We start from the raw sequence: 57,326 nt of genomic DNA on the forward strand, positions 1-57,326 counted from the left end.
CTTCCGCCTCGGCCTCGGGGACGGCGGCCTCGGCGACCTTCTCCGCGACCTTGCGGGTGCGACGGCGCGGCTTGGCGGCCGGGGCCTCGGCCTCGACGACCTCGACGGTCTCCGCGGTCTCGACCGCGGCGGTGGCCTTGCGCGTACGGCGCTTGGGCTTCTCGGCCGGGGCCTCGACCGCGTCCGTGGTGCCTTCGGCGGTGTCCAGCGCGGCTTCCGCGGCCTTGCGGGTGCGGCGGCGCGGCTTGGTCACCGGCGCCTCGGCCTCGACGACTGCCTCGGCGGCCTTGGCCGCGGCGGTCTTGCGGGGCTTGCGCTTCGGCTTCTCGACCGGGGCTTCCGCCTCGGCCTCGGGGACGGCGGCCTCGGCGACCTTCTCCGCGACCTTGCGCGTACGACGACGCGGCTTGGTCACCGGGGCCTCGGCCTCGACGGTCTCGACGACGGCCTCGGCCGCGGGGGCGGCGGTCTCCGTCGGCGTGACCTCGGCCGTGGCCAGGGCCTCCGACGCGGCGCCGCGCGTGCGGCGACGACGGCGCGGGGTGCGCGGCTCGGTCGCCTCGGGGGCCGCATCGGCCTCCGGAGCGGCCGGTGCGGCCGGTGCGGCCGGGGTGGTCGGCGTCGTCGTGGCGTCCAGCGGGCTGCCGGCCCGCGTGCGGCGGCGCCGGCGCGGGGTGCGCGCGGGGCGCTCGCGCTCGGCGGACGCCGGGCCCGAACGGTCCCGGTCACGGTCGCGGTCCTGCGTACGACCGCCGGAGCGGCCACCGCGGCCGCGCCCACCGGTCTCACCGAGGTCCTCGATCTCCTCCGCGCCCAGACCCGCACGGGTCCGCTCGGCGCGCGGCAGCACACCCTTGGTGCCCGCCGGGATGTCCAGCTCCTCGTAGAGGTGCGGGGAGCTGGAGTACGTCTCGACCGGGTCGTTGAAGCCCAGCTCAAGCGCCTTGTTGATCAGCTGCCAGCGCGGGATGTCGTCCCAGTCGACCAGCGTGATCGCCGTACCCGACGCGCCCGCGCGGCCGGTGCGGCCGATGCGGTGGAGGTAGGTCTTCTCGTCCTCGGGGGACTGGTAGTTGATGACGTGCGTGACGCCGCCGACGTCGATGCCGCGCGCGGCGACGTCGGTGCAGACGAGCACGTCCACCTTGCCGTTGCGGAACGCGCGCAGGGCCTGCTCGCGCGCGCCCTGGCCGAGGTCGCCGTGCACGGCACCCGAGGCGAAGCCCCGGCGTTCCAGCTGCTCGGCGATGTCGGCGGCGGTCCGCTTCGTACGGCAGAAGATCATGGCGAGGCCACGGCCCTCCGCCTGGAGGATGCGCGCGACCATCTCCGGCTTGTCCATGTTGTGCGCGCGGTACACGTGCTGCTTGATGTTCGCGACGGTCGCGCCCTCGTCGTCCGGCGCGGTGGCGCGGATGTGCGTGGGCTGCGACATGTAGCGACGGGCCAGGCCGATGACGGCGCCCGGCATGGTCGCCGAGAACAGCATCGTCTGGCGCTTCGCGGGAAGCATGTTGATGATCTTCTCGACGTCGGGCAGGAAGCCCAGGTCGAGCATCTCGTCGGCCTCGTCGAGGACCAGGCACTTGACGTGCTTGAGGTCCAGCTTGCGCTGGCCCGCGAGGTCGAGCAGGCGGCCCGGGGTGCCGACGACCACGTCGACGCCCTTCTTGAGCGCCTCGACCTGCGGCTCGTAGGCACGGCCGCCGTATATGGCGAGGACGCGGACGTTGCGCGCCTTGCCCGCGGTCAGGAGGTCGTTCGTCACCTGCTGGCACAGCTCGCGCGTGGGGACGACGACGAGGGCCTGCGGCGCCTCGGTCAGCTGCTCGGGCTGCGCGCGGCCCGCCTCGACGTCGGCCGGGACGGTGACGCGCTCCAGGATCGGCAGACCGAAGCCCAGCGTCTTGCCGGTGCCGGTCTTGGCCTGGCCGATGACGTCCGTGCCGGAAAGGGCGACGGGGAGCGTCATCTCCTGGATGGGAAAGGGATTGATGATGCCGACGGCCTCAAGGGCCTCGGCCGTCTCGGGAAGAATCCCGAGCTCTCGGAAAGTCGTAGTCAGGGCAATGCCTCTTCTGTGAGACGCGGCGCGAGGCGAACGCTGGGGGTCGTGACCGTGCCACTACCGCCGGCTGCTTGGGGGGCGGGCCGGGGGCGCGGGACCACTGCCTGCGCTCGAGCGCTCTCACCGCTGAGGTTCCCTCCTCATGCCGTACGCATCTGCGCGTACGCCCTGGAGGGCTGTCGGGTCGGAGCCGATCGGGCCACCGACCGGGCATCCTCATTCGTACGGCCCGTCGAATATTCGGCGGGCGCATTACCACTGTACCCCGGAATCTCGCATGCGTGTCCGGCGAATTGGTCACATGGTCGTGGTCACAGTGCATGACCAGGGCCTTCCGCCTTACGGCAGGCGGGCTATTGTGCGCTTCATGGAGACGCCTGACACCCCTGCCGAATCCGCCCCCGAACCCACCGGAGTCGCCGCCCAGGACTGGGCGAAAGCTTCCGCCGAGCCCCACTACCGCGCCGCGGTCGTGGACCTCCTTGGCGCGCTCGCCTACGGGGAGCTCGCGGCGTTCGAGCGGCTCGCGGAGGACGCGAAGCTGGCGCCGACGCTCGGCGACAAGGCGGAGCTCGCGAAGATGGCGTCGGCCGAGTTCCACCACTTCGAGCAGCTCAGGGACCGTTTGTCCGCGATCGGCGCGGAGCCGACCGAGGCGATGGAGCCGTTCGTCGCCGCGCTCGACGGCTTCCACCGCCAGACCGCGCCGTCCGACTGGCTGGAGGGCCTGGTCAAGGCGTACGTCGGTGACTCGATCGCCAGCGACTTCTACCGCGAGGTGGCGGCCAGGCTCGACGCGGACACGCGTGAGCTCGTGCTCGGTGTCCTCGACGACACGGGGCACGCGAGCTTCGCCGTGGAGAAGGTGCGGGCCGCGATCGAGGCGGATCCGCGGGTCGGGGGACGGCTCGCGCTGTGGGCGCGGCGGCTCATGGGGGAGGCGCTCTCGCAGTCGCAGCGGGTGGTCGCCGATCGGGATGCGTTGTCGACCATGCTGGTCGGGGGCGTGGCCGATGGGTTTGATCTTGCCGAGGTCGGGCGGATGTTCTCTCGGATCACTGAGGCGCACACCAAGCGGATGGCTGCGCTTGGCCTTGCGGCCTAGCTGAACCCCGGGGCGGTTCGGGGGCACCTGCGGGTCGGCTGTGGCTGGGCGCGCAGTTCCCCGCGCCCCTTACGGGGCGCTCCTTTTACGCCGGTGCTGAGCGGCGCAGTCTGTTGCGCGTCGGGCGGATCAGGAGGGACAGCAGGGCCAGTGAGACGGCCACTGCTCCTGCGAGGGTGGCGGGGGCGTGGCCGGGGCCCAGTGCCATGTGGGTGATGAAGGCGCCGATGAGGGCGCCGGCCGGGCCCGTCGCGAGGACCAGGCTGCGGGTGGGCAGCCGGTGTGCGAGGCGGTGCGCCGTGGCCCAGGCCAGGGCGAGGCCGAGCAATGTGGAGCCGAGTGCTTCCAGAATCACGGTGGTGCCCTCCCTCGCGGCCAGGTGCAAATCGGTCGTAGCCGGTCTACCCCAGGCGGCCGGAATGCAACCCTCCGTCATCGGGCGCCGTCGGCGTCATGTCGCCCAACACGCAAGAAGGGCCCGGTGGTTGGAAACCACCGGGCCCTTCTCGTGTGTGCGTCCTACAGGGCGCTGAAGCCCACCTTGCGCGCGGTGGGCTCGCCGAGCTCCACATACGCGAGGCGGTCGGCCGGAACCAGGACCTTGCGGCCGTGGTCGTCCACGAGGCTCAGCAGCGGCGACTTGCCGGTCAGCGCCTCGGACACCGCGCGCTCGATTTCCTCGGCGCTCTGGCCGCTCTCCAGCACGATCTCGCGGGGCGCGTACTGCACGCCGATCTTGACCTCCACGGCTTTGTCCCTCCGACGGTCAGTCTGTGCGCGGCCGTCCGCGCCGTACCCAGCACACATTAGCCCGGTGAGGGGACGTGGACGGCCGCGGCCGTGCACGCCAGGAGCGAACACGGGACGGGAACAAAGGGGCGAGGGGTCAGTGGCCCTCGGTGCCGTGCAGCGGGAAGCCCGCGATGCCGCGCCAGGCCAGCGACGTGATCAGCTGGACCGCCTTCTCGCGCGGGACCGTGCTGTCGCTCGCCAGCCAGTAGCGCGCGACCACCTGGGAGTACCCGCCGAGACCGACGGCGAGGAGCATCGCCTCGTCCTTGGGCAGGCCGGTGTCCTCGGCGATGACCTCGCAGATCGCCTCGGCGCACTGCAGCGTGACGCGGTCCACGCGCTCGCGGACCGCGGCCTCGTTCGTCAGGTCCGACTCGAAGACCAGGCGGAAGGCGCCGCCCTCGTCCTCGACGTACGCGAAGTAGGCGTCCATCGTCGCGGCGACGCGGAGCTTGTTGTCCGTGGTGGACGCGAGCGCCGTGCGGACGGACTGCAGCAGCGACTCGCAGTGCTGGTCGAGCAGTGCGAGGTAGAGGTCGAGCTTGCCCGGAAAGTGCTGGTAGAGCACCGGCTTGCTGACGCCGGCGCGCTCGGCGATGTCGTCCATCGCGGCCGCGTGGTACCCCTGCGCGACGAAAACCTCCTGGGCCGCGCCCAGGAGCTGGTTGCGTCGGGCACGGCGCGGCAGGCGTGTGCCCCGCGGGCGTGCCGCCTCTGTCTGCTCGATGGCTGTCACGCCGCCTCCCAAATCGTCCGATGTGCGGTGAGCGCCGCGCCGCCATCGTACTTTTCGGTAACAGTGATGTGCGCGGTGCGAGCGCAGAATTTCACGGACTGGATGGCCGTGGAAGCCGTGCGTAGCAGGGCAAACACGGTCAGGTCGCCGGTGGGCTACCGATAGTCGTCCTCGTCGATGCTGACGACGCGGGCCTGTTCGGCGAGGTCCGCCTCGTTCGCGGCGTTCGGATCGGCGTCCCGCAGGGAGTCGTCGTGCTCCGGTGTGAGGTCCGCGTGCTGTTCGACGGAGTCCGCCTCCGGCGTCTCGACGTCGGTGTCGGCCGCCGCCGCGGTGTCCTCGACGTCGAAGGTGTCCGGGTCGCTGGGATCGACGGTCATCGTGGCTCTCTTCCCTAGTGGTGCCTAGTGGTGCGAGTGCCCTGTTCGCCCTCTTTCTATGAGCGTAGGAGACACCCGGACGGGGCGCTACGCGATCCATGGGCGATCTGTGACGGCGAACACGTGAACTACCGCGTGATCGTCTCGTAACATTGCCCGCATGTCTTCGACCGAGCTGCCCCACCTGCTGGCCAGTGCCGCCGCGCCCAAGCCGGGTGCCGTGGCGGTCGCCGAGGGCGAGCGGCTCGACTCCGTCGGCCTGCCCGGGCTCACGCTGTCGGTGCGGTCCAGGCCGTCCGTGCGCACCGGCCTGCCGCCCGCGCTGTACGTGCACGGGCTCGGCGGTTCCTCGCAGAACTGGTCGGCCCTGATGCCGCTGCTCGAGGACGTCGTGGACTGCGAGGCGATCGACCTGCCGGGGTTCGGTGACTCTCCGCCACCGGACGACGGCGACTACTCCATCACCGGGCACGCGCGCGCGGTGATCCGTTATCTCGACGCGCGCGCCCGCGGGCCCGTCCACCTCTTCGGGAACTCGATGGGCGGCGCCGTCACGACGCGCGTCGCCGCGGTGCGCCCCGACCTCGTCCGCACGCTGACGCTGGTGTCGCCCGCGCTCCCCGAGCTGCGGGTGCAGCGCACGGCGCTGCCGACCGGGCTGCTCGCGGTGCCCGGCGTCGCCCCGCTCTTCACCAGGCTCACCAGGGACTGGACGGCCGAGCAGCGGGTGCGCGGTGTCATGGGGCTCTGTTACGGCGACCCGGGCAGAGTCACGCCGGAAGGATTCAGCGCGGCGGTGCGGGAGATGGAGCGCAGGCTTCAACTCCCTTATTTCTGGGACGCGATGACGCGTTCGGCGCGCGGGATCGTGAACGCGTACACGCTGGGCGGCCAGCACGGGCTCTGGCGCCAGGCCGAGCGGGTGCTCGCGCCGACCCTGCTTGTCTACGGCGGGCGCGATCTGCTCGTCTCGTACCGCATGGCGCACAAGGCGGCCGCCGCGTTCCGTGATGCGCGGCTCCTGACGCTGCCGGAGGCGGGACACGTCGCGATGATGGAGTACCCCGACAGCGTGGCCACGGCCTTCCGTGAACTCCTCGCCGATACGGGCGGGTCGAGCGGCCGGCGCGCGGGTTCGGGGAGCTGAGGCGGGGCGTGGGACGTCACAGCCGCCGCGGCCCGGCAGGCACCGAGAACACCACAGGCACCTCTGGCATACCGCTCGCACAGGGTGCGAGCGCGGGCGCGGCCCGCCCGCCGGGGCCCGGCACGGGGCGCCGACGACGGGTGCCGACGGAGGACGGGACGCCTGCGCAGGGCGCGCCTGCCCACGGCACGCCCGCGCAGGGAACCCCCGCGCAAGGAACCCCGGCCCATGGCACCCCTGCCCACGGCACGCCCGCGCAGGGAACCCCCGCGCACGGCACCCCCGCCCACGGCACGCCGCAGGCGCACGTCCGTGGCGGGCATCCCGAGCAGCGGGAGCCCGGTGGCGGGTGGGGCGACGGGACCGGGACCGGCACCGGATCGGGTCCGCGGGTGGGCGCCGGGTACGGAGTGCCGCCGCGTGTGCCCGGGCCCCGGCAGGAGTACGTCGAGGCATTCCCCGGCAAGGGCCGGGGCGATGACCCGGCTCCGAGTGCGCCCCCGCCGCCCCGCGACCCGTACGCCTCCGTCACGGACTGGGGCGACGCCCCGGAGCTGCCCCTCGCGGCCGACGGTGCCGAGGGTGACGGCGACGACGGTGACGGCGAGAAGAGCGGCAAGGGGCGCACCTTCACCGGTATCGCGGCCGCCGCGGTGACCACCGTGCTCGCGGTCGTCGTGGCAGGTCAGGTCGCCGACGGGCCGGAGGAATCGGGTCCGAGGACGCAGGCGGCGCCCGGTGGCGGCGCGCGTGACACCGACGACCCGGCCTCGCGTTCGGACGCGCGGCCGACCCCGTCCGCGGCCCCGTTGACGTACGACCAGAAGATGGGCAAGAAGTACCCGCTGGACGCGAAGCTCAAGGCGTCCGGCGACTTCGAGGCGATATCCGGATTCGACAAGGCGCCCGGCAAGGGGCGGCTCTGGAAGTATCGCGTCGACGTCGAGAAGGGGCTCGGTCTGGACGGTGAGCTCTTCGCGCAGGCCGTGCAGAAGACCCTGAACGACGACCGGAGTTGGGCCCATGCCGGGGCCCGTACCTTCGAGCGGATATCGTCGGGGAAGCCCGATTTCGTCATTACGCTGGCGAGCCCGGGGACGACCGCTGCCTGGTGCGCCAAATCCGGTCTCGACACGACCCAGGACAATGTGTCGTGCGATTCCGCGGCGACGGAACGCGTGATGATCAACGCCTATCGGTGGGCGCAGGGCGCGAAGACCTATGGCGACGCCGTCAAGAAGGAATTCGGCAACGTCATCTTCCCGTACCGCCAGATGCTGATCAATCACGAGGTCGGGCACCGGCTCGGCTTCAACCACACGGACTGCACCAAGGACGGGGACCTCGCGCCCGTCATGCAGCAGCAGACCAAATTCCTTGATCACGACGGGATCAAGTGCAGGGCCAACCCCTGGGCGTTCCCCAAGAGTTGAGCCGGGACCGGCGTACGGCCCCGGCGGCCGCTTTGACATCCGTCGGAAGTTCGTTCATATTTCTCCGCATGTCGAACCGTCACGCCCCCTCGAGCGCCGCCATTGAGCTGGCGCTGCTCGGCGTGACCGCGCTCTGCGTGGCCGACATTCACTGTTGCTGACGCCTGCCCCGGCGAGTGCGTCGCATTTCTCAGCCCTTTCGCTGCTTCTTGCTGCTTTTCCCGCGCCTTCCCGGGGTCAGCCCTGCTCAATTCCCGCTGATCCGCTGCCGTTTCGTGCCTCTGTGCCTGCGTGCGGCGTTCCCCGAGAGGTCTTCTTCCGATGCGTCAATCGTCCGTCATAGCCCGCCGCGTGGCAGCGGCATCCGTCAGCCTGGTCCTGGCCTCGGGCGTCGCCGCCTGCGCGGGCCCCAAGGACAACGACGCCAAGAGCGGCGGCGACGGCAAGCCCGCCAAGGGCGGCACGCTCACCGTCCTCAACCGCGACCCGCAGGTCGACTTCGACCCGGCGCGGCTCTACACCTCGGGCGGCGGCAACGTCCCCAGCCTCGTCTTCCGCACGCTGACCACCCGCAACCGCGAGGACGGCGCCAAGGGCGCGGAGGTCGTGCCGGACCTCGCCACGGATCTGGGCAAGCCGAGCAAGAACGCCACGGTGTGGACGTACACCCTGAAGAAGGGGCTCAAGTACGAGGACGGTTCGCCGATCACCTCGGCGGACGTGAAGTACGGCATCGAGCGGTCCTTCGCCGCCGAACTCAGCGGTGGCGCGCCCTACTTGAGGGACTGGCTGATCGGCGGGGACGCGTACGAGGGGCCGTACAAGGACAAGAGCGGCAAGGGGCTCAAGTCCATCGAGACGCCCGACGAGCGGACCATCGTCTTCCATCTGAACAAGCCCGAGGGCGAGTTCCCCTATCTGGCGACGCAGACGCAGTTCACGCCCGTGCCGAAGGCCAAGGACAAGGGCACCAAGTACGAGGAGCACCCGATCTCCTCCGGCCCCTACAAGGTCGTCGAGAACGAGAACGACGGGGAGCGGCTGCGCCTGGAGCGCAATCCGCACTGGTCCGCGAAGACCGACCCGGAGCGCAAGGCGTACCCGGACACGATCGACGTACGGTCCGGGCTCGACTCGTCCGTCATCAACCAGCGGCTCTCCGCGAGCCAGGGCGCGGACGCCGCCGCCGTCACCACCGACACCAACCTCGGCCCGGCCGAGCTCGCCAAGGTCACCGGCGACAAGGAACTCTCCTCGCACGTCGGCACCGGGCACTTCGGCTACACCAACTACCTCGCCTTCAACCCGAAGGTGAAGCCGTTCGACGACCCCAAGGTGCGCCAGGCCATCTCGTACGCCGTGGACCGCTCCTCGGTCGTCAACGCCGCGGGCGGCTCCGCGCTCGCCGAGCCCGCCACCACCTATCTGCCCAACCAGAAGTCCTTCGGCTACACGAAGTACGACCACTTCCCCGCGGGCCCGAACGGCGACCCGAAGAAGGCCAAGGAGCTGCTGAAGGAGGCCGGTCACAAGGACGGGCTCACCATCACGCTCACGCACTCCAACGCCAAGGACTTCGAGACCAGCCCCGAGATCGCGACCGCCGTCCAGGACGCCCTGAAGAAGGCCGGGATCACCGTCAAGCTGCAGGGCCTGGAGGACAACGACTACCGGGACAAGGTGCACAGCGCCGACGACGAGCCCGGTCTCTTCCTCGCCCACTGGGGTGCCGACTGGCCCTCCGGCGGCCCCTTCCTCGCCCCGATCTTCGACGGCCGGCAGATCGTGAAGGACGGCGCCAACTTCAACTCCGGCTTCCTGGACGACAAGTCGGTCAACGACGAGATCGACGAGATCAACAAGCTCACCGACCTGAAGGCCGCCGCCAAGCGCTGGGGCGCCCTCGACCAGAAGATCGGTGAGCAGGCGCTGACCGTGCCGCTCTTCCACCCCGTCTACAAGCGCCTCTACGGCAAGGACATCAAGAACGTCGTCATCAGCGACTGGACCGGCGTCCTCGACATCTCCCAGGTCGCGGTGAAGTAGTCGTGACGACCTTCTGGCGGCGCCTGCGTGAGCAGCGCGCCGCCCTCGTCGCGGCGGGCGTCGTCGCGCTGCTCGTCCTCGTGGCGCTCGCCGCGCCGCTGCTCACCGCCCTGGAGGGGCAGGACCCCACCACGTACCACCCGGATCTCATCGACTCGGCGCGCGGCGGCGTGCCGGTCGGCCCGCTCGGCGGGATCAGCGGCGAGCACTGGCTCGGCGTCGAACCGCAGACCGGGCGCGACCTCTTCGCCCGCCTGGTGTACGGCGCGCGGGTCTCCCTCGGTGTCGCGTTCGCCGCGACCGTCGTGCAGGTGTTCCTCGGCGTCGTGGTCGGCGTCGCGGCCGGCCTCGGCAACCGCTGGGTGGACCAGGCGCTCAGCAGGGCCACCGACGTCATCGTGGCGATGCCCCTGATGGTCCTGTCGCTCGCCCTGATGGCGATCGTGCCCAGCGGATTCCCTCGCCCGGTGCTCGTCGCCCTCGTCATCGGGCTCGTCGCCTGGGGAAACATGGCCAAGATCGTGCGTGCCCAGACGGTCACGCTCAAGGAACTCGACTACGTGGCCGCGGCGCGGCTCAGCGGCTGGGGCACCGTGCGGATCGCCCGGCGCGAGCTGCTGCCCGCGCTCGCCGCGCCCGTCATCACCTACGCCGCGCTGCTCGTCCCCGTGAACATCACGGTCGAGGCCGCGCTGTCGTTCCTCGGTGTCGGAGTGAAGCCGCCGACCGCTTCATGGGGACAGATGCTCACCTCCGCCGACGTCTGGTACCAGGCCGCGCCGCAGTATCTGCTGCTTCCCGCGGGCGCGCTGTTCGTCACCGTGCTCGCGCTCACCGTCCTCGGCGACGGGGTGCGCACCGCGCTCGACCCGCGGGCCGCGTCGAGGCTGCGGGTCGGCACGGGCCGGAAGCGGGAGGCCAAGGCATGACCGGGTTCCTGCTGCGGCGCCTGATCGGCGCCGTCGTCACGCTGTTCGCCATCTCCGTGATCATCTACGTGGTGTTCTACGCCGCGCCGGGCGACGTCGCCCAGATCACCTGCGGGCCGCGCTGCTCGCCCGCCCAAGTCCAGCAGGTCGCCGAGCAGTTGCGGCTCGACGACCCCCTGTACGTCCGCTACTGGGACTTCCTGCAGGGCATCGTCGTCGGCCAGGACTACTCGACCGGCACGACGGTGGAGCACTGCGGCGCGCCCTGCCTCGGGCTCTCCTACCAGAGCGACCAGCAGGTCACCACGCTGATCCTGGCGAAGCTGCCGGTCACCGCGTCCCTCGCGCTCGGCGCGATGGTGATGTGGCTGATCCTCGGCGTGGGCACCGGCGTGCTCTCCGCCTGGCGGCGCGGCCGGGCCAGCGAGCGGGTGCTGACCGCCGTCACGCTCGCGGGCACCGCCACGCCCGTCTTCGTCATCGGCCTGCTGCTGATGATCGTGGTCTGCGGCCAGCTCCAGTGGCTGCCCTTCCCGCAGTACGTCGACTTCGGCGACGACCCGACGCAGTGGGCGTGGAACCTGCTGCTGCCGTGGCTCTCGCTGGCCCTGATCGAGGCCGCGAAGTACGCGCGGCTGACCCGCGCCTCGATGCTGGAGACGCTCGCCGACGACCATGTGCGGACCTTTCGCGCGTACGGCGTGGGGGAGCGGTCCATCATCGGCAGGCACGCGCTGCGGGGCGCCCTCGCGCCCGTCATCGCGCTGACCGCCAACGACGTCGGTTCGATGTTCGGCAGCGCGGTGCTCAGCGAGACGCTGTTCGGCCTGCCCGGCATCGGGCGCGAACTCGTGCACGCCGTCAAGGACGTCGACCTGCCGGTGGTGGTCGGTCTCGTCATGGTCACCGGCTTCTTCGTGGTGCTCGCCAATGCCGTCGCGGACGTCCTGTACGCGGTGGCCGACCGACGGGTGGTGCTGTCGTGAGTCTCGTCCAAGTCGAGGATCTGAGCGTGGAGTTCGGATCGGGAGTCCGTGCTGTGGACGGCCTCTCCTTCACGCTGGAGGCGGGCGGCGCGCTCGCCCTCGTCGGCGAGTCGGGGTCCGGCAAGTCGACCGTGGCGGCCGCGCTGCTCGGGCTGCACCGGGGCACGGGCGCGCGCGTCGGCGGCTCGGTGCGGGTCGACGGCATCGACGTACAGGCGGCGGGCGACGGCGCACGCGAGGCGTCGGACGCCGAACTGCGGCGGCTGCGGGGCGGGAGGGTCGCGATGGTCTTCCAGGATCCGCTCTCCTCCCTTGATCCGTACTACGCGGTGGGCGACCAGATCGCCGAGGTGTACCGCGTGCACACCGGGACGTCGCGGCGGGCGGCACGCGCGCGTGCCGTGCAGGTGCTCGAACGGGTCGGCATTCCCGACGCGGCACGCCGCTCGCGCGCGCGGCCGCACGAGTTCAGCGGCGGCATGCGCCAACGCACGCTCATCGCCATGGCGTTGGCGTGCGAACCCGCGCTGCTGATCGCCGACGAGCCGACCACCGCGCTCGACGTGACCGTCCAGGCCCAGATCCTCGACCTGCTGCACACGCTGCGCCAGGAGACCGGCATGGGGCTCCTCCTGGTCACGCACGACGTGGGCGTCGCCGCCGAGAGCGTCGACGACGTGCTCGTCATGCGCGGCGGACGCGCGGTGGAGCGGGGCGCGGTGCGCGACGTCCTCGGGGCGCCGCGCGAGGCGTACACCCGTGAGCTGCTCGACGCGGTGCCCCGTGTCGACGTGCCGCGGACGCGTCCCGCGGCGGGGCCCGGCGGCGCGGAGCCCGGCGACCCGGTGCTCGAAGCCGTCGGTCTGCGCCGGGAGTTCGGGCGCGGCAGGCGGGCCGTCACGGCGGTCGACGAGGTGTCCCTCGCCGTGCACAGGGGCGAGACCCTCGGGATCGTCGGGGAGAGCGGCAGCGGCAAGACCACCCTGGGCCGGATGCTCGTCGGCCTCCTCCAGCCGAGCGCCGGACGACTCCGCCACGGGGGTGCGGAGCGGTCCGGCGGCCGGGTGCGGCCCGATGTGCAGATGGTGTTCCAGGACCCGGTGTCCTCGCTCAACCCGCGGCGCTCCATCGGCGAGTCCATCGCGGACCCGCTGCGCGCCCGGGGCGAGGACGACTCCTTCGTACGGGAGCGGGTGCGCGAGCTCCTGGAACGCGTCGGGCTCGAAGCGGCGCACTACGACCGCTATCCGCACGAGTTCAGCGGCGGTCAGCGCCAGCGCGTCGGCATCGCGAGGGCACTCGCCGCCGAGCCGCGGGTGATCGTCTGCGACGAGCCGGTCTCCGCGCTCGACGTCACGACGCAGGCCCAAGTGACCGCGCTGCTCGCCGAGTTGCAGCGGGAGCTGGGGCTCGCGCTGATCTTCATCGCGCACGACCTCGCGGTGGTGCGCCAGGTCAGCGACCGGGTCGCGGTGATGCGTGCGGGCCGGATCGTGGAGTGCGGCCCCGCGGAGGAGGTGTACGGCTCGCCCCGCGACCCGTACACCAAGCGGCTGCTGGCCGCCGTGCCCGCGCTCGATCCCGAGGTGGCGGCGCGGCGGCGCGCGGCCCGCAAGGAGCTGACGGCGGACGGCCAGGAGCTGGCCGCAGCATAACTCTCCGTAGCGAAAAGGGGCTTCAGGGGCGCTATAGCGCGACAGAACGCTACCGGCGCGGGAAAGTTACGGCCGTTCACCCCTTTTGGTGGCGCGATGGACAACCGTCCGTCGCGCCACCGGCATGACCGCATACGTTCGTCCCGCTGCGAGCCGCCGGTCCAACGGTGGCTCCCCAAACGGGAGATCGGGGGTGCACTCGTGCGCATCGGACTGCTTACGGAGGGTGGCTATCCGTATGTGAGCGGTGAGGCCAGGCTGTGGTGCGACCGGCTCGTGCGCGGGCTCGGGCAGCACGAATTCGACATCTACGCGCTCAGCCGCAGCGAGCGGCAGGAGACGCAGGGCTGGATCGAACTGCCGCCGCAGGTCAGCCAGGTGCGCACGGCACCGCTGTGGACCGCCGACGACGACGCGCTGTCCGGCGCGGGCCCCCGGGGCGGGCACGGGCGGCGGGCCCGGCGGAGGTTCGCGGAGTGCTTCGGGGAGCTGGCGGCCGTGGTCTGCCGGGGCGACTTCGCGGGCTCGGCGGATCCGTGTGACGAGGTGGCGGACCGTTTCGGCAACGCGCTGTACGGACTCGCCGAACTCGCCCGCGACGAAGGCGGACTCGCCGGAGCGCTGCGCTCCGAGACCGCCGTGCGCGCCCTGGAGGGCGCCTGCCGTGCGCCCGGCGCGCTGCGCGCCGCCCGCACCGTCCGGGTGCCCGACCTGCTCGCCGTCGCGGGCCTGATGGAGCGCGCGCTGCGGCCGCTCTCCCTCGACTGGTACGGGGACGACGGGCTCGGCGCGGTCGACCTGTGCCACGCCACCTCCGGCGGACCCGCCGCGCTGCCCGGCCTGCTGGCCAAGCACTTCGCCGGAGTGCCGCTGCTCGTGACCGAGTACGGCGTGCAGCTGCGGGCGCACTACCTCGCCGCGGGCGACACCGACCTGAGCGCTCCCGCCCGGGCGCTGCTCGCCTCCTTCCAGGGACTGCTCGCCGCCGAGGTGTACGGCAGGGCCACCCTCGTCACCCCCGGCAACACGCACGCCCGCCGCTGGCAGGAGCGCTGCGGCGCCGACCGGGCCAAGCTGCGCACGGTCTACCCCGGCATGGAGTCGGGCCGCTTCTCCGAAGTCGGCGAGGGCGGGTACGACGACTTCGCCGCCGACCCCGGCACGCTGCTCTGGGTCGGCCGCATCGAGCCCGCCAAGGACCTGATCTCACTCCTCCACGCCTTCGCCGACGTCCGCAAGGAAGAGCCCAAGGCGCGCCTGCGGATCGTCGGGGCGCCCGCCGAAGGGCCCGAGGCCGCGGCCTATCTCGCCCACTGCAGGGCGCTCGCGGCACAGCTCTTCCCCGACGAGGCCGACGGCGTGCACGACATCGGCGACAACCCCGTCTCCTTCGAGGAGATCGGCGGCCCCGAGGTGCCCGAACTCGCCGACGCGTACGCGGCAGGGGGCGTCGTCGTCCTGTCCAGCGTCGTCGAGGGCTTCCCGATCAGCCTCGTCGAAGCCATGTTCTGCGGGCGCGCGACCGTCTCGACGGACGTCGGCGCGGTCGTCGAGGTCATCGGCGGCACGGGTCTCGTGGTGCCGGCGCGCAATCCGCGGGCGCTCGCGGAGGCGTGCGTGGCGCTGCTGCGCGACCCGGAGCGCTGCGCGCGCCTGGGCGCGGCGGCGCGGGCGCGGGCCCTCGAACTCTTCACCGTCGAGCAGAACGTCGCGGCGTTCCGCGGGATCTATCTGGAGATCGTCTCGCACTGCCCGGTGCGCAGGGACGCGGTCGACGAGGCGGGCGAACCGCTGCCGTTCGCGAATCCCGCGGAGGCGTACGTCCCCGGGCGGTGGGCGGTCGCGGTGGGACCCGCGTCCGGCGCGGAGCCCGGCACCGAGGCGGCGGGGGTGCCGAGTTGGGCGGTGGACCGGGCCGCCCATGAGGACGCCGAGCTGAAGGAGGCCGCCGTATGAACGGCGTCGAGCGACAGCAGCGTGCCGACGGGGCCCGAGACCGGGCCCAGGAGGGTCGTCCCGACACGGTGGACGCGCCCCGGGCCCCGCTGGGTGCGGGGGGCTGGGACACGCGCTCCGAGGAACTGCTCGCGGATGCGGCGCTGACGCCGGGGGCGGGGCTCGCGCCGGGGGCGGCGCGGGGGCCGGACTTCGGGGCGGTGTCGGTTCCTGCTTTTGGGGAGGGGGGCGTTGCTGGTGCTGGTGGCTGTGCTGGCGCCGATGGTGCCTTCTCCGGTGAGGCTCGGCGGGGCGGGCGGGCGCGGGCCGCGGTCGCCAAGGTGGGGCGGCGGGGCGCCGCCGACCCCGTGAAGGCGCTGATGCACCGTCACCGGGAGCTGTGCGCACGCGCGGTCGACCCGCTGGAGATCGCCGCGGGCCTGGAGGCGCACGGCGTGACCGATCGGACCGCTGCCCGCTTCCGGCACCGCGATGTGTTCGCACTGGCCGAGGAGATGTACGCGCGCGTGCCGCGCGGTGACGACACCGGCGAGCGTCCGGCGCCGAGTGCCGACGGCGACGTACGCAAAGGGCCCGAAGTGCCCGCGGGCTGGGCCCTGTTCGCGCTGCTGCCCGGTGCGGTGTGCGCGCTGGCCGTCGCCGGGATCGCCCTCTCCGCGGGAGGTACGCGGCTCGCGGTGGGGCTCGGGGGTGCGTCAGCCGTGGGCCTGGCGCTGCGCATCGCTCTCCGGTACGGGCCGCTGCGCTCGGCCGCGCATCCGACGCCGTCCACGCGCGCGTGGGTGTGCTGGCTCCTGGCGTACGCGCTCCTGGGCGACGGGCTGTTGAGCGGTGCCGTGGCGGGCGGACCCGACGGGCTCTGGACGCCGTCCTTCGCCGCGCTCCTCGCCCTGTCCCTCGCCGTCGCGCCCGCGATCTGGTGCGCCCGGCTGTTCGCCGTACGGGCCGGGAGGCGGCTCGGGGCCAGCCGCGGACTGGATGAATTCGCCGACTCCGTAAGGCCGTTGCTGCTCGGCGTGTTCGCGCTCTTCCTCGGGGCGCTCGGGGTGCTCCTCGTGCTGTCCGGTGCGGTGCTCGGGGAGTGGGGCGGGGCGTCCGGCGGGGTGCTCAGTGGGACGCTCGCCGGTGCCGGTGCGCTCGGGGCACTCCTTCTGCTCGCACGACTGCTCGGGGCGTACGGGTCCACGCGGGCGCCCGTGTGGATGCTCGGTGCCGCGGGGGCGGCGGAGGCGGGAGCGCTGGCGCTGGTCTTCGCGGGGCGGCTGCCCGGCTGCGGGGCGCTCGCGTCCCCCGTCACGGCCGCCGTCGACACCTGGGGCCCCGGAATCGTCCCCACCACCGCCTGCGGCCTCGCGGCCCTCGCGCTCCTGCTCCACGCGACCAAGACCCTGACCCGGGCGTCGGCTCATGCGCACTTTGGGGGTGCGCTGTGAGTGGGGCTGGGCGGGGGAGGGGTTGCGCCGGGGGCCATGCGCCGGGGTGGCGTGCCGTCGCTGTTGCCGGTGGGGACGTTCTCGGGCGCCGCCCGGCCCGCGCAGGTGTCGTACGCCGCGGGCGGGCCGTGCCCTTCGGGAGCGGGGCGCCCGGCCGTCTCAGGGCGGCCCGCCCCGGAGGCGGCGCCTCCGCCCTCCCCTCCGCGGCCCGCACGGGCCCCCGCCCCGCCCTCCCCATGAGTGGCGTGTGCCGTTCAGACCACTCTCCCGCGGGGCCGACACCGCGGGCCTTATCCCGTGAACCACGGCAACCTCCCGAAGGAGAAAGACAGATGATCACCCGCAGCCGCCTCCGCCTCCGCGCGGTTACCCCGGGAGGCCCCCGATGAGGGTGCTGCTGATCGGAGCCAATGGATACCTCGGCCGGTTCGTCGCCGACCGGCTGCTCGCCGATCCGGCGGTGCAGCTCACCGCGCTCGGCCGCGGCGACGACTCGGACGTACGGTTCGACCTCGCGAGCGGCAGCCCCGGCGCGCTCACCCGCTTCCTGGACGCGGTGCACCCGGGCGTCGTGATCAACTGCGCGGGCGCCACACGCGGCGGCGCCCGCGAGCTGACCCGGCACAACACCGTCGCCGTCGCCACCATCTGCGAGGCCCTGCGCCGCAGCGGCTGCGGGGCGCGGCTCGTGCAGCTGGGCTGCGGCGCCGAGTACGGACCGAGCCAGCCGGGCTCGTCGACCGCCGAGGACGCGGTGCCGCGGCCCGGCGGGCCCTACGGCGTCAGCAAGCTGGCCGCCACCGAGCTGGTCCTCGGCTCCGGGCTCGACGCCGTCGTGCTGCGGGTCTTCTCGCCCGCCGGGCCCGGCACGCCCGCGGGGTCGCCGCTCGGGCGCCTCGCCGAGGCCATGCGGCGCGCGATGCAGGCGGGGGACGGCGAGCTCAAGCTCGGGGGACTCGGCGTGCAGCGGGACTTCGTCGACGTACGCGACGTGGCGCGCGCCGTGCACGCCGCCTCGCTCTCCGCGGCCCAGGGCATCGTGAACATCGGCGCGGGCCGCGCCGTCCGGCTGCGGGACGCCGCCGCGGTCCTCGCCCGCGTCGCGGGGTACGGCGGCGCGCTGCACGAACTGGACCAGGTGCCCGTGAGGCCATCCATCGGGCACCCCCGCACCGAATCAGAGCACGGGACCCCGGCCGCGTACCCCTACCCGGACGGCTGCGGCAGCTGGCAGCAGGCGGACGTGCGGACCGCGCGCGACCGGCTCGGCTGGCGGCCCCGCATCAACCTCGAAGAGTCACTCGCCGACATCTGGATGGAGGCCGCATGCCGCATCTGACCAGGACCACCAGGGGTGCCGCGAGCACCGACGTACGCATCGGCTTCGGCATCCCGGGCTTCGCCCACCCCCTCGTCGCCCCCGCCGAATGGTCCGAACTCACCCGCCCCGGAACCCCTTTGAAGTGGGTTGTCCTGAATGTCGCGAACGGCCCGGGTGAGCGGCCCGACCCGCACTGCCTGGAGGCGGCGGGACGGCTGCGGAACGCGGGCGTCCGTGTGCTGGGTCACCTCGACATGACGTACGGCGCACGCTCCTTCGGCGAGCTGATCTCCGACGCCCACCGCTACCTCGACTGGTACCAGGTCGACGGCTTCTCCCTCGACCGCTGCCCGACGGAGCGTGCCTCGCTCCCCGAGGTGCGCAGGACCGTCACGACGCTGCGCGCGCTCATCGGCGACGCGCACATCGTGCTGGGCCACGGCACCCACCCCTACCCCGGATATGCCGAGATGGGCGACCAGTTGGTGACCTTCGCGGGCCCGTGGAGCGACTACCGCTGGTCGCAGGTGGCCGAGTGGACCGCCGACTATCCGCCCGAGCGCTTCTGCCACTTCGTGCACGGCATGCCGCGCGGACATCTGGAGGAGGCGCTGCGCATCGCGCGCTGGCAGGGCGCCTCGACGATCTACTTCACCGACCGGGTCGGCGACGGCGGCACGGGCGCCCCCTGGGAGTCCATGCCCGGGTACTGGGACGAGATTGTCTCGCGTATCGGAACAGGTGTCTCGGAATGAAGAAGGGCGTGGCAGTGTTACGGAGAGAACAACCGTACGTAGGAACCGACCAACGGAGTCCCCGTGTCGCTGCCACCCCTGGTCGAGCCCGCATCTGAGCTCACCGTCGACGAGGTCCGCAGGTACTCCCGCCACCTGATCATCCCGGATGTCGGGATGGACGGGCAGAAGCGGCTGAAGAACGCCAAGGTGCTCTGTGTGGGCGCCGGCGGCCTCGGGTCACCGGCGCTGATGTACCTGGCCGCGGCCGGTGTCGGCACCCTCGGCATCGTCGAGTTCGACGAGGTCGACGAGTCCAACCTGCAGCGCCAGATCATCCACAGCCAGGCCGACATCGGCCGCTCCAAGGCGGAGTCCGCGAAGGACTCGGTCCTCGGCATCAACCCGTACGTGAACGTGATCCTGCACGAAGAGCGGCTCGAGGCCGACAACGTGATGGACATCTTCAGCCAGTACGACCTGATCGTCGACGGCACGGACAACTTCGCGACCCGCTACCTGGTCAACGACGCCTGCGTGCTGCTCAACAAGCCGTACGTATGGGGCTCGATCTACCGCTTCGACGGCCAGGCGTCCGTCTTCTGGAGCGAGCACGGCCCGTGCTACCGCTGCCTCTACCCGGAGCCCCCGCCGCCCGGCATGGTCCCCTCCTGCGCCGAGGGCGGCGTGCTCGGCGTGCTGTGCGCGTCGATCGGCTCCATCCAGGTCACCGAGGCGATCAAGGTCCTCACGGGCACGGGTGAGCCCCTGGTCGGCCGCCTGATGATCTACGACGCCCTGGAGATGCAGTACCGCCAGGTCAAGGTCCGCAAGGACCCCGACTGCGCGGTCTGCGGCGAGAACGCCACCGTCACCGAGCTCATCGACTACGAGGCCTTCTGCGGCGTCGTGTCCGAGGAGGCCCAGGAGGCGGCGGCCGGTTCGACGATCACTCCCAAGCAGCTCAAGGAGTGGATCGACGACGGCGAGAACATCGAGATCATCGACGTCCGCGAGATCAACGAGTACGAGATCGTCTCGATCCCCGGCGCCAAGCTGATCCCGAAGAACGAGTTCCTCATGGGCACCGCCCTCCAGGACCTCCCGCAGGACAAGAAGATCGTCCTGCACTGCAAGACGGGTGTCCGCAGTGCGGAAGTCCTCGCGGTGCTGAAGTCCGCGGGCTTCGCGGACGCGGTGCACGTGGGCGGCGGCGTGATCGGCTGGGTCAACCAGATCGAGCCCGACAAGCCGGTCTACTAGGCGTAGCGCTTGAACGGAGATGGGGCCCGCACCTTTTGGTGCGGGCCCCATTGCCTTGGGCACGGGGTGGGTCGGGTCAGGACGAGCAGACCTTGCCGTCCTCGGGGACCTTGCCGTTCAGGAGATACGCGTCGACCGTGCTGTCGACGCACGTGCTGCCGCTGCCGTACGCGCCGTGGCCCTCGCCCTTCCAGGTCAGCAGCGTGCCGACGCCCTTGCCGAGCTCGTCCGCCATCTTGCGGGCGCCTTCGTAGGGGGTGGCCGGGTCTCCGGTGTTGCCGACGACGAGGATCGGGGCCGCGTCCGGGGCGCTCACCTCGGGGGATTCGTGCTGTCCCGCCACCGGCCACTGGTGGCACCAGCCCGCCGAGTCCCAGCCGAGGAACTCGCCGAAGACCGGGGATATCTCGCGGAACCGGTCCATGCGCTGCTTCGCCTGCTCCGGAGTCGTCCGCGTCTTGGAGTCCAGGCAGGAGATCGCCCGCTGCGAGTGGCTCTGCGTGCTGTAGTGACCGGAGGGATCGCGTTCGTTGTACGCGTCGGCGAGCTGCAGCAGTGCCGTCCCGTCGCCCTTCTCGGCGTCCTCCAGGGCGCGGGTCAGGGTCGGCCAGGTCTGCTTGCTGTACAGCGTGATCGTGATGCCGGTCGTCGCGAGGGACTCGGTCAGCTCGCGGTCGCCGGAGGTGCGCAACGGCTTCGCGTCTATGCGCTTCAGGAGCCTCGCGACCTTCGCGGAGCCCGCCTTGGGGTCCTGGCCACGGGACTTGAAGTAGTTGTCGAGGGCGCGCTGGAAGCCCCGCGCCTGGTTCTCGGCGTGGCCCACCGAGTCCGCGCTCGGGTCGACGACGGCGTCGAGCGTGAGGCGGCCGACCCGCTGGGGGAACAAGTGCGCGTACGTGCCGCCGAGTTCGGTGCCGTACGAGATGCCCATGTAGTGCAGCTTTTCGTCGCCGAGGACCTGGCGCATGACGTCCATGTCGCGGGCCGCGTCGGCCGTGGAGACATGGCCGACGACCTTCTTCGACCCGCGCGCGCAGCCCGCGCCGAAGTCCGCGGCGTCCTTGAAGTACGCCTTCTCCTCGGCCGCCGTGTCCGGGGTGAGGTCGACCGTCCGCTCGGCGGCCTGCGTCGCCTTGTCGTCGCGGCACCGCACGCCTTCGCTGGCCGCGACGCCGCGCGGGTCGAAGCTCACCAGGTCGTACCGCTCACGCAGCGAGCCGTATGTGTCGGCGAAGGACGGCAGGCCCGAGACGCCCGAGCCGCCGGGGCCGCCGAAGTTGAAGACGAGGGAGCCGATGCGGTCGCCCTTGCCGGTGGTCCTGGCGCGGATCAGGGCGATGCCGATCGTCTCGCCGTCCGGCTTCGCGTAGTCCAGCGGGACCTTGAGGGTCGAGCACTGCCAGTCGGCGCCCGGCGCGGTGCCCCCTTCGGGCGCCTTGCAGCCGGACCAGTCCAGCTTCTGGGTGGTGACCGAGGCCGGCAGGGTCGAGGAGGCGTCGGGCTTCGGCGCGGGACCGGAGGCGCTCGCCGAGGAGCCCTTGCCGTCTCCCTTGCCGTCCCCTTCGCCGTCGTCCGACGAACAGCCGACGGCGAGCCCCGCCACCAGGACCCCTGTGGCGGCCAGGGCCGCGGACCGCACGAAACGCTGCATTGAGGCGCTTCCCCCCTTGGAAGACAGTCAGGCCATAGTAGGCGGGGCCACTGACAGCGGCCCGGACGGGATCAGCCGCAGACCGTCCCCGCCTTCGGCACCGTCCCGTCGAGGAGATAGCTGTTCACGGCGTCCCGCACGCACGTGTTCTTGCTGTCGTACGCCCCGTGCCCCTCGCCCTTGTACGTCATCTCGACCCCGACGCCCTTGCCGAGCGCCTGCGCCATCTTGCGGGCGCCTTCGTAGGGCGTGGCCGGGTCCCCGGTGTTGCCGATGACGACGATGGGCGGTGCCCCTTCGGCGCCGACGTTCGGGTGGTCGGCCTGGCCCTCCACCGCCCAGTCCGTGCAGCCGACCATGCCCCAGGCCAGATAGTCGCCGAACAGCGGTGAGGCCGCACGGAACTCGGGGAGCTTCTGGTCGACGTACTCCGTGGTGTAACGCGCCTTGTCGTCGGCGCAGTTGATGGAGATGTTGGCGGCCTGGATGTTGCTGTACTCGCCGTCCTCGCTGCGTCCGTTCATCGAGTCGGAGAGCAGCATGAGGATCTTGCCGTCGCCGTCGTAGGCCTCTTCGAGGCCCTGGGTGAGGTACGGCCAGAAGTCCTTGGAGTACAGCGACTGCGCGATGCCGTTGGTGGCCGCGGTCTGGGTCAGCTCGCGCGGCGGGAGGCCGGGGATCGGTTTCTTGTCGAGGTCCTTGAGAAGCCCCGCGATCTTGTCCTTGACGTCCTGCTCCGTGTCGCCGACCGGGCAGTCCTCGACCTTGGAGGTGCAGTCCTTCGCGAAGTTGTCGAGCGCGAGCTGGAAGCCCTTGGCCTGGCCGAGCGAGCCCTGCTCGGCCGTCTGGGTGGGGTCGACGACCGCGTCGAAGACGGCCCTTCCCACGTTCTTGGGGAACAAGTGGGCGTAGACGCCGCCCAGTTCGGTGCCGTACGAGATGCCGAAGTAGTGCAGCTTGTCGTCGCCGAGGACCTGGCGCATCAGGTCCATGTCGCGGGCCGCGTCGGTGGTGCGGACGTACGGGAGCGTCTCGCCGGAGTTCTTGTCGCAGGCGCCGTTGAACGCCTTGACGTTGTCGATGAGCTTCTTCTTCTCGGCGTCGTCGTCGGGCGTGGAGTCCTGCTGGAAGTACGCGTCGAGCTGCTCGTCGTCCTCGCACTCGATGCCCGCGCTGCGGCCGACGCCGCGCGGGTCGAAGCTCACCAGGTCGTAGCGGGTACGCAGCTTGGCGTAGTCCGCGCCGAAGGCGGGCAGCGTGGTGACGCCCGAACCGCCGGGGCCGCCGAAGTTGAAGACCAGGGACCCGATGCGGTCCTCCTTGTCGCCGCTCGTGGCCGCCTTGATCAGCGCGATGCCGATCGTGTCGCCCTTGGGCTTCGTCCAGTCGAGCGGCGCCTTCATGGTGGCGCACTGCCACTCGGCGCCGCCGGGCAGCGGCGACGGGGCACCGCCGCCGCCCTCGGCGGCCGAGGGCGCGGGGCAGTCCTGCCAGCTCAGCTTCTGGTCCGGCAGGGCCTCGTCCTTGGAGTCGCTGCCGCCGCAGGCCGCGAGCGTGGCGACGAGCAGGACGGCGGTGGCGGCCACAGCGGTGGCGCGCGGCTTGGACTGTGTGGGCATGTGCCCATCCTGCGGGGGGTCCTGACGGTGCGCTCGGGGCGCGGGCCGTGTGGGTGAGCCCCCCGGGCGCGCGGGCCCTGCTGCGGGCGGGTGTCAGCCCTCCATGAGCCCGCAGGCCGCGTCCGTCCCCGTGGCCACGCACGCCGCGACGCCGACCCCCTCGTACGCCGCCCCGCACAGCTGGATCCCGGGGAGCTTCCCGACGGCCTCACGGACGCGGGCGATCCGCTCCTTGTGGCCGACGCCGTACTGCGGAAGGCCGCGCTCCCAACGGGTCACGCGCGCGGCGACGGGCTCGCCGATGCAGCCGAGCGCCTGGTGCAGTTCGATGACCGAGCTGCGGATGAGGTGCCGGTCGGGCACGGCGAGCCGGTGCTCCTCGCAGACGCGGCCGATCGAGGTGCGCAGCAGGAAGACGTCGGGTGCCGCCTCGCTCTGCCAGCGCCACTTGTTGGAGAGGAACGTGGCGGCCTTGATGGTGTGCCCGTCGACGGCCGGCACCAGGAAGCCGTTGCCCTGGGGCAGCGCGTCGCCCCGCGCGAGCGCCTTCGTCCGGGGGAACGCCATGGTCACCACGGCGGTACTGGCGTGCTGGATCGCACCGAGGTCCGCGTCGGCGAGCGGCGCGTGCGGGCGCAGCAGCTCGGCGGCCTCGTACGCGGGCACGGCGAGGATCACCGCGTCCGCCTCCATCAGGAGCGGTCCGTCGCTGGTCACGGCGAGCACCCGCCACCGTCCTGCCGTGGTGCGCTGCAGTTCACGCGCGCGCGTGCCGGTCAGTATCCGCGCTCCGGACGCCTCGGCCACGGCGTGCGGGAGGCGCCCTGTGCCGCCGCGCAGGCCCTGGACGGGGACGGGTTTCGGGGCGGTGGCTTCGGAGGGTCCGGCAGGCGTGCGCATCCGGCGCAGCGCTGCGAGCAGCGTTTCGCCCCGCTCGGCGACCGCCGCCACACGCGGCAGCACCGCCCGCAGCGAGAGACGGTCGGGGCGGCCCGCGTACACGCCGCCGAGCAGCGGCTCCACGAGGCGGTCCACGGTCTCCTGGCCGAGCCGCCCGCCCAGGTACTCCGCCACGGACACGTCCTCCGTCAGGGCCTCGGCGGGCAGCGAGTCCTCGTGGCCGAGCCGGGCCGTTCCCTCCTCGGACAGCAGCCCGGTGCCCGCCAGCGCGGCCGGGTCGGTGGGGATGCCCATGACGTGGCCCAGCGGCAGCGGGCGCAGCGCGCCGCCCGACCACAGGGTGGTGGGCGCGGGGGCCGGGTCGCACAGCGCGGCGCCGAGACCGACCTCCTGGGCGAGGCGTACGGCCTCCGGGCGCAGCGCCATGAGGGACTCGGCGCCCTCGTCGACGGGGGCGCCCGCGAGCGTGCCCGTACGGAGCTTGCCGCCGATGCGGGGGCCGCCCTCCAGGACGGTCACCTCCGCGTCGCCGCGCAGCCGCCAGGCGGCCGCGAGACCGCTGATGCCGCCGCCGACGACGATCACCGAACGCTTCATGCCGTGCTTCCTTCCGTGCGGGCGGCACGGGCCGGGCGGGGTGCCGCGTCCGCGAGCAGCTCCCGCAGCTCGTCCTGGTACGGGAAGCCGCCCGGCTCGTACGCGCACCAGGGGTCGGCGGCGAGCACCCGCCCCGTCGCCCCGTACGCGCGCGAACGGGAGCCCCCGCACACGGTGTTGAACTCGCAGCGCCCGCACGCGCCACCGAGCAGCGCAGGCTCGCGCAACGTCGTGAACAGCGCGGAGCCCCGGTAGATGGCGCCGAGCGGATGGTGCTTCACATTGCCCGCCGACAGCGGCAGGAAGCCGCTGGGATGGACCTCTCCGGTGTGCGAGACGAAGACGAAGCCGCGTCCCGAACCGACGTCCATGGGCGGCCTGCGCACCGCGCGCCGCTCCCCGTCGTGCAGACCGACGGCACGCGCGCGTGCCGTCAGACGCGCGTACAGGGGGCCCAATTCGGGGCTCTCGCCGTGCCGTTCCAGGATGGTCCGCTGGAGCGCCACACGGCGGAAGTGGTGGCCCTCGGTGGTCTTGGTGGCAAGGACGGCGCCCGTGTCGTACAGGAAGTGCAGGACGTCCTCGACCTCGTCGGGGCCGAGCGCGGACAGCTGTTCGCCGCGCCCGGTCGGCACGAGCACGAAGCCGCTCCAGAGCATGGCGCCCTCGCGCCGCACCAGGGCCGCGATATCGGCGAGGTCTTCCAGGCTGTCGCGCGTGATGGTGGTGTTGACCTGCACCTTCAGGCCGAGTTCACGGGCGGTGCGCCAGCCGTCGATGGTCCAGTCGAAGACGCCCGGCACGCCCCGGAAGGCGTCGTGGCGCTCGGCGGTGGACCCGTCGAGGCTCAGTGAGAGGGCGATGGCTCCCGCGTCGCGCACCGCCGTCAGGTTGGCCCGGTCGAGCGTCGGCGTCCCCGAGGGGGAGACGGCGACGCGCAGCCCCAACGCCGTTCCGTACGCGATGAGTTCGGTGAGGTCGGCCCGCTGGAACGGGTCGCCGCCCGTGATCACGAACAGTGGCGAAGGCCTGCCGAAGGCCGCGATCTGGTCCATGAGCCGGCGGGCGTCCGCACCGTCGAGCTCCCGTGGGTCCCGCTCGGGCTGCGCCTCGGCCCTGCAGTGCAGACAGGCCAGCGGGCACGCGCGCGTGGCCTCCCAGATGACGATGAAGGGCCGCTCGTCGACGGCGTGCCGGGGGCGTCGTACGACGCGTCCCGCGGGGCGGTTCATGAGGCGCGCTCCCAGCCGCGCCCGGGCTTGCGTCCCGCGAGCTGCTGGGGGTCCCGGGCGCGGTAGACGACGTACGGCCTGAAGAGGTACGTGAAGGGGGCGCTGAAGATGTGGGCGAGCCGTGAGAAGGGGATCAGTGCGAACAGCGCGAAGCCGAAGACGATGTGCAGCTTGAAGGCGAGCGGCGCGGCGCCCATCAGGTGGTAGTCGGGCTGCAGCGTGAACAGGCTCCGGAACCACACGGAGATGCCCTCGCGGTAGTTGTAGTCGACCGCTCCGGAGGAGTTGAGGACGGTCGCGATCAGGCCGAGCAGCATCGCGCCGAGCAGCACCGTGTACATCAGGTGGTCACTACGGAGGGTGGCTTTGCGCACGGCGGGCACCCGGAGACGCCGGTGGACGAGGATGCCGATGCCGACGGCCGCCGCGAGGCCCGCGACGGCCCCCGTGGAGACGGCCATCAGGTGGTACGTGTGGTCGCTGACGCCCACCGCGTCCGTCCAGCTGTCCGGGATCAGCAGCCCGACGACGTGGCCGAGCACCACGAACGCCATCCCGAAGTGGAAGAGCGGCGAACCGATGCGCAGCAGACGCGACTCGTGCAGCTGCGAGGAGTGCGTGCTCCAGCCGAACCGGTCGTAGCGGGCCCGCCACACCAGGCCCGCGATCAGGAGCGTGACGGCGACATAGGGCATGACGCCCCACAGGAGGAGGTCCATTACGCCGGGGTCCTTTCCGGGGCGGCGGGGACGGTGGGCCACGGCAGGTCGGCACCGGGGCCGAAGGGTTCGAGCCCTACGGTCTCCCGGGGCGGGCCGCTGCGGGCGAGCGACTTCGCCTCGGCCCGCGTCTTCGGAGAGGGGCCCGGGAGCGTCCCGCAGACCGCTTCGAGCACGCGCGCGTAGGGCGTGCCGTGGTCCGTGACGGCCAGGCGCAGCAGTTCGAGACCGGCGCGGTGCTCCTCCAACAGGGCGGTGCCCGCAGCCTCTTCGCGCGCGGCGAATTCGAGCAGCACCGGCAGGAAGTCGGGCAGCTCTTCGGAGGCGAACTCCAGGCCGTGCTCGCGGTAGACCTGCTTGACGCGCACCAGGGAGAGCCCGCGGTTGCGGGTGTCGCCGTCGGACCACCAGGTGAGGTAGAGGCAGCGGCGGTTGCGGGTGTCGAAGACGTCCGTGTAGTGCGCGGCGAGGTCCAGCGGGTGCTGCACGCGCGCGTGGGCGATGAACGCGCGCAGGGCGGGCTCGTCCACCGCTTCGTGGAGCAGGTCGAGATCCGCGTACAGCCGCTCGTCCGGGTACTGGAGGAGCCGCCCGGCGACGAGACGGACGAGGGCGTCGGGGCTCATGCGCTCCTCCGGGTGGGGCTGAGGTTGAGCAGGACGCTCTCTCCGGAGGCCTGGTCCGGGGCGTCGCCCACCGGGCAGCTCTCTTCGAAGGGATGCGCGTCGGCGAGGGCGTCCGCGTCGGCGCGGGCCGCGGTCGGAACGACGTACCTGTCCTCGTACTTGGCGATCGCGAGGAGGCGGAACATGTCCTCCATCTCCTGCCCGGTCAGGCCGACCGCCCGGGCGATGGACTCGTCGCGCTCCTGGCCGAGGTTGACGCGGCGCATGTACGCGCGCATGGCGGCCATCCGGCGCAGCACCGCGTCGACGGCGTAGGCGTCGCCCGCCGTGAGGAGTTCGGCGAGGTACTCCACCGGGATCCGCAGCGCGTCGATGGCGCCGAACAGATTGCCCGCGTCCTCGCCGTCCCGCCCGGCGGCGGCGACCGCCTCGACCACCGGGGACAGCGGCGGCACGTACCAGACCATCGGCATCGTGCGGTACTCCGGGTGCAGCGGCAGCGCCACCTGGTACGTCCTGATCAGGTCGTACACGGGGGAGCGGCGGGCCGCGTCGAGCCACTCCTCGGTGATGCCGGACGCGCGCGCCGCGGCGGCGACCGCCGGGTCGTGCGGATCGAGGAAGCACTCCAACTGGGCCGGGTAGAGGTCCTGTTCGTCCTCGACCGCCGCGGCCCGCGCGACCTTGTCGGCGTCGTACAGCATCACGCCGAGGTAGCGCATGCGCCCCACGCACGTCTCCGAGCAGATCGTCGGCATCCCGGCCTCCAGGCGCGGGAAGCAGAACGTGCACTTCTCCGCCTTGCCGGTGGCGTGGTTGAAGTAGACCTTCTTGTAGGGGCAGCCGGTCACGCACATCCGCCAGCCCCTGCACTGGTCCTGGTCGACCAGGACAATGCCGTCCTCCACGCGCTTGTACATCGCTCCGGAGGGGCACGAGGAGACGCACGCGGGGTTGAGGCAGTGCTCGCAGATCCGCGGCAGATAGAACATGAAGCTCTGCTCGAACTCGAAGCGGATCTTCTCGCCGACCTCGTCGCGGATCTTCTCCACGAGCGGGTCCTTGGGCGCGTGCTCCGGAGCGCCGCCGAGGTTGTCGTCCCAGTTGGGGCCCCACTCGATGGTGCCGATGGGCTCGCCGGTGACCTGGGAGACGGGCTTGGCGACCGGCATGTCGTCTCCGGCCGGGGCGTCGGTGAGGTTCTTGTACTCGTACGTCCAGGGCTGGTAGTAGTCCGCCATTTCCGGGAGTTCGGGGTTGGCGAAGATCTGGCCGAGCCGCTTGAGGCGCCCTCCGGCGCGCAGCCGGAGCCGCCCGGACCTGGTCCGCTCCCAGCCGCCCCGCCACCGCTCCTGGTCCTCCCAGCGGCGCGGATAGCCCTGCCCGGGGAGCGTCTCGACGTTGTTGAACCAGACGTACTCGGTGCCCTTGCGGTTGGTCCACGCCTGCTTGCAGGTGACCGAACAGGTGTGGCAGCCAATGCACTTGTCGAGGTTCATGACCATGGCCACTTGGGCCATGACCCGTCCGACGGTGACTCCGTCACGGGGCATCAGTACGTGACCTCCTGGTTGCGGCGGCGGATGACCGTCACCTCGTCGCGCTGGTTGCCGGTCGGGCCGAGGTAGTTGAAGGCCCAGGTCAACTGGGCGTAGCCGCCGACCAGATGGGTGGGCTTGAGCATGATCCGGGTCAGGGAGTTGTGGATGCCGCCGCGCCGCCCGGTCTTCTCCGTCTTCGGGACGCCGACCGTGCGCTCCTGGGCGTGGTTCATGTAGACCGTGCCCGGGGGCATCTTGTGCGAGACGATCGCGCGGGCCGTGATGACGCCGTTGCGGTTCACGGCCTCGATCCACTCGTTGTCGCGCACGCCGATCGCCTGCGCGTCCTGCGGGGACATCCACACGGTCTGCCCGCCGCGGCCGAGCGTCATCATGTAGAGGTTGTCCTGGTACTGGGAGTGGATCGCCCACTTGTTGTGCGGCGTCAGGAAGCGCACGGCCACTTCCCGCCCGTCCGTTTGAGAACCCAACTCGGGCTCTCCGTAGAGGCGGTGCATGTTCAGCGGCGGCTTGTAGACGGGCAGTGCCTCGCCGACCTCGTGGATCCAGTCGTGGTCCAGGAAGAAGTGCTGGCGCCCGGTCAGCGTGTGCCAGGGCTTCAGGTGCTCGGTGTTGACGGTGAACGCCGTGTAGCGGCGCCCGCCGGACTCGCTGCCCGACCACTCCGGGGACGTGATGACCGGCACCGGGCGTGCCTGCGTGTCCGCGAACGTGATCCGCTTGCCCTCGGCCTCGGCCGCAAGGTGCGCCAGCTCCGTCCCGACGCGTTTCTCCAGGGTCTGGAAGCCCTGGGTGGCCAGGCGGCCGTTGGAGGTCCCGGAGAGCGACAGGATCGCCTCGCAGGCCCGCTGGGCGGTGTCCAGGCGCGGCCTGCCGTCGGCGGTGCCGCCGCGCACCGTGCCGTTCTTCTCCTTCAAGTACGCGATTTCCTCGGCGACATCGAAGGTGACCGCCTTCGTGGTGACCCCGAGCCGGTCGACCAGCGGGCCGAGCGCCGCGAACTTCTCCCCGACCGCTCCGTAGTCGCGCTCCACGACGGCGAGGTTGTACATGGTGCGCCCGGGCACCGGTTCGCACTCGCCCTTCGACCAGTCGAGCGCGACACCGCCGGGCTGCGCCATCTCGCCGCCCGGAGTGTCGTGCTGGAGCGCGGTGGCGACGAGGTCGCGGCGTACGCCCAGGTGCTCGCCCGCCAGCTCGCCGAAGCGGCGGGCGATGGCGTGGAACGCGTCGTAGTCGGTGCGCGCCTGCCAGGGCGGGTCCACGGCGGGCGTGAAGGCGTGCAGGAAGGGATGCATGTCCGTGGACGACAGGTCGTGCTTCTCGTACCAGGTGGCGGCCGGCAGGACGACGTCGGAGAGCAGCGTCGTGGACGTCATCCGGAAGTCGAGGCAGAGCAGCAGGTCGAGCTTGCCCTCGACGTCTTCGGAGTGCCACTTCACATCGCGCGGCGCACAACGCGGCCCGTCGTCGGGCAGGTTGGAGTGCGTGCCGAGCAGATGCTTCAGGAAGTATTCGTTGCCCTTGGAGGACGAGCCGAGCAGATTGGCCCGCCATACGTTGAGCACGCGCGGCCAGTTGCCCGGCGCGTCGGGGTCCTCGCCCGCGAAGCCCAGCGTGCCGTCCTTGAGCTCCTTGACGGTGCTCGCCACCGGGTCCTCGGCCTCTCCCAGGTCCAGTGGATTGCGGTCGAAGGTCGGGTAGGACGGCATCCAGCCCATCCGCGCGGACGCGGCGAGGCAGTCGGCGCCCGTCATCCCCTCGAAGCGCCCGTCGCCCAGCGGCGACGCGAGGGCCTCGGCGGGCAGCGTGTCGTAACGCCACTGGTCGGTGTGCAGGTAGAACCAGCCCGCACCGATCATGTGCCGGGGCGGACGGCCCCAGTCGGACGCGCTCGCGAGCGTCGCCCAGCCGGTCACCGGGCGGCACTTCTCCTGTCCTACGTAGTGACCCCATCCGCCGCCGTTGCGTCCCTGGCAGCCGGTGAGTGTGAGCAGCGCGAGGAAGGCACGGTAGATGGTCTCGGAGTGGAACCAGTGGTTGGTGCCCGCGCCCATGAGGATCATGCAGCGCCCTTGTGAGGCCTCTGCGGTCTCCGCGAACTCCCGTGCCACGCGCGCGGCTTGCGCGGCCGGCACGGAGGTGAGGGTCTCCTGCCAGGCGGGCGTGCCGGGCTGGGAGGCGTCTTCGTAGGAGGCGGGCCACTCGCCGGGCAGCCCCGCGCGCGGGACGCCGTACTGGGCGAGCATCAGGTCCAGGACGGTGGTGACGAGGCGGCCGCCGATCCGGCGTACGGGGACTCCTCGACGTATGACGTCGTGCGTGTCGTCCTCGAAGCGGGGCAGCAGGATCTCGGCGCTCTCGGCGCCGTCGCCGTGCAGCGTGAGCCGGGGCACGGTGTCGCCGAGGTCGAGGTTCCAGTCCGGTGTCCTGGATGCGCCCCAGCGGTGGCCGAGCGTGCCGTTGGGCACCGTCGGCTCGCCGCTCACGTCGTCGATCAGGACGGTCTTCCACCGCGCGTTCTCGGTCTCCTCGCCGAGATCGGCCGCGGTGAGGAACTTGTGCGGCACGAGGCCCTTTTCGGTCTCGTCGAGAGTGACCAGGAAAGGGAGATCCGTGTAGCGGCGTACGTAATCCTCGAAGAACGGGGTCTGCCGGTCGACGAAGAATTCCTTGAGGATGACATGGCCCATGGCGAGCGCGAGCGCGCCGTCCGTTCCCGGGTGCGGATGCATCCACTCGTCCGCGAATTTCGTGTTGTCCGCGAAATCCGGGGACACGGTGACGACCTTCTGCCCGCGATAACGCGCCTCCGTCATCCAGTGCGCGTCCGGCGTCCGCGTCACCGGCACATTGGAACCCCACATCATCAAATAGGCGGCGTCCCACCAGTCGCCTGATTCCGGCACGTCGGTCTGGTCGCCGAATACCTGCGGGGACGCGACAGGGAGATCGGCGTACCAGTCATAGAAGGAGAGCATCGGGGCGCCGATGAGGGAATGGAAACGCGCGCCCGCCGCATGCGACGCCATCGACATGGCGGGAATGGGGGAGAAGCCGGCGACTCGGTCGGGGCCGTGTTCCTTGATGGTGTGGACGTGCGCGGCCGCGACGATCTCGACGGCCTCTTCCCAGCTCGCCCGCACCAGGCCGCCCTTGCCGCGCGCCTTCTGGTACGCCCTGCGGCGCTCCGGGTCGGCCTGAATGTCCGCCCAGGCGAGCACCGGGTCCTTGAGTCGGGACTTCGCCTCCCTGTACATCTCGAGGAGAGTGCCGCGCACATGCGGATACCGGACGCGCGTCGGCGAATACGTGTACCAGGAGAAGGCGGCGCCGCGCGGACAACCGCGTGGTTCGTATTCGGGACGGTCGGGCCCGACGGACGGATAATCCGTGGCCTGCGTCTCCCATGTGATGATGCCGTCCTTGACGTACACCTTCCACCGGCACGAGCCCGTGCAATTCACGCCGTGCGTGGAATACACGACCTTGTCGTGACTCCACCTGTCCCGATAGAAGGCTTCTCCGTCCCGGCCGCCGATGTGCTGCACGCGGTGCAGATCATCGGACGTCTCCGCGGCGCGGGTGAAGAAACTCCCGGCCCTCACGAGCGTCTCCGCGACGTCTTTCCTCTGCTGCAACGTCACATCTCCTGGGCGTACCGAAGAAAGGGCCGCACGGCACGTGCTGCCTGCAACGACCCTAAGCCTCAATTCGGTTGCCACCCCGGGGACTTAGGTCCCATGCAGGCATGACCTCTTGCCGGAATTTCCCGGGCCCTGTGCTGCGATGCTGGACGCATGGCCAAGAAGAGGACGGGCGGGCCGCGTACCTGGCTGCCGAACCAGCACGGCGCATGGGCGATGCTCGCGGTGCCCTTCACAGCGGGCGTGTTCCTCGCCGACGGTCCCGGACAGGGGCCCCGGTGGGCCCATCTGCCGCTCCTCGTCGCCTGGTTGACCGGGTACGTCGCCGCCTTCCACGCCCAGCAGTGGCTCCGGCTGCGCCGCGTCTCCCGTAACCCGCGCGCCCCGCGCCGCCATGTGCGCCCCGGCCTCGGCTCGGCGGCGGTGTGCGCGGCCTGCGGGGTGCCGCTCCTCTTCGCGTACCCGTGGCTGCTCCTCGCGGCGGCCTGCGCGGCACCCTTCGTGGCGGTCAACACCTGGTACGCGTGGCGGAACAGGGAGCGGGCGCTCGTCAACGGCCTCGCGGCGGTGGTGCCCGCCTGCGGCATGCTCCTCGTCACGCTGCGGATGGGCGGCGGCGACCTCGCCGACGGCTGGCGCCCCGCCCTCGCCTGTCTGCTCTTCTTCGCGGGGACGGTGCCCTACGTGAAGACGATGATCCGCGAGCGCGGCTCACGCACGTACTACCGGGCGTCGGTGACGTACCACGCGCTCGCGGTGCCCGCCGCGTACGCCCTCGGCCCGTGGCTCGCGCTCCCGTTCGCCGCATACCTGGCCCGCGCGGCGCTGCTGCCCGGCAGGGGCCTGAAGGTGCCGGTGGTCGGCGCGGTGGAGGTGATGGGCGCGGCGCTGCTCCTGGCGGCGCTCCTGCTGCTGTTCTAGGGCGCCACCCGAAGGGAGCGCCTAAAGCAGCCCCTTCCTTGTGAGGTGGTTGAAGAACAGCCACCCCGGAAGCACCGGAAGCCACAGCGTCAGAAGCCGGTACAGCAGCACCGCGGGCGCCGCCACGTCCTTGGGCACACCCACCGCGATCAGACCGAACGTCAGCGTCGCCTCGACCGCGCCCACACCGCCGGGAGTCGGCGCCGCCGACCCCAGCGCGTTGCCCGCGAGGAAGACCACCGCGACGCTCGCCAGACTCAGCGTCGTCATCTCGTCGCTGCCGAACGCCCTGACCGACGCGTCCAGACAGAGCACGAAGAGGAGCGTGAGCAGCAGCATGCCGCCGATGCCGGTGAGCAGCTTCTGCGGCCGCTGCAGCACGTCCAGCATGCGCGGCACGACACCCGCGAAAAGCGACCGCACGCGCGTGACGACGAATTTCCGCAGGAACGGGATCGCCGTCACCACGAGGACGAGCACCGCGACCGACAGGAGCCCCGCGATGACGGTGCGGGACGGCGTGAACGAAGGCGTCTTCTCCGTACCCGTCAGATAACCGAAGACCAGCAGCAGCATGATGTGCGAGCCGAGCCCGAACAGCTGCGAGGCACCCACGCTCGCCACCGCGAGCCCCGAGCGCACTCCGGAGCGCTGCAGGAAGCGCGTGTTGAGCGCGACACCGCCGACCGCGGCGGGCGCCACGATCTTCACGAACGACCCGGCGACCTGCGCCGCCACCGCCCGCAGGAACGGCACCCGCTCCGGCACGAAGCCGAGCAGGCTCATCGCGGCGGCGAAATAGCTCAGCGCGGAGAAGCCCACCGCGGCGGCCACCCAGCCCCACTGCGCCTCTTGGAAGAGCGTGCCGAACTCGACGTGCGTGAGCTGCGAGAGCAGGAAGTACGCGCCGATGGCACCGGCGATGAAACTGATCAGCGTGCGCGGCCTGATCCGCTCCAGCTGCGCGGGCTCGACCGGCGCCGTCGGGCGGATCAGCAGCACCTGGTGGCGGATCTGGGTGAGCAGATCCTCCTCGCGGGCCTGCTCCAGGGCGTCGTCTATGGCCTGTTTCTCGGCCTGCCGCTCCTGCTTGGCCGCCTGCTTCTCCTGCTTCTGGGCCAGCTTGCCCGTCTGCTTGTCCGCCTCGGTGTCCTCGGCCACGTTCGCGCGTACGCCCTGCTTGGCCTTGCGGGAGGCCTCCAGGACCGCGTCACGCTCGCGCTGGGAGCGTTCGCGGGCCAACTTGCGCAGGGTGCCGCGGGTGGAGCGGGTCAGGGCGATCGGCTGGAGCAGCGGCAGACAGTCCGCCACCGCGTCGGGGCCGAGCACCTCGACGGCGGACCCGACCGCGCGCTCGGCGCCCACACGCAGGCCCAGGGCGGTCAGGAGCTGGGCGATGTCCATGCGCAGCACGAGGTCGCCCGCGGCGATCTCGCCGCCGCGCAGATCGGTGAGGATCACCGTGCCGGAACGATCCACCAGAATCGCGTCGCCCGCGAGCCTGCGGTGCGCGATCCGGCGGGATTGCAGCGCCTGCACCTGCCGCCAGGTGTCGCACAGCAGCTCGTCGGTGATGACGTCGTCCGGCAGGGAGTCCAGGGAACGGCCGCCCATGTGCTCGTAGACGAGCATCACGGCGTCGGGGCCGAGCTCGGACGTGGCGATCAGCTTGGGCGCGTTCGCCCCGGCCGCGATCGCCGCGTACGCGAGGAGGGCCTCCTGCTCGAGCGCCTGGCGCAACGACTGCAGGCTGCGCCGCTGGGTGATCCCGCGCAGCGTGAGCCTGCGCCACACGCGATAGAAGAAGCCCTGCGCCTGTTGCTCGCGGTCGATGACCGTGACGTCGAGCGGAGGGCCGTCCTCCAACGTGACGAAATACCGGCGGCCGCGATCGCCGTGCTCGCTGTCCGGTGACTCCTCGCGGGCGGCGCTGACGGGGTGGAAGCCGACGTGCCGCAGACCGACGAGCAGCGTCTGCCCGGTGGGCCGTACGTTCGGCGAGCCGACCGCGTAGAGCGTTCCGTAGGCCACGGTCCAGCCGATGAGCACCGTCAGGATGATCGAGAACGGCGTCGTATAGCCGGTGACGAGCATGGTGAAGGCATCGAGCAGCAGCACCACGAACAGCACCAGGCGCCAGCGCGGCCTGCGCGACATGCCCACGGCCGTCATGTACGCGATGACCGGCGCGAGATAGCCGTGCACCGGATCGGTGAAGGCGTGCACGTCGGCGGGGGAGGGCTTGGTGAGCGCGTCCTGGATGGAGTCGGGGGCGGCCTTGGCGACCCAGAGGTCGGTGGCCAGCGTCACGCCGTGCGCGAGGACGGCGGCCAGCACGCCGTCGGCGATGCGCAGCCCGTCGCGTTTGATCAGCCGCTCGATCGCGAAGGCGACGGGAACGAGCAGGACCCCGATGCTCGCGACGAGCCCCGCCACCTTGATCAGCAGATCGGGTGCCTGCTCGGTGCCCTTGTCGATGTCCTGTTCGAGCCCGGACGTCGTGCCGTGCGCGAACGCCGCGATCGCCAGGAGTACGGCGATCGCGAGGACGCCCACCAGCAGCCGCATGAGGTCGGACGGCCGGTGCACGCGCGCGGCGAGCAGCGGTTCGTCGCGCTCGACGCGATCGGTGTGCGGAGCACCGCCGTCGGGACAGTCGACGTCGTAGCCGGTCGGCTCCGTCCCGGACTGCTCGGTCCCGGACTGCTCGGTCTCGGTCTTGTCGGTCTTCAGGGCACGCTCACCGGTGTCCAGGTGTGACTCGGACGCAGAGGTGCCCGCCTTCTCATCGGGATGCACGCCCTGCCGTTCCGTCGTCTCTTCTTGATCTCGTATCACCAGTCACCGCCCGCACGATGGTGGCATGCCACGTCGCCGCAGGGGGGCAGCAGGGGGCAACGCAAGGACGCGAAGTGGTCACGAAACGACACTTTGTGTCCTGCGGCACATGCCCTGGCACGCTCCGTACCGGTCACATCACGGTGTCGGTGGGGTGCGGCAGGATGGTCCGGATGAACGAGGAGAGCCGAAGGGAACAGACCGGGTCCGACCAGGCGGCAGGGGCCCTTCCGGAGTACGCGGAACGGGTCCTCGACGTCGCGGAAATGATCCCCCCGGGGCGCGTGATGACGTACGGAGACGTCGCCGAATGGCTGGAGGAGGGTGGCCCCCGGCAGGTCGGACGGGTGATGGCCCTCTACGGAGGAGGCGTTCCGTGGTGGCGTGTCGTGCGCTCGGACGGCGTGCTGCTGCCCGGCCACGAACTGCACGCGCTGGAGCGGTACCGCGAGGAGGGCACGCCGCTGCGCCAGGCCTCGCGCGCCGCCCAGGGACATGTGCCCAAGCTCGACATGCGCCGGGCGCGGTGGGACGGCGGTGTCGGGGGCGACACGGCCGACACCGAAGGTGACGCTCGCCCGCAGGCTCCGGAGGCTCACACCTGACAGCTTCCGCCATCCCGCGGCCCGATGGGGGACCGGTGGCCCGTACGGGGGAAGCGCCGCGTCCCCCGCGGCCACTGGCGTAGCGTCGACAGCACGCATCCCCGTCACCCCGCGGCCACCGCCCGGCCACTCATCGACCAGCACACCCACCAGGACCGGCGACCCACGTGAGCTCCCCTTCTTCCGCCCGGCACATTCGGCACCCGTCGCACCACCAGGTACGACAGGGGACCCCGGGCGCCTACCGACTGGTGCGTACCCCGCCGGCCCCGTTGGATCCCCCTCGCTTGGACGCACGTCAGCGCGCTGTGGTTGACCACGAGGGCGGCCCGCTGCTGGTGCTCGCCGGACCCGGTACGGGCAAGACGACCACGCTCGTCGAGTCCGTCGCCGCCCGCGTCGCCCGGGGCGGGGACCCCGCGCGGATCCTGGTCCTGACCTTCAGCCGCAAGGCCGCGGTGGAGCTGCGCGACCGCATGGCGCTGCGCATCGGAGCGGCGCGCGCCCCGCAGGCGACGACGTTCCACTCCTTCTGCTACGCCCTGGTCCGCGCCCACCAGGACGCCGACCTGTTCGTGGAGCCGCTGCGACTGCTCTCGGGCCCCGAACAGGACGTGGCGGTGCGCGAACTCCTCGCGGGCCAGCTCGACCTCGCCCAGGAGGGCCGCGCGCACATCCGCTGGCCCGACGACCTGCGCGCCTGCCTCACCACCCGCGGCTTCGCCGACGAGGTGCGCGCGGTGCTCGCCCGCAGCCGCGAACTGGGCCTGGGGCCCGCCGCCCTGGACGACTTCGCCCGCCGCAGCGGCCGCCCCGACTGGGGCGCTGCGGCGTCCTTCCTCGCCGAGTACCTGGACGTACTCGACATGCAAGGAGTGCTCGACTACGCGGAACTGGTGCACCGCGCGGTGCTGCTCGCGCGCCGCCCCGAGGTGGCGCGGGCGCTCGGCGGGCAGTACGACGCCGTCTTCGTGGACGAGTACCAGGACACGGACCCGGCCCAGGTGCGGCTGCTGAGGGCCCTCGCCGGCGGCGGCAGGTCCCTCGTCGCCTTCGGAGACCCCGACCAGTCGATCTATACGTTCCGGGGCGCCGATGTGAACGGCATCCTGGAGTTCCCGCACGCCTTCCCGCGCGCGGACGGCACCCCGGCGCCGGTCGAGGTCCTCACGACGTCCCGCAGATCGGGCGCCCACCTGCTCGCCGCGACCCGGCTGCTCACCCGGCGCATGCCGCTGACCAGGCTGCCCGCGGAGAAGGTGCGGATCCACCGGGAGCCGACACCGGTCCGTGACGGCGGCCGCGTCGAGGTGTTCACCTACCCGACGGCCGGCACGGAACTCGACAACATCGCGGACATCCTGCGCCGCGCGCACCTGGAAGACGGTGTCCCCTGGAGCGACATGGCCGTCTTGGTCCGCGCGGGCGCCCGCACGATCCCCGCCGTCCGACGCAGCCTCAGCGCGGCGGGCGTCCCCCTCGACATCGACGGCGACGACATCGCCCTGCGCCACGAGCCCGCGGTGGTCCCTCTGCTGACGGCACTGAGGGTGGTGGCGACGGCGGTGATGGCGGAGGGGGCCGAAGGGGGTGGCTCTGAGGGGGACGCCTCCGAAGGAGACGGCCGCGAGGGGAACGCCTCCGAGGGAGATGCCCCCGTAGGGGAGGTTCTCGAAGCAGACGGCCGCGAAGGGAACGCGCCCGAAGGAGGCACTCCCGAAGGAGACGTCCCCGAAGGCGCCGACGTTCAACGCGCCGCCACGCGTGGCGAATCCACCGCCCCCGCCTGGCTCGACACCGAGACTGCCCTCACCCTGCTCACCTCACCGCTGGCCGGCATGGACGCCGCCGACCTGCGCCGCCTCGGGCGTGCCCTGCGGGAGGAGGAGCGCGCCGCGGGCCATCATCTGCCGCCGCCCTCCGACGAGTTGCTGGCCCGCGCCCTCGCCGAGCCGGAGCGGCTCGTCGCGCACGACCCGACGTACGCGCGAGGCGCCCAGCGGCTCGGCGCGCTGCTCCGCAAGGCCCGTGAGCACCTCGCGGGCGGCGGTACGGCCGAGGAGGCGCTGTGGGAGCTGTGGGACGGCACACCGTGGCCCAAGCGCCTTGAGCGCACCGCCCGGCGCGGCGGCGCGGCCGGGCGCAACGCCGACCGCGACCTCGACGCGGTGTGCGCGCTGTTCGCCGCCGCGGCCCGCGCCGAGGAGCGCACCGGCGGCCGCGGCGCCCTCAACTTCCTTGAGGAGACCGAGGCGCAGGACATCGCCGCGGACACGCTCACCCGCAGGGCCGTACGCCCCGACGCCGTACGCCTCATGACGGCGCACCGCTCCAAGGGGCTCGAGTGGCGGCTCGTCGTGGTCGCGGGCGTCCAGGAGGGCCTCTGGCCCGACCTGCGCCGCCGGGGCTCCCTCTTGGAGGCCGACCGCATCGGACGCGACGGCCTCGCCGAGCCGCTCACCCCCGGAGCGCTCCTCTCCGAAGAACGCCGACTGTTCTACGTCGCCGCCACGCGCGCGCGGGAACGCCTTGTCGTCACCGCCGTCAAGGCACCCGCGGACGACGGCGACCAGCCTTCCCGCTTCCTCACCGAACTCGGCGTCGAACCAAAGGACATAACCGGCCGCCCGCGCCGCCCCCTGTCCGTCTCCGCGCTCGTCGCGGAGCTGCGCGCCACCACCGTCGACCCGCGCGTCTCGGAGCCGTTGCGCGAGGCGGCGGCCCAGCGCCTCGCCAGGCTCGCGGCGCTCAGCGACGCCGACGGGCGCCCCCTCGTCCCGTCCGCGCACCCCTACCGCTGGTGGGGCATGTACGAGCCGACGGCGAGCGAAGTCCCCCTCAGGGACCGCGACAAGCCCGTCGTCCTCTCCGGAAGCGCCCTCGACCAGCTCGCCAACACCTGTTCCCTGCAATGGTTCCTGGGCCGCGAGGTCAAGGCGGACGCCCCCGCCACCGCCGCCCAGGGCTTCGGCAACGTGGTGCATGTCCTGGCCGACGAGGTCGCCTCCGGACGCACCCCCGCCGATCTCGCCGTCCTCATGGAGCGCCTCGACTCGGTGTGGGACGCGCTCGCCTTCGACGCCCCCTGGAAGTCGTCGCAGGAGAAGGAGCACGCGCGCGTGGCGCTCGAACGCTTCGTCCAGTGGCATGTGATGGACCGCGCGAGCCGCACCCCCGTCGCCAGCGAGCACGGCTTCGACGTGACCCTCGAAGCGGGCCCCTACGAAGTGCGCGTGCGCGGTTCCATGGACCGCGTCGAGCAGGACGCGGAAGGCCGTGCCTACGTAGTGGACTTCAAGACCGGCAAGCAGGCCCCGAGCGCCGCCGACGTGGCCCGCCATCCGCAGCTCGCCGTCTACCAGTTGGCGGTCCGCGAGGGCGCCGCGGACGACGTCTTCGGAGGCGTACGTCCCGATCCGGGCGGCGCGGAACTGGTGCAGCTGCGCCAGGGTGCCGCCAAGAAGAACGGCGGCGACGCCCTCCCCAAGGTGCAGGCCCAGGAGCCCCTCTCCGGGGAGTGGATCGGCGACCTCCTCGCGACGGCCGCGGGCAAGGTCCTCGATGAACGCTTCACGCCCACCGCGGGCCAGCACTGCACCCACTGCGCCTTCCGCGCCTCGTGCAGCGCGCGCCCTGAGGGCCGTCACGTCGTGGAGTGACACCCGCGACACCAGTGCCCTTGGTGGCAAAGCTCACGTACGGCTACCCGCGCCCATAGCAGGCTCACAGGCCACCTAAAGTCTCGGTAAAGCTGAACAGTGCACTCAGCGGAACGTCCGATCGTGCACCTTTCCGAGGAGATACATACATGGCAGCCAACCGGAAGCTCCTGGCAGTGGCCGTCGTCTGCGCCGCCGCCGTCATCGGCGTCACGGGCTGCAGCAGCGACAGCGGCGACAAGGACCCCTTCGACGGGATGAGCGCCGACAAGATCGCCGAGAAGGCCTCCAAGGCCTCCAAGGACGCCGGTTCCTTCGCGATGAAGGGCCAGATGAAGCAGGGCGGCGAGACGAGCAACATCGCGTTCTCCGTCGCCGAGTCCGGCGACTGCAAGGGCACGATGGGCTCGCAGAAGTCGGGCACCGCCGAGTTCCTCTCCGTCGGGAACGCCTCGTACGTCAAGGCCGACGAAAAGTTCTTGGGCAGCAAGGGCAACGGCGGCGCGGCCGAGCTCCTCAAGGGCCGTTGGATGAAGTCCGACAAGAAGGACAGCGTCTGCAACCGGGACGACATGTTCAAGGCCGACGAGCTCAAGAAGATGAAGCGCGAGGACGACGCCGACGTCGACGGCAAGAAGGCCGCCGTCCTCACGCGGAAGAAGGGCAAGGAGACCACCACCTTCTACGTCGCGATGGAGGGCAAGCCCTACTTCCTGAAGGTCGTGAACAAGGGCAGCGACGGCCCCGGCACCGTGACCTTCAGCGACTACGGCAAGCCCGTCGACGTCAAGGCCCCGCCGGCCAGTGAGATCGTCGACCCGGAGAAGCTGGTCTCGGGTTCCTGACCCCACGCGTTCCCTGAGCGGGCGGTGGCCGCCGACGTCCGGTTTCGTCCCGGATGTCAGTGGCCACCGCTAGCCTCTCTGTCGTGTCACCTCGCCTCACCGACCCCGAGCAGCTCAAAGAGCTCCTCGGCATCCCGTTCACCCCGGAGCAGACGGCCTGCATCACCGCGCCGCCCGCCCCGCAGGTGATCGTGGCCGGAGCCGGGTCGGGCAAGACGACGGTGATGGCGGCGCGCGTGGTCTGGCTGGTCGGCACCGGCCAGGTCGCCCCCGAGCAGGTCCTCGGCCTGACGTTCACGAACAAGGCGGCGGGCGAGCTCGCCGAGCGCGTGCGCCAGGCCCTGATCAAGGCGGGCGTCACCGACCCCGAGGCGGTCGATCCGGACAACCCTCCGGGCGAGCCGGTCATCTCCACGTACCACGCCTTCGCGGGCCGCCTCCTGACCGACCACGGCCTGCGCATCGGCCTGGAGCCGACCTCCCGGCTCCTCGCCGACGCCACCCGCTTCCAGCTCGCCGCGCGCGTGCTGCGCGAGGCCCCGGGCCCCTATCCGGCGCTGACCCGGTCCTTCCCCGACCTCGTCAGCGACCTCCTCGCCCTCGACAGCGAGCTCGCCGAACACCTCGTGCGGCCCGACAGGCTCCGGGCGTACGACACCGAGCTGCTGCGCGCCCTGGACGGCGCGAAGCTCACCAACGCCGACCTGCGCAAGGTCCCCGAGACGGTGGCGGCACGGCTCGAACTGGCCGACCTGGTGGGGCACTACCGCGCGGCGAAGCGCTCCCGCGACCTCCTCGACTTCGGCGACCAGATCGCCCTGTCCGCGACGCTCGCCCGCACCCGCGCCGACGTCGGCGAGATCCTCCGCGACGAATTCCGCGTCGTCCTCCTCGATGAGTACCAGGACACGTCGGTCGCCCAGCGCATCCTCCTGTCCGGCCTGTTCGGCGCGGGCACGGGCCACCCGGTGACCGCCGTCGGCGACCCCTGCCAGGCGATCTACGGCTGGCGCGGCGCCTCGGTGGCGAACCTGGACGACTTCCCCGAGCACTTCGCGTACGCCGACGGCCGCCCCGCCACCCGGCACGCGCTGAGTGAGAACCGCCGCAGCGGCGGCCGCCTCCTGGACCTCGCCAACGACCTCGCGGAGCCGCTGCGCGCCATGCACGCGGGCGTGGAGGCCCTGCGACCCGCACCGGGCGCCGAGCGCGACGGAGTGGTGCGCTGCGCCCTGCTGCGCACGCACGCCGAGGAGATCGACTGGCTCGCCGACTCGATCGGCCACCTGGTGCGCACCGGCAAGGCGCCCGGCGAGATCGCGGTCCTGTGCCGCACGGCGACGGACTTCGCCGAGATCCAGGGCGCCCTCGTCGCCCGCGACATCCCTGTGGAGGTCGTCGGCCTCTCCGGACTCCTGCACCTCCCGGAGGTCGCCGACCTCGTCGCCGTCTGCGAGGTCCTCCAGGACCCGGGGGCCAACGCCTCCCTGGTGCGGCTCCTGACGGGACCCCGCTGGCGCATCGGCGCGCGCGATCTCGCCCTCCTCGGCCGCCGCGCCCGCCTCCTCGTACGCCCCGGGCACACCGCCCCCGACGACCCGGACCGGCGGCTCGCCGAGGCCGTCGAAGGGGTCGACCCGGCCGAGGTCATATCGCTCGCGGACGCCCTCGACACGTTCCTGGAGACACCGCTCGCCCCGGACGACTCCTCCGGAGGGGACGACGGACTGCCGTTCTCGGCGGACGCGAGGGTGCGCTTCGCCCGGCTCGCCGCCGAACTGCGCGAGCTGCGCCGGTCGCTGTCCGACCCGCTGATGGACGTCCTGCACCGCGTGCTCGCGGTGACGGGCCTCGAAGTGGAGCTCTCCGCGTCGCCGCACGCCCTGGCGGCCCGCCGCCGCGAGACCCTCTCCAACTTCCTGGACGTCGCCGCGTCCTTCGCCGCGAACGACCAGGGCGCGTCCCTGCTCGCCTTCCTCGGCTTCCTGCGCACCGCCGCCCAGTACGAGAAGGGCCTCGACAACGCCCTGCCGGGCGGCGAGAACACGGTCAAGGTGCTCACCGCCCACAAGTCCAAGGGCCTCGAATGGGACGTCGTCGCCGTCCCCGGCCTGGTCAACGGCACCTTCCCGAGCGCACAGGGCCGCGAGAAGTGGACCGCACAGGCCAAGGTCGTCCCGCACGAACTGCGCGGCGACGCGGCCACGCTGCCCGACATCGAGGCGTGGGACGCCAAGGGCATGAAGGCCTTCCACGAAGCGATGAAGGACCACCAGCGCACCGAGGAACTCCGCCTCGGCTACGTCACGTTCACCCGCCCCCGATCGCTGCTCCTCGGCTCGGGCCACTGGTGGGGCCCCTCCCAGAAGAAGCCCCGCGGCCCCTCGGACTTCCTCCAGGCCCTCCACGACCACTGCGCGGCGGGCCACGGCGAGATCGAGGCCTGGGCGGACGAGCCGGCGCAGGACGAGGAGAACCCCGCCCTGGCGGAGGCGACCGCCGACCACGCGTGGCCGCTCCCGTTGGACGACGCCTCGCTGGCCCGCCGCAGGGCCGCCGCGCGCACGGTCCTCGACCACCTGGACCACCTGACGGGGGAGAGCACACCGGAGCACGCCCGCTCCCACGAAGAGGCCCACCCGTCGGCGTACGACGACGCGCCCTTGGCCGACGACCCCGAGTGGCCGCCCCCTCCGGAGGACGAAGAAGGGTCCTACGAAGACACCGGCTTCCCGGACACCGACCCGGCGGGCTGGGACGCGGACTGGGACTCCCTGGCGACAGAGCGCCCGACCGTCCCGCACCCCGCGGACGCCCCGGGAGCCGAGTCCGCAGGCCACGACGCCCCGGGCGACGGCGCCCACGCGCGCGTGCCGCTGCCCGCGTCCGCGCCCGACGCCCACCCGCACCCCGCCGACCGTGTCCCTGAGACCCGCCCCGCCCCGGAGGAGTCCCGCGCCCGCCTCACCCCGGAGGAGGCGCGCACCCTCGCCTCCTGGGACCGTGACCTGGACGCCCTCACCGGCGAGCTCCTGCGCGCCCGCGAGGCCGTCAGGGACGTCCCCGTGCCGCCCTCGCTCACCGCGTCCGAGCTGATGCGCCTGGCCGCCGACCCCGAAGGGTTCGCGCAGGAGCTGGCCCGGCCCATGCCGCGCCCGCCGCAGCCCGCAGCCCGCCGCGGCACCCGCTTCCACGCCTGGGTCGAGTCCCGCTTCGAAGAGCTCACCCTGCCGATGCTCGCCCCGGAGGACCTGCCGGGCGGCGGCCCCGACGAGGCCGAGATCGCCGACGAGCGCGACCTGGAAGCCCTCAAGGAAGCCTTCGAACGCACCGAGTACGCCCACCGCACCCCGTACCGCGTCGAGGTCCCCTTCCAGTTCGTCATCGCGGGCCGCGTCGTCCGGGGCCGTATCGACGCCGTCTACAAGGACGGTGACGAAGACAACACGACGTACGAGATCGTCGACTGGAAGACCAGCCGCACCCACAGCGCCGACCCCCTGCAGCTCGCCGTCTACCGCCTCGCCTGGGCCGAGCAGCAGGGCGTCCCCCCGGAGTCGGTGAAGGCCGCGTTCCTCTACGTACGCAGCGGAGAGACCGCCCGGCCCCGGCATCTGCCGGACCGCGCCGAGCTCGAACGCCTGCTGCTCGAAGAACCGGCCGCGGTCCCGGACGGTGAACCGCCGGGAGAGCGGGACCCGGATGGCGGATAGGCTCGTGACCATGAGCGAGACACCGGACAGCGCCGTCCGTACGTACATCGAGAGCCACCGTGCCGCCTTCCTCGACGACCTCGCCGAGTGGCTGCGCATACCGTCGGTGTCGGCCCAGCCCGAGCACGCGGGCGACGTGCGCCGCAGCGCCGACTGGCTCGCCGCCAAGCTCAAGGAGACCGGCTTCCCGACCGCCGAGGTCTGGGAGACGGCGGGCGCACCCGCCGTGTTCGCGGAGTGGCCCTCGGACGACCCACAGGCCCCCACGGTCCTCGTCTACGGCCACCACGACGTCCAGCCCGCCGCCCTCGAGGACGGCTGGGACACCGAGCCGTTCGAGCCGGTCGTCCAGGGAAACCGGCTCCACGCGCGCGGGGCGGCCGACGACAAGGGCCAGGTCTTCTTCCACACCCTCGGCGTCCGCGCCCACCTCGCCGCCACCGGCCGCACCGCACCCGCCGTCCACCTGAAGCTGCTCGTCGAGGGCGAGGAGGAGTCCGGCTCCCCGCACTTCCGCGCGCTCATCGAGGAGCACCGCGAGCGCATCGCCGCCGACGCGGTGATCGTCTCGGACACCGGCATGTGGTCGGAGGACACCCCCACCGTCTGCACCGGCATGCGCGGACTCGCCGACTGCGAGATCGAACTGCGCGGCCCGGACCAGGACATCCACTCCGGCTCCTTCGGCGGAGCGGTCCCGAACCCCGCGACCGAGGCCGCCCGCCTGGTCGCCGCCCTGCACGACGAGCACGCGCGCGTGGCGATCCCCGGCTTCTACGAAGGCATCACCGAACTCACGGACCGCGAGCGCGAACTCTTCGCCGAGCTGCCCTTCGACGAGGAGCGCTGGCTGCGTACGGCCAAGTCGTACGCGGCCCACGGCGAGGCCGGGCACACGACCCTGGAGCGCATCTGGGCCCGGCCCACCGCCGAGGTCAACGGCATCGGCGGCGGCTACCAAGGAGCGGGCGGCAAGACGATCGTCCCGTCGTCCGCGTTCCTCAAGCTGTCCTTCCGGCTGGTCGCGGGCCAGGACCCGGACCGCGTCGAAGAGGCCGTGCGCACCTGGGTCGCCGACCGCGTGCCCGCAGGCATCCGCCACACGATCACGTTCGGCGCCGCCACGCGCCCGTGCCTGACCCCGCTCGACCACCCGGCGCTGCAGTCCGTCGTGCGCGCCATGGGGCGCGCCTTCGAGCAGCAGATCCGCTTCACGCGCGAGGGCGGCTCGGGACCTGCCGCGGACCTTCAGGACGTCCTCGGCGCACCCGTGCTGTTCCTCGGCATCTCCGTCCCGTCCGACGGCTGGCACGCGCCGAACGAGAAGGTCGAGATCGACCTGCTCCTCAAGGGCGTCGAGACCACCGCCTACCTGTGGGGCGACCTCGCGGAGAACTGGCGCGATGCACACTGAAAGTCCCCGGATCGCCGAGCACGTCCTGCCGAACCACCCATTCCATCGGGGGAGTTGGAAGCACCTGTGACCACCTGGACCGACCGCACCGCAGACCGGCCCGTCTCGCTCACCGCGCCGAGCGGCATCGACCGCGCGGCCCACCACCGCATGGACGAGGCGTGGCTCGCCGCAGCCTGGAGCCATCCGACGACCCGGGTCTTCGTGGTCTCCGGTGGCCAGGTGCTCATCGACGAGACACCGGAGGGCACCACCGAACTGGTGATGACTCCCGCCTTCGAAGCGCCCCTCACCGAGGAGCACCGCTACTTCCTCGGCAGGGACGACGACGGCGTCAGCTACTTCGCGCTGCAGAAGGACTCCCTGCCGGGCCGCATGGACCAGTCGGCGCGCCCCGCGGGACTGCGCGAGGCGGGGCTGCTGCTCTCGCCCCGTGACGCGGGCCTGATGGTGCACGCCGTCGCCCTGGAGAACTGGCAGCGCCTGCACCGCTTCTGCTCGCGCTGCGGCGAGCGCACGGTCATCGCGGCGGCCGGTCACATCCGCCGCTGCCAGGCCTGCGGCGCCGAGCACTACCCGCGCACGGACCCCGCGGTGATCATGGCCGTCAGGGACAGCGAGGACCGCATCCTCCTCGGCCGCCAGGTGCACTGGCCCGAGGGCCGCTTCTCCACCCTCGCGGGCTTCGTCGAGCCGGGCGAGTCCATCGAGCAGTCGGTGCGCCGCGAGGTCTTCGAGGAGGCGGGCGTCACGGTCGGCGACGTCGAGTACGTCGCGAGCCAGCCCTGGCCCTTCCCCTCCAGCCTGATGCTGGGCTTCATGGCCGACGCGACCTCTTCGGAGATCAACGTCGACGGCGAGGAGATCCACGAGGCCCGCTGGTTCTCCCGGGAAGACCTGCGGGCCGCATTCGAGTCCGGGGAGGTCCTGCCTCCCTACGGCATCTCGATTGCGGCCCGTCTGATCGAGCTCTGGTACGGCAAGCCCCTGCCGAAGCCGGGCACCGTCGGCTGACCGAGCCGCGCCCTGGGGCCGGAACCCGGCCTCAGGGACCCGCCGCGGACCGGCCTCCCGCCTAGGCCAGCTTCTGCTTGACCTGCGCGAGCGAGGGGTTCGTGAGCGTCGAGCCGTCCGGGAAGAGGACGGTGGGGACGGTCCTCACTTTTTCTCCCGCTCATGCGGCCAAGCTCAGGGCTTGAGTCCCCTCGGGGAGAGGGATCGACGTCACCGTCCCATCGGGGAACGTGGCCTCGGCTGTACCTGCCTCCAGGTCGATCCAGAACGACACGTCGCCGTCATCGAGGGGTGCTCGCTCGCCGTAGGTCAGGTGCGTGAGCATGAGCGGCGCCGGGAAGTTGTCGCCGTACTCGAACCGGATACCGCTGGGGCGGGCGAATACCTTCACGCCCCAAGAGATCAGCTTCTCTCGCCTCTCGTCTGGCGTGGACGCATCCCACCATTCCGCGTAGGTCTGGCCTGTCTCCGTCCACTCCTCACGGGGCTTGTCCTCGGGTGCGTTCATGAGCGCTTCGCGCTCTGCCGCGACCTTGGCGACATGCTGGCCGTAGTCGACGGCCGACAGTCGGCCCGCCTGGAGTTCCTTTGTGAGCTGGTCTAGCTGGCCGTCGAGGATGGCTACCTGAACGGCCCTGGAGTCGTCTACAACGGCCCGGCGCTCCTTCACTGGCAGGTGGCCTATCTGGAGCTTCAGAGCGGCTTCAATGAGCTCGTACAGTTCCTCAGCCATCCACGAGTGACCGGCGCACCGGTCACGGCCGAGTGTCCTGTTCCCCTGGCACCGGATGCGGGGACGCTTGCCGTTCTTCACGCCACCCCTGGCGTAGTACAGCGGGTGCTCATAGTCGGACCCGTCGCAGAACAGGAAGCCACGCACGGGGGAGACCTTGGACGGCCCCTTTGTGTACTTGACCAGGCTCACGACTTCCTGAAGTGCCAGCCATTCCGTATCGGTCAGTACCGGCTCAGACCGCATGACCGGCGTGCCGTCAGCGTTCCGCACGACCGTGCCGTCTGCCCGGACGTACTCCCCGAGCAGGGACCGGGACGTGAGCACGGCCTGAACGGAGTTTGCAGACCAGCGGGAACCCCGGCTCTTGGCCTTGTCCTGGTCGAGTCGGGTAGTCGACTCGCCCTTGCCCGCACGCATCCGGGCAATGTCTTGAGCGGTCGGGACGCTGCCAGCGTTCAGCCAGTCCGCGACCACGGAGAACGACCGGCACGACATGAACAGCCGGATCATTTCGAGGAGCACCGGCCCGTACGTCGGGCACAGACGCAGGGTGTATCCGTCTCCGTCCTTGACGGCTACGCGGCCGAACGGGACCAGGCCACCGGCCCACCGGCCAGCGTCCCTCATCGCTTCACGGGAAGCCTTGATGCGGGCCTTGATGGCCTCCAACTCCGCCTCTGCCAGTACCGCAAGGATCTTGGCAATGGTGCGTCCCCACGGGGTCGACAGGTCGAAGCCCTCTTCGATGGATACGAGGGACTTGCCGTGCTTATCGCACCAGTCGAGCAGTGCGCACAGGTCCTTTACGGACCGGGCTATTCGATCGATCTTGTAGACGTAGATGACATCGAATTCGTCGCGCCGGTTGTTGAGCCAGTCCCCGAGGGACGGCCGCAGCCACGGGGAGAGGGACGCTGATACGTCGATGTCTTCCGCGAAGCCCACGAAGGTCAGTTCGTCTGCGTCCACGCGTTTGGAGATGCGCCGCTTCTGTGTGTCGTCGCCGGTCTGGCCGACACCGCCAACACTGAGGCGGATTGCGCCTATTGCTCTGAGTTTCATTCCGCGCTTTCGGTGAGCTTTCGTGCCTTGTCTGTGAGGTCTCCCCCTGCTTTCCCGCCCCCGGTCTCGGTCAGGAATCCTTCCTTCCTGGCCTTGACCACATGCATCTTGACCGTGCTAGCGCTACGGCCGGTTGCCGTAGCGAGGATCGACATGACCCCCCGAGCCTCCACCCCGGACGCGCCGTCGAGAATCGCCACGTAGGCCGCTGCTAGGTGGGCCAGATAGGCGTCCGTGATCTTGTCCGTGGATGCCGCCTTGAGCGCTTCCAGGGCGCTACGGCTGGCCTCCCGCTGGCTGCTACGCCGTGCCCGGAACTCTTCCTGCCTGAGCCGGTCCGACAGGGCCCGGTGAGCCTGGCTGATGGTCTCCGCCGTCAGCTCTCCGCCGTCCCCAACGGCAGTGATCCGAACCTCTACGATCCGGCCGTCTTCCCTGGTCACGGCCAGTTCGTACGGCTGGCCGATGATCTCTGTCTCTCTCATGACCGCCCTCTCGTCCGGTTGCTGCTAGTTCACTGTAGCACCGCATCGCTACGGCGATACGGTTTGCAACCGTAGCGATGATCGTGCATAGTGGCAGCCTGCGGGACGGAAAGGGCCGAACCGGATTGAGCACAGGAGGTAATTGATGCGAGATGTAACAGGCGAATGGCTGCAAGAGGGAGACCCGGTCACGGTCGGCAGTTTCCTGGACGACCGCCCGCAGTACATGAGCGGCTGGCAAGGAACCGTCAAGAGTTTCGGGCGTACGCGGGTGACCATCACTGTCACGGCGGCTTTCAGTGAAAGCGATGAGGGGCGGGTGGAGTCGTTCCGCCCAAAGGATCTCCGTAAGGGGCATCACGGGATAGTCCGAGAGAAGGATCATCACTCGCGAATGCAGCAGGCTTTCCAGGACGTCAAGACCAATGCCGTCATGGACGCCTTGCTCCTCGGTAAGAACGCTGGAGTGATCACCGATGTGCAAGCGGAAGAGATCCTGCGGTTGTACCACAGCAGTAAGTAGAGAGCACCGAACCATTTCGAGGGCCCCGGTTGTGTGAGCTGGGGCCCTTTTGTATTCCATGAAAGGACTGAATCGATGAACGATGACTATGCCCCCGTTTGGCAGCTCGCCAAGAATCTGGGTATTCCGAACGAGCAGGCCGCCGCGCTCCTCATGAGTGCAGGCGTCGCCACAGGTGTGGCTGATGGACGGATCACTTTCCGGCGCGCGGATGTTGTTGAGCTGCTTTCGCGGGCTGGTCGCGATTGCGGCTACTGCGGAAAGAACAAGCGCCGTCCTTCCTGTGGCGCCCCCCGGCACTCGGAGGTAAGCGCATGAGCTACGCACTCAAGGCGACGTACGACGTCAAGGAGTCTTGGTCTCGGATGCTCTTTGATGAGTTCGGCCCTGGTGGCTGGATCGCTGAGTCGGCGCCGGAGTTCAACCGTGAGCATCTCCTGTGGTCGCTCGCCCTAATTCGCAGCGTGGACGGGCGTACCGGAACCGTGCGCCGGGGCGACAGAGACATAGCTCAATCACTCGGGTACACGGGCAACAATCATCCCGGAACCAAGACTCGGAGGATGCTGACGAGCCTCGGGTTCTTCCAAGACACCGGAAAGAAGGTTGGCCGTGCCCCGGTACTCCGGCTTTCAGCACCGAAGGTACTGGTCGACTCTGATAAGTACGAGAACCTTCGGGAATCCGTGGTCGATAACGCTTCAGTTCCCCCTGTAGGGGGGCCTAGGTATGGGGTTATAGGTAGTAGGTATGAGGTACAAGGCTCCAGGCAAGAGGCTGGAGGCTTGAAGGTTGAGGAAACAGATCAGGCACCGAAGGTGCACGAGACCGTTGGAGTAATCCAGCCTGCTCCTGAAAATCCGCAGGCTGGCCATATTGAGTCTGGCCACCAGGAGTGGCCATCTGTAATAGATTCCATGTCGCCTCATGTCGGCGACCTTGATTCAACCTCCTCGGGAGGCTGGATCGGCATTCCAGCCGACCAACCTGTCGGTACTGATGACTCCTATTCGTCGTCATCGTCCTCCGGCGGCTGTGACTGCACCTTCACCGCCTACGCGGTGGGTGGTGGTGGCTCTTGGTTGTGCGGAGACCGTGACCCCTTCGGGCCGCCTTGCGACTGCCAGTGCGGCCATGCAGTCGCCTAGGAGCACAGGCAGGACCTTGTGCTCGCCGGCCTCGGGACCAAGGTCCCATCTCCTCTTGAACCACCAACCCACGAAAGCTAGTTGAGATGAACCTGAACGATGACGACTACGACGACTTGATGAAGTCGGATTTCCCGTCTGGTCGCCCCTGCGTGATCTGTGACGAGCCTCTGAGGCGACGTACAGGGCCCGGAAGGCCCCCGCTTACCTGTGACCCACCAAAGGCGTGCAGACGGGCGTACAGGGCTTTCAAGAGGGCTGATGAACGTCGAGGTATCTACACGATGCATCGGACGCCAGAACAGCGTCAGAAGCCACCAGCGGTGGCACCCATCAAGGTTTGGTGCCGGTCCTGTCTGGCAGAGCATCCATTGCCTAGATGTGATCGCAGGTCAACGGGTTAATGCGACGCGTTACCCCTATTTATTAGTGGAGAGGTTGTTAAGCGCTCCCGGAGCGAAAGTCTCAGCTTCCACTCATGACACCCCCTGGTTTGACGAAATCAATCCGGACCAGGGGGTGTCTTTTGTTTGCCATCCCACTTGCGTAGCCGCAAGTAGATCAAAAGGAGGACCAATGTCCGATCACTACGACCGTCTTCGTCTCACTCTCAAGCACCGGCGTATTAGCGCCGGTCTCTCGGTTGCTGCTGTTGCCGACCGCGCCCAGGTGTCCGAGTCCACCGTGTGGCGCTGGGAAGAGGCTGTGCAGTGCCCTGGCGCCCTGAACCTGGCCCGCTGGGCGCACGCTGTCCGTGCGCCTCATGAGGCTCTGATTGCCCTCGTGGAGGCCGATACAGCCCACTGGGCCGCTCTGGTGGCTGGCGAGTATCAGCGGGCCGCACAGGACCGCACAGGCACTATCCGCACGGCTGACTATGCCGACGCTGTCGCCCTTGTCGACGGCCATCGCCGCCACTGACCTATCAAATACCACTTATGGAGTTTCCACTATGTCTCACACTTTCCAGATTGATGATGTCGTTGTTTCCGCTGTAGAGCTGCTGTATCACCAGAACGTCCTCGGCAATACAGTTCACCGCCAGGTGGAGCCTGGTTTCGAGGGGGGTCGGGGTGATTCCGTCCGCGTGCGTCTCCCTAAGCGTCGGACGGCTAAGGACTACACCGGCACTACTCAGTATGTCGACGTGGAGGAGAATGCTGTTCAGGTCAAGCTCACTGATGAGCCCACCGACGCCACAAAGCTCACCTCGAAGGAAAAGACCCTTGATGTGGCTGACTTTGCGAAGCAGGTCATTCTGCCGCAGACGGAGTCTGTGTCTCGCTACATTGAGAAGAACCTGGCTAAGCTGATGAATGACGAGTCTGCGAAGGTCACCGAGGCTGCACAGATCATTGATCCGGCTGCCAAGCCGGGCGCAGTCGGCCATGTGATTAAGTCCCTCACTTTTTCGGCTGCCGAGTTCACTCGTCGGGAGATTGACCCCGCGAACCGGTTCTTCGCTATCGGCCCGGATGTTCTTCAGCTCCTTCTCGATGTGGAGCAGATCCAGAAGGTGAATGAAGCTGGCGGCCCCGAGGCCCTGCGTAATGCAACTCTCGGCAACCTGTTCGGTTTCGACATCGTCGTTTCTCCGCACATCACGGGTGCGGTCGCTTACCACAAGGACGCTTTCGCCCTGGCGAATGTCGCGCTGGCTTCGGTTGAGGGCGCGAACTCCGCGTCGTCCTCGTTCAATGAGTACGGCCTCCGGATTGTCCGGGACTTCGACCCGTCGACTAAGTCTGAGGTCTGCATTGTGGACAGTCTCTGTGGTTCGAAGGTGATTGATGAGCAGCGGTTCATTCCGTTCAAGGTGAAGGGCGCAGCCGAGTCCGCACCGCAGGCTGCACCTGGCGCAAAGCCTGCACATCCGACCAAGCGTCGCTGATCTCCGATGGTTACTAGTAGCTGTGAGGCCAGTTGCCCCACGGCCTAGGGCCCCAGCCGGCTCGGCCTCGCCAACTATTGCCAGTAGTACATCGTTTCGCCCCGGCAGGATCGAACTCCCCTGCCGGGGCTGGCTGTTATACCAACGAAAGGGAGTCAACTCACATGAATGCAGACAAGATTATTGAGCAGGCCGACAAGGCCCGTGAGGCTCGGATGGCCGAGGAAGGCATGGGCAGTGAGCCCTACGCCGAAATCTCCTCGGACAAGGGAGCTCAGGACCGTTTGAAAGCAATGGATGAGCACATTGCAGACCTGGACGCCGAGATTGAGAGGGACGAGCAGGAGCCGATAGTCACCGACGAGTCGGACGAATCAACCGCCCTACGGGATGAAATTGCATCGCTGCGCATGGAACTGGCGAGGCGTGACGTCCGGGACCAGTTCGGCTGGCAAATCGCTGACCTTGCTACCGGCGATGACCCTGACTCTTTCAGGGCCGACGCTGAGCGCCTGGGAAAGCTGACTGGATCTGCAACCGGTGGTCTCGGAAAGGGTGGCCTTGACCCCAATGAGGCTGGCAACGGATTCGATGCGGTAGCTGCTATCCGGGAGGCGGGTCGATGAGCTGGCACACGTGCTCGAAACCTGAGCAGTGTTTCTACAACAAGGGCGAGGCTTGCCCTGCGGGTAGCACACCGCAGCATTTGGCGGCAGTCGCATTGTTCGCTGCACTCAAGCTCAAGCGTCCGTACATCGACACTACAGAGGGGGATACCCCCACGGCTATTCGCCGGGAGGTGAACTCCCATGATTCAACCGGTGACCTGCCCAGAAAGAATGAGGGCCAGGCGTGAGCGAATGGGTTGGACTCAATACGATGTATCCGAACGCATTGGGTGCTGCGCCTCATCGATATCGAAATGGGAGAACGGTAGAGTAAAACCTCGACCACATAACGAATTGCTGTGGATGATCGCACTCATGTGACGCTGAGAGAAGTTACTTGAGTTGATTTCAATCTGTTCTGTGTGACTTACGTGCGAGCGCTCAAGCTCACATCATGAGGCGCGACACGTGCGCGCACAAGCGCACTTTACCTATTCGACTTGCACGGACTCGATAGGCAGATAGGTGAGGATGGATAGCGATAGGTGGAGTGAGATCGGATCGAGTTGATTTGATTCAAACATTTTTCTTTTCGTTTTTGTTCTCGAAAATTCTTTGAGAACTTCAAACTTCTTTCGAAGTTCATTTTGTGTAAGAAAAAATTCTGCAAAAACACGAAGGTGGCAGGGGGAGGTCCCCCGCTTCAACAAATCTGGAGACCGAAGCGTCATAGCGTCTCCCGTCCTGTACGGGTTCTGAGGCTGAACCCGTCGACGTAACTACTGAGAGTGAGGAAGTAATCATGAACTGGAATACCTCGGATCGCCGCTCGCGGCTCCCCTCGAATTGGTCCATAATCCGCGCCCGTATCTGGCGGCGTGACAGCGGCTTGTGTCAGCACATCCGATACGACACGGGCATGCCTTGCTTCCTTGACGGTGCCGCAGTGGACCATGTCATCAACAATGACGATCACTCGGATTCGAATTTGCAGGTTCTGTGCGCTTGGCATCACGCACAGAAGACCGGCAAGGAAGGTGCTGCCGGTCGAGCAAAGGCCCGCAGTTCCCGGAGTCTGCGCACCAATGAACCGCGCATTCCTGGACGGTTGGACTGAGTTTGCGCTACGCAGGACGGACCTTGTTGGGGTGGACCAGCCGCTCAGTGCCGCCCCCGGACTCAGGCCACACGAACGCCGTAGGGCGCTTCTTGCGCTCCCCTGGAGGGTCGGCGGGATCTTCCCAATCGGGGATCACATCTCGGAGGATGCCGACGTTTCCGGCCGCGTCTACGACGCGTCGACCGATGTCCTCGTACCTGACCATCAGCGGCACGGTTCGTAGTGCCGGTACGGACCCAATGCTGGGGCGCCGGACTGGCGCTCTACCGGCATACGCCACACGCGTTGAAGGGTCTTGATGACCTTCCCGCAGACGGCGCACTTCTCGCCCTCCGGGGCGTACGTGACGTACTCGCCCTGGCGGGCGTCCGTCGTCTTTGCTCTCGTGGCCATGCCGTCATGGTCGGCGTGATCGCTGGGACGTAGGAACCTCGTACGTTTCCCACTTTGGGACGTCCCACGGGTGCTAGAACGTCCCTAGCGATGGCCGGAGGGTAGAGAGAATGGGTGCCAACGAACGACTACGCGCAACCATGGTCGCCGGGGGCTGGACGCACGCCACCTTGGCGGAGCAAGTAGGCGTAGATCCCAAGTCAGTTGAGCGATGGGTGAACCTCGGTCGGGTGCCCCGACAGGCAACCGCAGTGAAGGCTGCTGAAGCCCTCGGGGAAGACATCCACGCCCTGTGGCCTGCCCTTCGTCAGGCACGGTCCGCACGGGCCGTCTCGCCGGAACTGGTCGCCCTGTACGAGCAGCGGGCAGACCTGCCGGTGTCCGTGTTCGTTGATCTACTCGCCGCAGCGCGCGAGCGTATCGACGTGCTCGTCTATGCAGCCGTGTTCCTGCATGAGGCGTATCCCCGGCTCAATGACCTTCTGAGGGAGAAGGCGGAGGCAGGCTGTCAGGTTCGTATCTGCCTCGGGGATGCCGACTCCCCGAACGTTGCTGCCCGTGGCCGTGAAGAGAAGTACGGCCACGGCATCGAGTCACGGTGCCGGTTGGCGCTCATGCACTACCGGCCGCTTGTCGGCGTCCCTGGGGTGGAGATCAGGACCCATGGGACGACGCTCTACAACAGCTTGTATCGCGTAGATGATCAGGTGTTGGTCAATGCCCACGTGTGGGGCGTGAACGCTTACGGAGCCCCTGTCTGGCATCTGCGACGGGCGGAGGGTGGCCGGATGTTCGACGGGTACGCGGACAGCTTCCAAGCTGTGTGGGAGACAGGCCAGGAGGTCACGGATGGCACGGACTGAGTTCTACGACGACCCGCAGGCACCGGAGCCCAACAGTCTCGTTGTGGCGGCCTCTGCCGTGGTCACGGACAACAAGGGCCGCATCCTGCTGCAACGGCGCTCAGACTCCGGGAAGTGGGCTCTGCCTGGCGGCGGTATGGAGATGACTGACAGCCTGCCGGGGACGGCCGTCCGTGAGGTGAAGGAAGAGACCGGCCTAGACATCGAGATCACGGGGCTTGTCGGCACGTACACCGACCCAAAGCACGTCATCGCCTATACCGATGGGGAAGTACGCCGACAGTTCAACGTGTGCTTTCGGGCCCGGTTGGTCGGGGGAGAGCTGGCCATCTCGGACGAGTCGACGGAACTCCGATGGGTCGACCCTGCCGACCTGGACGGCCTGGAGCCGGACGGGACGCCGTCCCTCCCTATGCACCACACGCAACGGCTGAGGCTGTCGCACTTCCTGGAGGATCGGCCTGCGCCCTACCTCGGCTAGATACGACAGAGCCCCCGGACACGATGCCGGGGGCTGCTGTACTAGCGGAGTCTTGGGGGACTCAAGCTGCAATGGCCTGCTTGACCTGAGCCAACGAAGGGTTGGTCATCACGGACTCAGTGCCACCGGGGGAAATTACGAGCACCGTGGGAACCGTCTGGTTTCCGCCGTTCGCCTTCTCGACGAAGGCCGCCGAGTCCGGGTCCTGCTCGATGTTGATCTCGTTGTACGCGATGCCCTCACGGTCCATCTGGCCCTTGAGGCGGCGGCAGTAGCCGCACCACGTGGTGCTGTACATCGTCACAGTGCCCGGCATGTCTCGTGTGCTCCTTCGTCGCTCGGGGTGCGTCTTCGCAATCAATCGAACGTACGCGACCCGGTCACCATTCCCGCATTAGTACGACCGGCTGCGCCCCCCTGTGGACAACCGGCTCACCGGCCCCCTGCGACCTGGCAGCATGGCGGGGTGA

General features: G+C 70.1%; 49 protein-coding genes and 1 pseudogene (1 of these 50 only partly in view). 31 read left to right on the plus strand and 19 right to left on the minus strand.

The features are described from left to right. Positions 1-1,972 (minus strand): DEAD/DEAH box helicase (locus ACFWZ2_RS04225; protein WP_384542150.1); only part of this gene is annotated, 1,972 nt, incomplete at its 3' end. 454 nt (positions 1,973-2,426) lie between these two features. Here ACFWZ2_RS04225 and ACFWZ2_RS04230 point away from each other — a divergent pair. After that, positions 2,427-3,173 carry a ferritin-like fold-containing protein gene (locus ACFWZ2_RS04230; RefSeq protein ID WP_384541527.1) on the plus strand — a complete coding sequence of 249 codons (747 nt, stop codon included), beginning with the start codon at positions 2,427-2,429 and terminating at the stop codon, positions 3,171-3,173. Between the two features lie 85 nt (positions 3,174-3,258). On the opposite strand, the gene ACFWZ2_RS04235 is transcribed toward ACFWZ2_RS04230, so the two are convergent. The 4 genes from ACFWZ2_RS04235 to ACFWZ2_RS04250 form a co-directional block, all read right to left on the minus strand. Next, entirely contained in the window at positions 3,259-3,528 is a 270-nt protein-coding gene (locus ACFWZ2_RS04235) for a hypothetical protein (protein ID WP_384541530.1), read from the minus strand. Positions 3,529-3,692: 164 nt separating this feature from the next. Further along, on the minus strand, positions 3,693-3,920 hold the full coding sequence (locus tag ACFWZ2_RS04240; protein ID WP_055543834.1) for a DUF3107 domain-containing protein: 228 nt from the start codon (positions 3,918-3,920) through the stop codon (positions 3,693-3,695). A 139-nt stretch (positions 3,921-4,059) separates the two neighbouring features. Then, a complete protein-coding gene (locus ACFWZ2_RS04245) occupies positions 4,060-4,701 on the minus strand; it encodes a TetR/AcrR family transcriptional regulator (RefSeq protein ID WP_384541534.1) in 642 nt (213 codons plus the stop codon). Positions 4,702-4,856: 155 nt separating this feature from the next. Continuing rightward, complete coding sequence (locus ACFWZ2_RS04250; RefSeq protein ID WP_384541537.1) at positions 4,857-5,081, minus strand: hypothetical protein; 225 nt, start codon at positions 5,079-5,081, stop codon at positions 4,857-4,859. Between the two features lie 160 nt (positions 5,082-5,241). Here ACFWZ2_RS04250 and ACFWZ2_RS04255 point away from each other — a divergent pair, with 160 nt between their 5' ends. The 12 genes from ACFWZ2_RS04255 to moeZ all read left to right on the plus strand — a co-directional run bounded on the left by ACFWZ2_RS04255 (position 5,242) and on the right by moeZ (position 19,984). Then, complete coding sequence (locus ACFWZ2_RS04255) at positions 5,242-6,228, plus strand: alpha/beta fold hydrolase (protein WP_384541540.1); 987 nt, start codon at positions 5,242-5,244, stop codon at positions 6,226-6,228. Positions 6,229-6,236: 8 nt separating this feature from the next. Continuing rightward, complete coding sequence (locus tag ACFWZ2_RS04260) at positions 6,237-7,661, plus strand: DUF3152 domain-containing protein (RefSeq protein WP_384541543.1); 1,425 nt, start codon at positions 6,237-6,239, stop codon at positions 7,659-7,661. A 68-nt stretch (positions 7,662-7,729) separates the two neighbouring features. Continuing rightward, positions 7,730-7,822: an Ms4533A family Cys-rich leader peptide gene (locus ACFWZ2_RS04265; RefSeq protein WP_317850838.1), complete on the plus strand. Its 93-nt coding sequence runs from the start codon at positions 7,730-7,732 to the stop codon at positions 7,820-7,822. A gap of 160 nt (positions 7,823-7,982) precedes the next feature. Beyond that, positions 7,983-9,707: an ABC transporter substrate-binding protein gene (locus ACFWZ2_RS04270; RefSeq protein WP_384541546.1), complete on the plus strand. Its 1,725-nt coding sequence runs from the start codon at positions 7,983-7,985 to the stop codon at positions 9,705-9,707. A gap of 2 nt (positions 9,708-9,709) precedes the next feature. Then, positions 9,710-10,636, plus strand: coding sequence for an ABC transporter permease (locus ACFWZ2_RS04275; RefSeq protein ID WP_384541549.1), 927 nt, complete (start codon positions 9,710-9,712; stop codon positions 10,634-10,636). Then, positions 10,633-11,622, plus strand: coding sequence for an ABC transporter permease (locus ACFWZ2_RS04280; RefSeq protein WP_384541552.1), 990 nt, complete (start codon positions 10,633-10,635; stop codon positions 11,620-11,622). The genes ACFWZ2_RS04275 and ACFWZ2_RS04280 overlap by 4 nt, the downstream gene beginning before the upstream one ends. Next, complete coding sequence (locus tag ACFWZ2_RS04285; protein WP_384541555.1) at positions 11,619-13,277, plus strand: dipeptide ABC transporter ATP-binding protein; 1,659 nt, start codon at positions 11,619-11,621, stop codon at positions 13,275-13,277. The genes ACFWZ2_RS04280 and ACFWZ2_RS04285 overlap by 4 nt, the downstream gene beginning before the upstream one ends. 201 nt (positions 13,278-13,478) lie before the next feature. After that, positions 13,479-15,233 (plus strand): DUF3492 domain-containing protein, encoded by a 1,755-nt coding sequence (locus tag ACFWZ2_RS04290; RefSeq protein ID WP_384541557.1) that lies wholly within the window; start codon positions 13,479-13,481, stop codon positions 15,231-15,233. Next, on the plus strand, positions 15,230-16,666 hold the full coding sequence (locus ACFWZ2_RS04295; RefSeq protein WP_384541560.1) for a hypothetical protein: 1,437 nt from the start codon (positions 15,230-15,232) through the stop codon (positions 16,664-16,666). The genes ACFWZ2_RS04290 and ACFWZ2_RS04295 overlap by 4 nt, the downstream gene beginning before the upstream one ends. A gap of 385 nt (positions 16,667-17,051) precedes the next feature. After that, positions 17,052-18,005, plus strand: coding sequence for an NAD-dependent epimerase/dehydratase family protein (locus ACFWZ2_RS04300; protein ID WP_384541563.1), 954 nt, complete (start codon positions 17,052-17,054; stop codon positions 18,003-18,005). Next, positions 17,993-18,742: a spherulation-specific family 4 protein gene (locus tag ACFWZ2_RS04305; protein WP_384541566.1), complete on the plus strand. Its 750-nt coding sequence runs from the start codon at positions 17,993-17,995 to the stop codon at positions 18,740-18,742. The genes ACFWZ2_RS04300 and ACFWZ2_RS04305 overlap by 13 nt, the downstream gene beginning before the upstream one ends. Positions 18,743-18,805: 63 nt before the next feature. Beyond that, on the plus strand, positions 18,806-19,984 hold the full coding sequence (moeZ, locus tag ACFWZ2_RS04310) for an adenylyltransferase/sulfurtransferase MoeZ (RefSeq protein ID WP_384541569.1): 1,179 nt from the start codon (positions 18,806-18,808) through the stop codon (positions 19,982-19,984). A 76-nt stretch (positions 19,985-20,060) separates the two neighbouring features. On the opposite strand, the gene ACFWZ2_RS04315 is transcribed toward moeZ, so the two are convergent. The 8 genes from ACFWZ2_RS04315 to ACFWZ2_RS04350 all read right to left on the minus strand — a co-directional run bounded on the left by ACFWZ2_RS04315 (position 20,061) and on the right by ACFWZ2_RS04350 (position 32,531). After that, complete coding sequence (locus ACFWZ2_RS04315) at positions 20,061-21,635, minus strand: alpha/beta hydrolase (RefSeq protein WP_384541572.1); 1,575 nt, start codon at positions 21,633-21,635, stop codon at positions 20,061-20,063. Between the two features lie 71 nt (positions 21,636-21,706). Then, a complete protein-coding gene (locus tag ACFWZ2_RS04320) occupies positions 21,707-23,254 on the minus strand; it encodes an alpha/beta hydrolase (protein ID WP_384541575.1) in 1,548 nt (515 codons plus the stop codon). Positions 23,255-23,347: 93 nt separating this feature from the next. Further along, complete coding sequence (hemG, locus tag ACFWZ2_RS04325; protein WP_384541578.1) at positions 23,348-24,751, minus strand: protoporphyrinogen oxidase; 1,404 nt, start codon at positions 24,749-24,751, stop codon at positions 23,348-23,350. Beyond that, positions 24,748-25,983: a TIGR04053 family radical SAM/SPASM domain-containing protein gene (locus ACFWZ2_RS04330; RefSeq protein WP_384541580.1), complete on the minus strand. Its 1,236-nt coding sequence runs from the start codon at positions 25,981-25,983 to the stop codon at positions 24,748-24,750. The genes hemG and ACFWZ2_RS04330 overlap by 4 nt, the downstream gene beginning before the upstream one ends. Beyond that, positions 25,980-26,702 (minus strand): respiratory nitrate reductase subunit gamma, encoded by a 723-nt coding sequence (gene narI, locus ACFWZ2_RS04335; protein ID WP_384541583.1) that lies wholly within the window; start codon positions 26,700-26,702, stop codon positions 25,980-25,982. The genes ACFWZ2_RS04330 and narI overlap by 4 nt, the downstream gene beginning before the upstream one ends. Further along, complete coding sequence (gene narJ, locus ACFWZ2_RS04340; protein ID WP_384541586.1) at positions 26,702-27,328, minus strand: nitrate reductase molybdenum cofactor assembly chaperone; 627 nt, start codon at positions 27,326-27,328, stop codon at positions 26,702-26,704. Before narJ ends, narI begins: the two co-directional genes overlap by 1 nt. Beyond that, the gene (gene narH, locus ACFWZ2_RS04345) at positions 27,325-28,881 is read right to left on the minus strand and encodes a nitrate reductase subunit beta (protein WP_384541589.1); all 1,557 of its coding nucleotides are present in this window, start codon (positions 28,879-28,881) and stop codon (positions 27,325-27,327) included. The genes narJ and narH overlap by 4 nt, the downstream gene beginning before the upstream one ends. Next, complete coding sequence (locus ACFWZ2_RS04350; protein ID WP_384541592.1) at positions 28,881-32,531, minus strand: nitrate reductase subunit alpha; 3,651 nt, start codon at positions 32,529-32,531, stop codon at positions 28,881-28,883. The genes narH and ACFWZ2_RS04350 overlap by 1 nt, the downstream gene beginning before the upstream one ends. Before the next feature lie 159 nt (positions 32,532-32,690). Between ACFWZ2_RS04350 and ACFWZ2_RS04355 the strand changes: the two genes are divergently transcribed. Beyond that, the gene (locus ACFWZ2_RS04355; protein WP_384541595.1) at positions 32,691-33,458 is read left to right on the plus strand and encodes a YwiC-like family protein; all 768 of its coding nucleotides are present in this window, start codon (positions 32,691-32,693) and stop codon (positions 33,456-33,458) included. A 21-nt stretch (positions 33,459-33,479) separates the two neighbouring features. Here the strand turns inward: ACFWZ2_RS04355 and ACFWZ2_RS04360 are convergent, their stop codons facing one another. Further along, positions 33,480-36,257, minus strand: a complete 2,778-nt coding sequence (locus ACFWZ2_RS04360) for a lysylphosphatidylglycerol synthase domain-containing protein (protein ID WP_384541598.1) — start codon at positions 36,255-36,257, stop codon at positions 33,480-33,482. 212 nt (positions 36,258-36,469) lie between these two features. Here ACFWZ2_RS04360 and ACFWZ2_RS04365 point away from each other — a divergent pair, with 212 nt between their 5' ends. The 6 genes from ACFWZ2_RS04365 to nudC all read left to right on the plus strand — a co-directional run bounded on the left by ACFWZ2_RS04365 (position 36,470) and on the right by nudC (position 47,546). Further along, positions 36,470-36,901, plus strand: coding sequence for an MGMT family protein (locus tag ACFWZ2_RS04365; protein WP_384541601.1), 432 nt, complete (start codon positions 36,470-36,472; stop codon positions 36,899-36,901). 167 nt (positions 36,902-37,068) lie between these two features. Continuing rightward, positions 37,069-40,560, plus strand: coding sequence for an ATP-dependent helicase (locus tag ACFWZ2_RS04370; RefSeq protein ID WP_384541604.1), 3,492 nt, complete (start codon positions 37,069-37,071; stop codon positions 40,558-40,560). A gap of 149 nt (positions 40,561-40,709) precedes the next feature. Continuing rightward, a complete protein-coding gene (locus ACFWZ2_RS04375; RefSeq protein ID WP_384541607.1) occupies positions 40,710-41,405 on the plus strand; it encodes a hypothetical protein in 696 nt (231 codons plus the stop codon). An 83-nt stretch (positions 41,406-41,488) separates the two neighbouring features. Continuing rightward, the gene (locus tag ACFWZ2_RS04380; RefSeq protein WP_384541610.1) at positions 41,489-45,118 is read left to right on the plus strand and encodes a UvrD-helicase domain-containing protein; all 3,630 of its coding nucleotides are present in this window, start codon (positions 41,489-41,491) and stop codon (positions 45,116-45,118) included. 10 nt (positions 45,119-45,128) lie between these two features. Next, positions 45,129-46,532: a dipeptidase gene (locus tag ACFWZ2_RS04385; RefSeq protein WP_384541613.1), complete on the plus strand. Its 1,404-nt coding sequence runs from the start codon at positions 45,129-45,131 to the stop codon at positions 46,530-46,532. Between the two features lie 66 nt (positions 46,533-46,598). After that, on the plus strand, positions 46,599-47,546 hold the full coding sequence (gene nudC, locus ACFWZ2_RS04390; protein WP_384541616.1) for an NAD(+) diphosphatase: 948 nt from the start codon (positions 46,599-46,601) through the stop codon (positions 47,544-47,546). A gap of 61 nt (positions 47,547-47,607) precedes the next feature. Here nudC and ACFWZ2_RS04395 read toward each other — a convergent pair. The 3 genes and pseudogenes from ACFWZ2_RS04395 to ACFWZ2_RS04405 form a co-directional block, all read right to left on the minus strand. Next, positions 47,608-47,691 (minus strand): annotated as a pseudogene (locus ACFWZ2_RS04395) (NrdH-redoxin); the annotation flags it as partial. A 15-nt stretch (positions 47,692-47,706) separates the two neighbouring features. Beyond that, positions 47,707-49,344, minus strand: coding sequence for a recombinase family protein (locus ACFWZ2_RS04400; RefSeq protein WP_384541620.1), 1,638 nt, complete (start codon positions 49,342-49,344; stop codon positions 47,707-47,709). Beyond that, positions 49,341-49,829, minus strand: a complete 489-nt coding sequence (locus tag ACFWZ2_RS04405; RefSeq protein WP_384541623.1) for a hypothetical protein — start codon at positions 49,827-49,829, stop codon at positions 49,341-49,343. The genes ACFWZ2_RS04400 and ACFWZ2_RS04405 overlap by 4 nt, the downstream gene beginning before the upstream one ends. Positions 49,830-49,974: 145 nt before the next feature. On the opposite strand from ACFWZ2_RS04405, the gene ACFWZ2_RS04410 reads away from it, so the two are divergent. From ACFWZ2_RS04410 to ACFWZ2_RS04445, 8 genes are all read left to right on the plus strand, one after another. After that, a complete protein-coding gene (locus ACFWZ2_RS04410; protein WP_384541626.1) occupies positions 49,975-50,352 on the plus strand; it encodes a hypothetical protein in 378 nt (125 codons plus the stop codon). A 75-nt stretch (positions 50,353-50,427) separates the two neighbouring features. Further along, the gene (locus ACFWZ2_RS04415) at positions 50,428-50,670 is read left to right on the plus strand and encodes a hypothetical protein (RefSeq protein ID WP_384541629.1); all 243 of its coding nucleotides are present in this window, start codon (positions 50,428-50,430) and stop codon (positions 50,668-50,670) included. Beyond that, a complete protein-coding gene (locus ACFWZ2_RS04420) occupies positions 50,667-51,500 on the plus strand; it encodes a hypothetical protein (protein ID WP_384541632.1) in 834 nt (277 codons plus the stop codon). Before ACFWZ2_RS04415 ends, ACFWZ2_RS04420 begins: the two co-directional genes overlap by 4 nt. A 576-nt stretch (positions 51,501-52,076) precedes the next feature. Next, entirely contained in the window at positions 52,077-52,421 is a 345-nt protein-coding gene (locus ACFWZ2_RS04425) for a helix-turn-helix domain-containing protein (protein WP_384541635.1), read from the plus strand. Positions 52,422-52,452: 31 nt separating this feature from the next. After that, positions 52,453-53,391 carry a P22 phage major capsid protein family protein gene (locus ACFWZ2_RS04430; RefSeq protein ID WP_384541638.1) on the plus strand — a complete coding sequence of 313 codons (939 nt, stop codon included), beginning with the start codon at positions 52,453-52,455 and terminating at the stop codon, positions 53,389-53,391. A gap of 164 nt (positions 53,392-53,555) precedes the next feature. Continuing rightward, entirely contained in the window at positions 53,556-54,017 is a 462-nt protein-coding gene (locus ACFWZ2_RS04435; protein ID WP_384541641.1) for a hypothetical protein, read from the plus strand. A 213-nt stretch (positions 54,018-54,230) separates the two neighbouring features. Then, positions 54,231-54,380, plus strand: coding sequence for a helix-turn-helix domain-containing protein (locus ACFWZ2_RS04440; RefSeq protein ID WP_384542153.1), 150 nt, complete (start codon positions 54,231-54,233; stop codon positions 54,378-54,380). Positions 54,381-54,801: 421 nt separating this feature from the next. Continuing rightward, on the plus strand, positions 54,802-55,116 hold the full coding sequence (locus tag ACFWZ2_RS04445; protein ID WP_384541644.1) for an HNH endonuclease: 315 nt from the start codon (positions 54,802-54,804) through the stop codon (positions 55,114-55,116). 207 nt (positions 55,117-55,323) lie between these two features. Here ACFWZ2_RS04445 and ACFWZ2_RS04450 read toward each other — a convergent pair whose 3' ends face one another. Beyond that, positions 55,324-55,512: a hypothetical protein gene (locus ACFWZ2_RS04450; protein WP_384541647.1), complete on the minus strand. Its 189-nt coding sequence runs from the start codon at positions 55,510-55,512 to the stop codon at positions 55,324-55,326. Positions 55,513-55,652: 140 nt separating this feature from the next. Between ACFWZ2_RS04450 and ACFWZ2_RS04455 the strand changes: the two genes are divergently transcribed. After that, the gene (locus tag ACFWZ2_RS04455; protein ID WP_384542156.1) at positions 55,653-56,375 is read left to right on the plus strand and encodes a helix-turn-helix domain-containing protein; all 723 of its coding nucleotides are present in this window, start codon (positions 55,653-55,655) and stop codon (positions 56,373-56,375) included. Continuing rightward, the gene (locus ACFWZ2_RS04460) at positions 56,362-56,856 is read left to right on the plus strand and encodes an NUDIX domain-containing protein (protein WP_384541650.1); all 495 of its coding nucleotides are present in this window, start codon (positions 56,362-56,364) and stop codon (positions 56,854-56,856) included. Before ACFWZ2_RS04455 ends, ACFWZ2_RS04460 begins: the two co-directional genes overlap by 14 nt. A 61-nt stretch (positions 56,857-56,917) precedes the next feature. Here ACFWZ2_RS04460 and ACFWZ2_RS04465 read toward each other — a convergent pair whose 3' ends face one another. Beyond that, positions 56,918-57,172, minus strand: a complete 255-nt coding sequence (locus ACFWZ2_RS04465) for a mycoredoxin (protein ID WP_384541653.1) — start codon at positions 57,170-57,172, stop codon at positions 56,918-56,920. Between the two features lie 69 nt (positions 57,173-57,241). Here ACFWZ2_RS04465 and ACFWZ2_RS04470 point away from each other — a divergent pair, with 69 nt between their 5' ends. Then, positions 57,242-57,326, plus strand: the beginning of a protein-coding gene (locus tag ACFWZ2_RS04470; RefSeq protein WP_384542159.1) for an ATP-dependent DNA helicase UvrD2. Its footprint extends 2,207 nt past the window's final position; 85 of the gene's 2,292 nt are visible here — the first part of the coding sequence; the start codon lies at positions 57,242-57,244; the stop codon falls past the right edge of the window.

Origin of the sequence: Streptomyces sp. NPDC059002, from assembly GCF_042740435.1 — a bacterium.
Lineage (GTDB): Bacteria > Actinomycetota > Actinomycetes > Streptomycetales > Streptomycetaceae > Streptomyces.

What these genes read in the sequence shown, in the direction of transcription:
- ACFWZ2_RS04460 (WP_384541650.1), top strand. Translation starts at nt 56,362, where the DNA reads ATGGCACGGACTGAGTTCTACGACGACCCGCAGGCACCGGAGCCCAAC.
- ACFWZ2_RS04415 (WP_384541629.1), top strand. Translation starts at nt 50,428, where the DNA reads ATGAACGATGACTATGCCCCCGTTTGGCAGCTCGCCAAGAATCTGGGT.
- ACFWZ2_RS04420 (WP_384541632.1), top strand. Translation starts at nt 50,667, where the DNA reads ATGAGCTACGCACTCAAGGCGACGTACGACGTCAAGGAGTCTTGGTCT.
- ACFWZ2_RS04465 (WP_384541653.1), bottom strand. Translation starts at nt 57,172, where the DNA reads ATGCCGGGCACTGTGACGATGTACAGCACCACGTGGTGCGGCTACTGC.
- ACFWZ2_RS04400 (WP_384541620.1), bottom strand. Translation starts at nt 49,344, where the DNA reads ATGAAACTCAGAGCAATAGGCGCAATCCGCCTCAGTGTTGGCGGTGTC.
- ACFWZ2_RS04330 (WP_384541580.1), bottom strand. Translation starts at nt 25,983, where the DNA reads ATGAACCGCCCCGCGGGACGCGTCGTACGACGCCCCCGGCACGCCGTC.
- ACFWZ2_RS04315 (WP_384541572.1), bottom strand. Translation starts at nt 21,635, where the DNA reads ATGCAGCGTTTCGTGCGGTCCGCGGCCCTGGCCGCCACAGGGGTCCTG.
- ACFWZ2_RS04425 (WP_384541635.1), top strand. Translation starts at nt 52,077, where the DNA reads ATGTCCGATCACTACGACCGTCTTCGTCTCACTCTCAAGCACCGGCGT.
- narI (WP_384541583.1), bottom strand. Translation starts at nt 26,702, where the DNA reads ATGGACCTCCTCCTGTGGGGCGTCATGCCCTATGTCGCCGTCACGCTC.
- ACFWZ2_RS04355 (WP_384541595.1), top strand. Translation starts at nt 32,691, where the DNA reads ATGGCCAAGAAGAGGACGGGCGGGCCGCGTACCTGGCTGCCGAACCAG.
- ACFWZ2_RS04270 (WP_384541546.1), top strand. Translation starts at nt 7,983, where the DNA reads ATGCGTCAATCGTCCGTCATAGCCCGCCGCGTGGCAGCGGCATCCGTC.
- ACFWZ2_RS04280 (WP_384541552.1), top strand. Translation starts at nt 10,633, where the DNA reads ATGACCGGGTTCCTGCTGCGGCGCCTGATCGGCGCCGTCGTCACGCTG.
- narH (WP_384541589.1), bottom strand. Translation starts at nt 28,881, where the DNA reads ATGCCCCGTGACGGAGTCACCGTCGGACGGGTCATGGCCCAAGTGGCC.
- ACFWZ2_RS04430 (WP_384541638.1), top strand. Translation starts at nt 52,453, where the DNA reads ATGTCTCACACTTTCCAGATTGATGATGTCGTTGTTTCCGCTGTAGAG.
- ACFWZ2_RS04375 (WP_384541607.1), top strand. Translation starts at nt 40,710, where the DNA reads ATGGCAGCCAACCGGAAGCTCCTGGCAGTGGCCGTCGTCTGCGCCGCC.
- ACFWZ2_RS04305 (WP_384541566.1), top strand. Translation starts at nt 17,993, where the DNA reads ATGCCGCATCTGACCAGGACCACCAGGGGTGCCGCGAGCACCGACGTA.
- ACFWZ2_RS04295 (WP_384541560.1), top strand. Translation starts at nt 15,230, where the DNA reads ATGAACGGCGTCGAGCGACAGCAGCGTGCCGACGGGGCCCGAGACCGG.
- ACFWZ2_RS04255 (WP_384541540.1), top strand. Translation starts at nt 5,242, where the DNA reads ATGTCTTCGACCGAGCTGCCCCACCTGCTGGCCAGTGCCGCCGCGCCC.
- ACFWZ2_RS04365 (WP_384541601.1), top strand. Translation starts at nt 36,470, where the DNA reads ATGAACGAGGAGAGCCGAAGGGAACAGACCGGGTCCGACCAGGCGGCA.
- narJ (WP_384541586.1), bottom strand. Translation starts at nt 27,328, where the DNA reads ATGAGCCCCGACGCCCTCGTCCGTCTCGTCGCCGGGCGGCTCCTCCAG.
- ACFWZ2_RS04410 (WP_384541626.1), top strand. Translation starts at nt 49,975, where the DNA reads ATGCGAGATGTAACAGGCGAATGGCTGCAAGAGGGAGACCCGGTCACG.
- ACFWZ2_RS04385 (WP_384541613.1), top strand. Translation starts at nt 45,129, where the DNA reads ATGAGCGAGACACCGGACAGCGCCGTCCGTACGTACATCGAGAGCCAC.
- ACFWZ2_RS04455 (WP_384542156.1), top strand. Translation starts at nt 55,653, where the DNA reads ATGGTCGCCGGGGGCTGGACGCACGCCACCTTGGCGGAGCAAGTAGGC.
- ACFWZ2_RS04250 (WP_384541537.1), bottom strand. Translation starts at nt 5,081, where the DNA reads ATGACCGTCGATCCCAGCGACCCGGACACCTTCGACGTCGAGGACACC.
- ACFWZ2_RS04440 (WP_384542153.1), top strand. Translation starts at nt 54,231, where the DNA reads ATGAGGGCCAGGCGTGAGCGAATGGGTTGGACTCAATACGATGTATCC.
- ACFWZ2_RS04450 (WP_384541647.1), bottom strand. Translation starts at nt 55,512, where the DNA reads ATGGCCACGAGAGCAAAGACGACGGACGCCCGCCAGGGCGAGTACGTC.
- ACFWZ2_RS04265 (WP_317850838.1), top strand. Translation starts at nt 7,730, where the DNA reads ATGTCGAACCGTCACGCCCCCTCGAGCGCCGCCATTGAGCTGGCGCTG.
- ACFWZ2_RS04405 (WP_384541623.1), bottom strand. Translation starts at nt 49,829, where the DNA reads ATGAGAGAGACAGAGATCATCGGCCAGCCGTACGAACTGGCCGTGACC.
- ACFWZ2_RS04320 (WP_384541575.1), bottom strand. Translation starts at nt 23,254, where the DNA reads ATGCCCACACAGTCCAAGCCGCGCGCCACCGCTGTGGCCGCCACCGCC.
- hemG (WP_384541578.1), bottom strand. Translation starts at nt 24,751, where the DNA reads ATGAAGCGTTCGGTGATCGTCGTCGGCGGCGGCATCAGCGGTCTCGCG.
- ACFWZ2_RS04435 (WP_384541641.1), top strand. Translation starts at nt 53,556, where the DNA reads ATGAATGCAGACAAGATTATTGAGCAGGCCGACAAGGCCCGTGAGGCT.
- ACFWZ2_RS04300 (WP_384541563.1), top strand. Translation starts at nt 17,052, where the DNA reads ATGAGGGTGCTGCTGATCGGAGCCAATGGATACCTCGGCCGGTTCGTC.
- ACFWZ2_RS04445 (WP_384541644.1), top strand. Translation starts at nt 54,802, where the DNA reads ATGAACTGGAATACCTCGGATCGCCGCTCGCGGCTCCCCTCGAATTGG.